55 protein-coding genes and 1 tRNA gene are annotated in these 57,671 nt (G+C 37.7%); 19 read left to right on the top strand and 37 right to left on the bottom strand.

The window, feature by feature from the left end:
* Nucleotides 1–163: 163 nt before the first annotated feature.
* Nucleotides 164–739, top strand: a complete 576-nt coding sequence (locus ACI6PS_RS08665) for a porin family protein (RefSeq protein ID WP_421012161.1) — start codon at nucleotides 164–166, stop codon at nucleotides 737–739.
* A gap of 14 nt (nucleotides 740–753) precedes the next feature.
* On the opposite strand, the gene ACI6PS_RS08660 is transcribed toward ACI6PS_RS08665, so the two are convergent.
* Nucleotides 754–2,334, bottom strand: coding sequence for a tetratricopeptide repeat protein (locus tag ACI6PS_RS08660; protein ID WP_421012160.1), 1,581 nt, complete (start codon nucleotides 2,332–2,334; stop codon nucleotides 754–756).
* Nucleotides 2,335–2,543: 209 nt separating this feature from the next.
* Here ACI6PS_RS08660 and ACI6PS_RS08655 point away from each other — a divergent pair, with 209 nt between their 5' ends.
* Nucleotides 2,544–6,113: a T9SS type A sorting domain-containing protein gene (locus ACI6PS_RS08655; protein ID WP_421012159.1), complete on the top strand. Its 3,570-nt coding sequence runs from the start codon at nucleotides 2,544–2,546 to the stop codon at nucleotides 6,111–6,113.
* A gap of 65 nt (nucleotides 6,114–6,178) precedes the next feature.
* Here the strand turns inward: ACI6PS_RS08655 and ACI6PS_RS08650 are convergent, their stop codons facing one another.
* Complete coding sequence (locus tag ACI6PS_RS08650; RefSeq protein WP_421012158.1) at nucleotides 6,179–6,601, bottom strand: hypothetical protein; 423 nt, start codon at nucleotides 6,599–6,601, stop codon at nucleotides 6,179–6,181.
* A 149-nt stretch (nucleotides 6,602–6,750) separates the two neighbouring features.
* Here ACI6PS_RS08650 and ACI6PS_RS08645 point away from each other — a divergent pair, with 149 nt between their 5' ends.
* The 4 genes from ACI6PS_RS08645 (at nucleotide 6,751) to pdeM (ending at nucleotide 12,989) form a co-directional block, all read left to right on the top strand.
* Complete coding sequence (locus ACI6PS_RS08645) at nucleotides 6,751–7,806, top strand: ligase-associated DNA damage response exonuclease (RefSeq protein ID WP_421012157.1); 1,056 nt, start codon at nucleotides 6,751–6,753, stop codon at nucleotides 7,804–7,806.
* 117 nt (nucleotides 7,807–7,923) lie between these two features.
* The gene (locus ACI6PS_RS08640; RefSeq protein WP_421012156.1) at nucleotides 7,924–9,525 is read left to right on the top strand and encodes an ATP-dependent DNA ligase; all 1,602 of its coding nucleotides are present in this window, start codon (nucleotides 7,924–7,926) and stop codon (nucleotides 9,523–9,525) included.
* A 179-nt stretch (nucleotides 9,526–9,704) separates the two neighbouring features.
* Nucleotides 9,705–12,170 carry a ligase-associated DNA damage response DEXH box helicase gene (locus tag ACI6PS_RS08635; RefSeq protein ID WP_421012155.1) on the top strand — a complete coding sequence of 822 codons (2,466 nt, stop codon included), beginning with the start codon at nucleotides 9,705–9,707 and terminating at the stop codon, nucleotides 12,168–12,170.
* Between the two features lie 165 nt (nucleotides 12,171–12,335).
* Nucleotides 12,336–12,989 carry a ligase-associated DNA damage response endonuclease PdeM gene (gene pdeM, locus ACI6PS_RS08630; RefSeq protein ID WP_421012154.1) on the top strand — a complete coding sequence of 218 codons (654 nt, stop codon included), beginning with the start codon at nucleotides 12,336–12,338 and terminating at the stop codon, nucleotides 12,987–12,989.
* 166 nt (nucleotides 12,990–13,155) lie between these two features.
* Here pdeM and apaG read toward each other — a convergent pair whose 3' ends face one another.
* Both apaG and ACI6PS_RS08620 read right to left on the bottom strand, forming a co-directional pair.
* Nucleotides 13,156–13,542 (bottom strand): Co2+/Mg2+ efflux protein ApaG, encoded by a 387-nt coding sequence (gene apaG, locus ACI6PS_RS08625; protein ID WP_421012153.1) that lies wholly within the window; start codon nucleotides 13,540–13,542, stop codon nucleotides 13,156–13,158.
* A gap of 102 nt (nucleotides 13,543–13,644) precedes the next feature.
* Nucleotides 13,645–14,898: a DUF5103 domain-containing protein gene (locus ACI6PS_RS08620; protein WP_421012152.1), complete on the bottom strand. Its 1,254-nt coding sequence runs from the start codon at nucleotides 14,896–14,898 to the stop codon at nucleotides 13,645–13,647.
* 191 nt (nucleotides 14,899–15,089) lie between these two features.
* On the opposite strand from ACI6PS_RS08620, the gene ACI6PS_RS08615 reads away from it, so the two are divergent.
* Nucleotides 15,090–17,900, top strand: a complete 2,811-nt coding sequence (locus ACI6PS_RS08615; RefSeq protein WP_421012151.1) for a M16 family metallopeptidase — start codon at nucleotides 15,090–15,092, stop codon at nucleotides 17,898–17,900.
* A 219-nt stretch (nucleotides 17,901–18,119) separates the two neighbouring features.
* Here ACI6PS_RS08615 and ACI6PS_RS08610 read toward each other — a convergent pair whose 3' ends face one another.
* The 15 genes from ACI6PS_RS08610 to ACI6PS_RS08540 all read right to left on the bottom strand — a co-directional run bounded on the left by ACI6PS_RS08610 (nucleotide 18,120) and on the right by ACI6PS_RS08540 (nucleotide 32,016).
* Nucleotides 18,120–19,490, bottom strand: coding sequence for an NADH-quinone oxidoreductase subunit N (locus tag ACI6PS_RS08610; RefSeq protein ID WP_421012150.1), 1,371 nt, complete (start codon nucleotides 19,488–19,490; stop codon nucleotides 18,120–18,122).
* 15 nt (nucleotides 19,491–19,505) lie between these two features.
* Nucleotides 19,506–20,942 carry a complex I subunit 4 family protein gene (locus ACI6PS_RS08605; RefSeq protein WP_421012149.1) on the bottom strand — a complete coding sequence of 479 codons (1,437 nt, stop codon included), beginning with the start codon at nucleotides 20,940–20,942 and terminating at the stop codon, nucleotides 19,506–19,508.
* Between the two features lie 4 nt (nucleotides 20,943–20,946).
* On the bottom strand, nucleotides 20,947–22,836 hold the full coding sequence (gene nuoL, locus ACI6PS_RS08600; protein ID WP_421012148.1) for an NADH-quinone oxidoreductase subunit L: 1,890 nt from the start codon (nucleotides 22,834–22,836) through the stop codon (nucleotides 20,947–20,949).
* Nucleotides 22,837–22,842: 6 nt separating this feature from the next.
* Nucleotides 22,843–23,163 (bottom strand): NADH-quinone oxidoreductase subunit NuoK, encoded by a 321-nt coding sequence (gene nuoK / locus ACI6PS_RS08595; protein ID WP_421012147.1) that lies wholly within the window; start codon nucleotides 23,161–23,163, stop codon nucleotides 22,843–22,845.
* A 2-nt stretch (nucleotides 23,164–23,165) separates the two neighbouring features.
* Nucleotides 23,166–23,687: an NADH-quinone oxidoreductase subunit J gene (locus tag ACI6PS_RS08590; protein ID WP_421012146.1), complete on the bottom strand. Its 522-nt coding sequence runs from the start codon at nucleotides 23,685–23,687 to the stop codon at nucleotides 23,166–23,168.
* Nucleotides 23,687–24,232, bottom strand: coding sequence for a NuoI/complex I 23 kDa subunit family protein (locus ACI6PS_RS08585; protein ID WP_421012145.1), 546 nt, complete (start codon nucleotides 24,230–24,232; stop codon nucleotides 23,687–23,689). The genes ACI6PS_RS08590 and ACI6PS_RS08585 overlap by 1 nt, the downstream gene beginning before the upstream one ends.
* A 170-nt stretch (nucleotides 24,233–24,402) precedes the next feature.
* Complete coding sequence (gene nuoH / locus ACI6PS_RS08580) at nucleotides 24,403–25,437, bottom strand: NADH-quinone oxidoreductase subunit NuoH (RefSeq protein ID WP_421012144.1); 1,035 nt, start codon at nucleotides 25,435–25,437, stop codon at nucleotides 24,403–24,405.
* Nucleotides 25,437–26,486 carry a 2Fe-2S iron-sulfur cluster-binding protein gene (locus tag ACI6PS_RS08575; RefSeq protein ID WP_421012143.1) on the bottom strand — a complete coding sequence of 350 codons (1,050 nt, stop codon included), beginning with the start codon at nucleotides 26,484–26,486 and terminating at the stop codon, nucleotides 25,437–25,439. The genes nuoH and ACI6PS_RS08575 overlap by 1 nt, the downstream gene beginning before the upstream one ends.
* Before the next feature lie 70 nt (nucleotides 26,487–26,556).
* A complete protein-coding gene (nuoF, locus tag ACI6PS_RS08570) occupies nucleotides 26,557–27,924 on the bottom strand; it encodes an NADH-quinone oxidoreductase subunit NuoF (RefSeq protein WP_421012142.1) in 1,368 nt (455 codons plus the stop codon).
* 1 nt (nucleotide 27,925) lies between these two features.
* Entirely contained in the window at nucleotides 27,926–28,456 is a 531-nt protein-coding gene (locus ACI6PS_RS08565; RefSeq protein ID WP_421012141.1) for a complex I 24 kDa subunit family protein, read from the bottom strand.
* Between the two features lie 50 nt (nucleotides 28,457–28,506).
* Entirely contained in the window at nucleotides 28,507–29,742 is a 1,236-nt protein-coding gene (locus ACI6PS_RS08560; RefSeq protein ID WP_421012140.1) for an NADH-quinone oxidoreductase subunit D, read from the bottom strand.
* A 24-nt stretch (nucleotides 29,743–29,766) separates the two neighbouring features.
* Nucleotides 29,767–30,288: an NADH-quinone oxidoreductase subunit C gene (locus tag ACI6PS_RS08555; RefSeq protein WP_421012139.1), complete on the bottom strand. Its 522-nt coding sequence runs from the start codon at nucleotides 30,286–30,288 to the stop codon at nucleotides 29,767–29,769.
* A gap of 6 nt (nucleotides 30,289–30,294) precedes the next feature.
* Nucleotides 30,295–30,843 (bottom strand): NADH-quinone oxidoreductase subunit B, encoded by a 549-nt coding sequence (locus ACI6PS_RS08550; RefSeq protein WP_421012138.1) that lies wholly within the window; start codon nucleotides 30,841–30,843, stop codon nucleotides 30,295–30,297.
* Nucleotides 30,844–30,962: 119 nt separating this feature from the next.
* On the bottom strand, nucleotides 30,963–31,328 hold the full coding sequence (locus tag ACI6PS_RS08545; protein ID WP_421012137.1) for an NADH-quinone oxidoreductase subunit A: 366 nt from the start codon (nucleotides 31,326–31,328) through the stop codon (nucleotides 30,963–30,965).
* A 211-nt stretch (nucleotides 31,329–31,539) separates the two neighbouring features.
* Nucleotides 31,540–32,016, bottom strand: coding sequence for a TspO/MBR family protein (locus ACI6PS_RS08540; RefSeq protein WP_421012136.1), 477 nt, complete (start codon nucleotides 32,014–32,016; stop codon nucleotides 31,540–31,542).
* Nucleotides 32,017–32,131: 115 nt separating this feature from the next.
* On the opposite strand from ACI6PS_RS08540, the gene ACI6PS_RS08535 reads away from it, so the two are divergent.
* The 5 genes from ACI6PS_RS08535 to ACI6PS_RS08515 all read left to right on the top strand — a co-directional run bounded on the left by ACI6PS_RS08535 (nucleotide 32,132) and on the right by ACI6PS_RS08515 (nucleotide 36,881).
* The gene (locus ACI6PS_RS08535) at nucleotides 32,132–33,220 is read left to right on the top strand and encodes a diphosphomevalonate/mevalonate 3,5-bisphosphate decarboxylase family protein (protein WP_421012135.1); all 1,089 of its coding nucleotides are present in this window, start codon (nucleotides 32,132–32,134) and stop codon (nucleotides 33,218–33,220) included.
* A 77-nt stretch (nucleotides 33,221–33,297) separates the two neighbouring features.
* Nucleotides 33,298–34,236, top strand: a complete 939-nt coding sequence (locus ACI6PS_RS08530; protein WP_421012134.1) for a mevalonate kinase — start codon at nucleotides 33,298–33,300, stop codon at nucleotides 34,234–34,236.
* A 49-nt stretch (nucleotides 34,237–34,285) separates the two neighbouring features.
* Complete coding sequence (locus tag ACI6PS_RS08525; protein WP_421012133.1) at nucleotides 34,286–35,224, top strand: geranylgeranylglycerol-phosphate geranylgeranyltransferase; 939 nt, start codon at nucleotides 34,286–34,288, stop codon at nucleotides 35,222–35,224.
* A 333-nt stretch (nucleotides 35,225–35,557) separates the two neighbouring features.
* The gene (locus ACI6PS_RS08520) at nucleotides 35,558–36,448 is read left to right on the top strand and encodes a pseudouridine synthase (protein ID WP_421012132.1); all 891 of its coding nucleotides are present in this window, start codon (nucleotides 35,558–35,560) and stop codon (nucleotides 36,446–36,448) included.
* A gap of 70 nt (nucleotides 36,449–36,518) precedes the next feature.
* A complete protein-coding gene (locus ACI6PS_RS08515) occupies nucleotides 36,519–36,881 on the top strand; it encodes a nuclear transport factor 2 family protein (RefSeq protein ID WP_421012131.1) in 363 nt (120 codons plus the stop codon).
* A gap of 58 nt (nucleotides 36,882–36,939) precedes the next feature.
* On the opposite strand, the gene tsaB is transcribed toward ACI6PS_RS08515, so the two are convergent.
* From tsaB to ACI6PS_RS08485, 6 genes are read right to left on the bottom strand one after another with little or no spacing between them, the layout of a single operon-like run.
* Entirely contained in the window at nucleotides 36,940–37,611 is a 672-nt protein-coding gene (gene tsaB / locus ACI6PS_RS08510) for a tRNA (adenosine(37)-N6)-threonylcarbamoyltransferase complex dimerization subunit type 1 TsaB (RefSeq protein WP_421012130.1), read from the bottom strand.
* 3 nt (nucleotides 37,612–37,614) lie between these two features.
* Nucleotides 37,615–38,982 (bottom strand): TolC family protein, encoded by a 1,368-nt coding sequence (locus ACI6PS_RS08505; protein ID WP_421012129.1) that lies wholly within the window; start codon nucleotides 38,980–38,982, stop codon nucleotides 37,615–37,617.
* Complete coding sequence (locus ACI6PS_RS08500) at nucleotides 38,982–40,079, bottom strand: efflux RND transporter periplasmic adaptor subunit (RefSeq protein WP_421012128.1); 1,098 nt, start codon at nucleotides 40,077–40,079, stop codon at nucleotides 38,982–38,984. The genes ACI6PS_RS08505 and ACI6PS_RS08500 overlap by 1 nt, the downstream gene beginning before the upstream one ends.
* 35 nt (nucleotides 40,080–40,114) lie before the next feature.
* Entirely contained in the window at nucleotides 40,115–41,383 is a 1,269-nt protein-coding gene (locus ACI6PS_RS08495) for an ABC transporter permease (protein ID WP_421012127.1), read from the bottom strand.
* A 1-nt stretch (nucleotide 41,384) separates the two neighbouring features.
* Nucleotides 41,385–42,632: an ABC transporter permease gene (locus ACI6PS_RS08490; protein WP_421012126.1), complete on the bottom strand. Its 1,248-nt coding sequence runs from the start codon at nucleotides 42,630–42,632 to the stop codon at nucleotides 41,385–41,387.
* Entirely contained in the window at nucleotides 42,625–43,326 is a 702-nt protein-coding gene (locus ACI6PS_RS08485) for an ABC transporter ATP-binding protein (RefSeq protein ID WP_421012125.1), read from the bottom strand. The genes ACI6PS_RS08490 and ACI6PS_RS08485 overlap by 8 nt, the downstream gene beginning before the upstream one ends.
* A gap of 340 nt (nucleotides 43,327–43,666) precedes the next feature.
* On the opposite strand from ACI6PS_RS08485, the gene ACI6PS_RS08480 reads away from it, so the two are divergent.
* Nucleotides 43,667–45,064, top strand: coding sequence for a DUF4403 family protein (locus ACI6PS_RS08480; protein ID WP_421012124.1), 1,398 nt, complete (start codon nucleotides 43,667–43,669; stop codon nucleotides 45,062–45,064).
* Nucleotides 45,065–45,067: 3 nt separating this feature from the next.
* Here the strand turns inward: ACI6PS_RS08480 and ACI6PS_RS08475 are convergent, their stop codons facing one another.
* The 8 genes from ACI6PS_RS08475 to cyoE all read right to left on the bottom strand — a co-directional run bounded on the left by ACI6PS_RS08475 (nucleotide 45,068) and on the right by cyoE (nucleotide 50,216).
* The gene (locus ACI6PS_RS08475) at nucleotides 45,068–45,328 is read right to left on the bottom strand and encodes a hypothetical protein (RefSeq protein ID WP_421012123.1); all 261 of its coding nucleotides are present in this window, start codon (nucleotides 45,326–45,328) and stop codon (nucleotides 45,068–45,070) included.
* A complete protein-coding gene (locus ACI6PS_RS08470; protein ID WP_421012122.1) occupies nucleotides 45,318–45,866 on the bottom strand; it encodes a DUF420 domain-containing protein in 549 nt (182 codons plus the stop codon). Before ACI6PS_RS08470 ends, ACI6PS_RS08475 begins: the two co-directional genes overlap by 11 nt.
* 2 nt (nucleotides 45,867–45,868) lie before the next feature.
* Nucleotides 45,869–46,549, bottom strand: a complete 681-nt coding sequence (locus ACI6PS_RS08465; protein ID WP_421012196.1) for an SCO family protein — start codon at nucleotides 46,547–46,549, stop codon at nucleotides 45,869–45,871.
* Between the two features lie 11 nt (nucleotides 46,550–46,560).
* Nucleotides 46,561–47,208 carry a hypothetical protein gene (locus tag ACI6PS_RS08460; protein WP_421012121.1) on the bottom strand — a complete coding sequence of 216 codons (648 nt, stop codon included), beginning with the start codon at nucleotides 47,206–47,208 and terminating at the stop codon, nucleotides 46,561–46,563.
* Between the two features lie 78 nt (nucleotides 47,209–47,286).
* Entirely contained in the window at nucleotides 47,287–47,637 is a 351-nt protein-coding gene (locus tag ACI6PS_RS08455) for a cytochrome C oxidase subunit IV family protein (RefSeq protein ID WP_421012120.1), read from the bottom strand.
* Between the two features lie 21 nt (nucleotides 47,638–47,658).
* Complete coding sequence (locus ACI6PS_RS08450) at nucleotides 47,659–48,690, bottom strand: cytochrome c oxidase subunit 3 (protein ID WP_421012119.1); 1,032 nt, start codon at nucleotides 48,688–48,690, stop codon at nucleotides 47,659–47,661.
* Nucleotides 48,691–48,732: 42 nt separating this feature from the next.
* A complete protein-coding gene (locus tag ACI6PS_RS08445; RefSeq protein ID WP_421012118.1) occupies nucleotides 48,733–49,305 on the bottom strand; it encodes a cytochrome c oxidase subunit 3 in 573 nt (190 codons plus the stop codon).
* 8 nt (nucleotides 49,306–49,313) lie between these two features.
* Entirely contained in the window at nucleotides 49,314–50,216 is a 903-nt protein-coding gene (gene cyoE, locus ACI6PS_RS08440; protein ID WP_421012195.1) for a heme o synthase, read from the bottom strand.
* A gap of 160 nt (nucleotides 50,217–50,376) precedes the next feature.
* On the opposite strand from cyoE, the gene ACI6PS_RS08435 reads away from it, so the two are divergent.
* Nucleotides 50,377–50,733 carry a heavy-metal-associated domain-containing protein gene (locus ACI6PS_RS08435; protein WP_421012117.1) on the top strand — a complete coding sequence of 119 codons (357 nt, stop codon included), beginning with the start codon at nucleotides 50,377–50,379 and terminating at the stop codon, nucleotides 50,731–50,733.
* A 4-nt stretch (nucleotides 50,734–50,737) separates the two neighbouring features.
* Here the strand turns inward: ACI6PS_RS08435 and ACI6PS_RS08430 are convergent, their stop codons facing one another.
* From ACI6PS_RS08430 to ACI6PS_RS08415, 4 genes are all read right to left on the bottom strand, one after another.
* A complete protein-coding gene (locus ACI6PS_RS08430; protein ID WP_421012116.1) occupies nucleotides 50,738–51,640 on the bottom strand; it encodes a hypothetical protein in 903 nt (300 codons plus the stop codon).
* A complete protein-coding gene (locus ACI6PS_RS08425; RefSeq protein ID WP_421012115.1) occupies nucleotides 51,627–52,712 on the bottom strand; it encodes an RNA polymerase sigma factor in 1,086 nt (361 codons plus the stop codon). The genes ACI6PS_RS08430 and ACI6PS_RS08425 overlap by 14 nt, the downstream gene beginning before the upstream one ends.
* Before the next feature lie 3 nt (nucleotides 52,713–52,715).
* Nucleotides 52,716–53,726: a hypothetical protein gene (locus tag ACI6PS_RS08420; protein WP_421012114.1), complete on the bottom strand. Its 1,011-nt coding sequence runs from the start codon at nucleotides 53,724–53,726 to the stop codon at nucleotides 52,716–52,718.
* A 165-nt stretch (nucleotides 53,727–53,891) separates the two neighbouring features.
* Nucleotides 53,892–53,967 (bottom strand) — tRNA-Phe (locus tag ACI6PS_RS08415).
* A gap of 122 nt (nucleotides 53,968–54,089) precedes the next feature.
* Between ACI6PS_RS08415 and ACI6PS_RS08410 the strand changes: the two genes are divergently transcribed.
* The 5 genes from ACI6PS_RS08410 to ACI6PS_RS08390 all read left to right on the top strand — a co-directional run.
* Nucleotides 54,090–54,824 (top strand): type III pantothenate kinase, encoded by a 735-nt coding sequence (locus tag ACI6PS_RS08410; protein ID WP_421012113.1) that lies wholly within the window; start codon nucleotides 54,090–54,092, stop codon nucleotides 54,822–54,824.
* Entirely contained in the window at nucleotides 54,817–56,082 is a 1,266-nt protein-coding gene (locus tag ACI6PS_RS08405) for a hypothetical protein (RefSeq protein ID WP_421012112.1), read from the top strand. Before ACI6PS_RS08410 ends, ACI6PS_RS08405 begins: the two co-directional genes overlap by 8 nt.
* Nucleotides 56,083–56,108: 26 nt before the next feature.
* Nucleotides 56,109–56,666: an LPS export ABC transporter periplasmic protein LptC gene (gene lptC / locus ACI6PS_RS08400; RefSeq protein WP_421012111.1), complete on the top strand. Its 558-nt coding sequence runs from the start codon at nucleotides 56,109–56,111 to the stop codon at nucleotides 56,664–56,666.
* A gap of 11 nt (nucleotides 56,667–56,677) precedes the next feature.
* Complete coding sequence (locus ACI6PS_RS08395) at nucleotides 56,678–56,869, top strand: hypothetical protein (RefSeq protein ID WP_421012110.1); 192 nt, start codon at nucleotides 56,678–56,680, stop codon at nucleotides 56,867–56,869.
* A 3-nt stretch (nucleotides 56,870–56,872) separates the two neighbouring features.
* On the top strand, nucleotides 56,873–57,671 hold a 799-nt coding region (locus ACI6PS_RS08390; protein ID WP_421012109.1), incomplete at its 3' end, for a CNNM domain-containing protein.

The following is a 57,671-nucleotide window of genomic DNA, read 5'->3' as shown; positions in this document are numbered from 1 at the left end:
TTTAAATAACATAAAAAAGACTACATTTACAAACCCCAAAACCCCTATTGCCTTTGTTTTTTAAAGCTTTGAAAACCCTCTAGCCTTGGTTGTTATGGGCTGTAATTACTTTTGCCTGCTATGGGCTTAAGCACTATTGGTTGTTATTTACAAATTTTAATTTATGAAAAAAGTACTGTTTGTTACTACGTTCTCGATGTTTCTTTTTACTAATGCTTTGCAAGCCCAACTGCATATGGGACTAAAGGCTGGAGCCAATATGACTAAGATAGGTGGTAATGCCTTCAGCGAAGATTTCGAGTTGGGATATCAGCTAGGAGGTTTTTTTTATTATAATGTTTCCAGGGGAGTAGGTTTTCAGACAGAGTTGTTGTTCAGTCAAACCAACACCAAGGTGCGCGATGAATATTCAGATGTAATTGAAGGAGCTTTCAGTGGGGAGAAGAAACTGAGCTATGTGACCATACCACTTCTTTTAAGGCTTAACAGTGAAGGGCTGATTAATTTTACTGCAGGACCACAATTCAGCTTTCTAGCAAGTGACGACGAAACGGTACTAAAAAATGGAGAGAAACTCTTCAAGAAAACCGATTTTGGTGTTGTAGCAGGCGCTGAAGTAAACTTCAGACCAGTAACTGTCTATGCAAGATATGTATGGGGATTCTCGGATATAAGCGATTTTGGTGAGAAAGCCAATAGCCAGCAGATACAATTAGGAATGGGATTACGCTTGTTTTAAGACGGGCGTTCTAATTAATAATTCTTCAAGAAAGCAGTAAGGCTTTGGTTTTCTTCGAGGCCTAGTTTCTTGCGCAGGCGCGAACGTCCTACCAAGATGCTATTAGGACTCTGCTGGGTAACGGCAGAGATTTCCTTGGCAGAGAAGTTCATCTTCGCAAACGCACAGAGCCTGATTTCATTCTTGGTCAGCGTAGGGAACTCCTGTAACAGCTTCTTGTAGAATTCCTCATCGGTTTCAATAAAGAGCTTCTCAAACTCATGCCGGTTAAACGACTGGTTGCCTTTCTTAAGGTCGAGTATAATGGTATTGAGCATCTTCTTCGTCGGACTGTCTGATATCGACCGGAGATGGTTGAGTTCTTTCTGTGTGGCATCAATGCGTTCGCTCACCTGCAACATCTGTATGGCATTGCTGGTAAGCTCCTTGTTTTTACCCTCCATTTTCTGGAGCAGCAATTCATTTTCTGTTTGGCGTTGCATCGCCTTGGTACGTTGCAGTCGGTACATCAGAAAAGCCACTACAGAAATAGGAACAAGCAATATAAAACAAAAAATCAGGAGATTCTCCCTTTTATGGGTATCGGCCATGGCCTGCTGTTGCTTGGCTTTCTGCTCGTTTTCAAACTCAAGCATTTTTACCTTCCGCTTGTTCTGCTCGATCAGGTTTTCCTCAGAGAGCGTGTTGGCAATACGAAGATATTCTGATGCTTTCCTATAATCGTTCTTGGCTTCGTACAGGTCGGCTAATAGTCGGGAAGAGAGCAATTGTACGTCTTTTAGCGGTTTTTTCTTGGCCATGACAAAACTCTTCTCAAGATAGTAGAAGGCAGAATCATTCTTGGATTTGCTGTAATTCTCACCCACATTAAAGTACAAGTAGATCTCCTCAGAATACAGTTTTGCCTTTTGGGCAAGCAGTATTCCTTTTCTCGAATAGTAGCGGGAGCTGTCTATTTGGTTGGTCAATTGAAAAATATTGCCGAGATTCTGATAGGTGCTCACAATACCAAGCGTGTCTTTTAGGCGTATACTGTGTTTTCGATGTATGTGGAACATCTCAATTGCCTTGGTGTAGTTTTTTGCTTCCATCTCCAGAACCGCCAGATTCGCATAGACGAGGAAAGCTTCAACGTTTTTTTCCTCTGACTTACCACTGGATATGATGTGCTTTAAGGCATCGTGGGATTTATAGAGAAACTTCTTTGATTTGAGTGTATCGCCCAACTGCATATAGGTACAGCCAATGTTGTTGTAGAGGTAATGCAATCTGAGTGTGTCAATCTTTTTTTGCAAAGCAAGGCTCTTATAATAGTAATCAAGTGCGGCGGGATACGACTGATGGTGGAAATAGGCCATGGCTGTTACCTCGTATAATTTCTGCTCTTGTTTTGGAGTAATGTCATCAGAGTACTGCAAGGCCTGATTGATGTAGGGAAAGGCCTGTTCTGGACTTTTTTGGATGTTTTGAACAGCCTTGTCCAATAACTCCTTTACCTTATTATCTGTTTTGGAAATTTGCTCTTGCGACCTTGCCTCCTGAGGCACAATCAAGTAAAGAACAGACAGTAAAGATAGAAGGAGATTTTTATGCACTGCTATTTTTTTTCAAATATAATAATTTTAAGGTCACTAAAAGTCTTAAAATTAAAAGCGTAAGTTATTGTATTATAGTTAATTGTTTTTTTATGTAAGGAAATGTAAGGGGGTGCTTTTTAGGATGTAAGGAATTGTAAGGTTCTTTTTGAAGCTTTTCATTCCACACATAAATACATTTGAGACCTTATTCAACTACACTATAACTTATGAAAAAAATTACATTTCTTTTCTTTTTGGTTATCATAGCCACGAAGATGCATGGACAGTGTATCAAGCCGACGCAATATACGTCGACATCATCAAATAATATGGGATTACCCCAGGTTATGTCCACTTGCGCTTATACTACAACAGATTATCTGCTGCTTCAAGATCTGACAGTGGGAGGTGATTATGTGTTTACAAATACACTCGGAACGGTTCACAAATACATCACCATAACCGATGTAAACAACGAGGTAATTGAGCATGGATATTCGCCATTAACGGTAACGGCAATTACGACTGAAACGGTAAGGGTGCACATCGCCGATGATGATTCGTGTGAAGGAACCGCAAGTTGCAATACCGTATCGGTTCAGGCACTCTTAACTTGTCTATTTCCAGAGAACTTGCAGATGTTTGATCTTACGACAACTTCTGCCATCTTCACTTGGGAACCTACAGGAAGCGAATTGACATGGGAAGTTATTGCATTGCCAGCTTCTAGTGCTGCACCGACTGTTAATTTGACAGAAGGCGTTATTACAGTGAACGACAATCCGGAGTACACAGCCACACTTTTGCCTGCCACAACTTATAAGTTTTATTTCAGGGCAGTATGTTCAGATACCGATAAAAGTCCTTGGATAAGCTCAGAGGCATTTACAACTCCATGCGAGGAAGTAACTTATTTTTCTGAAGGATTTGATGCAGGAACCACTTTGCCAAATTGCTATACAAAAGTAGGCGCGCAGGGAACATTGAATGTTCAAAGTGAGTCATCTGCGGCAAGTTTGCCTAACTTTGTTGTTATGGGCAATGGAAGCATCCTTTCTTTACCAGTAGTGAGCAATTATGCTGAAGCGACCCACCGTCTTAAATTCAAATTGAGAGCCATTTATGGTTTGGGAGGCACGGTAGAATTTGGATATTTGTATGATTCTGAGTTTTTTGCCATGGAAACCTATAATGCCAATTCTTTGACGGTATACGATGAATATATTTTTGAACCTGGTACTGAAGCGCAAACAGGTAACTTTGCTTTTAGACATACTTCTGGGAACAATTGGGTCGTTATAGACGATGTTATCTGGGAAGAAATTCCATCTTGTTCCGATATTACCTTGTTGAATATAGATAGTTTTACGAGCAATACAGCTTCACTTTCATGGACTTCAGAAGAAGCTTCATTTGAAGTAGCGTATGGAATAGCGGCTACTACGGCCAATCCAAGCGACTTGATACCACAGGCTGTAGAAGAAAATACAGTAGCTCTTTCTAATCTTGAAGCCAGCACGGCCTATAAAGTTTGGGTGCGTTCAGTTTGTGGAGACAATGCTTACGGAGCATGGATAGGACCAAAGGTGGTGACTACCACTTGTGCACCAGTTGCAACATTCTCAGAAAATTTTAATGCTTCCAGCAGTATTCCTGCTTGCTTTAAAAAAGTCGGAGCAGGTGGTAATGCATATATCCAATCAGCAGCATTGAACATTTCAAGCTACGAGGATGGAAATGCTGGGAATGTAATGAGCTATGGAATGGTATCGTTGCCAGCAGTAAGCAATGCGGCGGCCGGTACACACCGTTTGAAATTTACCATGAAAAGTGCTTCAACCGTTGGTGGAATCATCGAATTAGGTTATATGGCCAATCCAGAAAACCCAACTTCATTTACAGTAGTACAATCGTTTACAGCTACGTCTTCAACTCCACAAACCATTATCTACATCCCAACTGCTGGTGCGATTACAGCCGAAGTATTGGCTTTCAGACATACTGGTAATCCATCTTATGCGATATTGATTGATGATATTGTTTGGGAAACTGCCCCTAATTGTGCAGATGTAAGTGCTATTCAAACAAGTGAAGTTTCTAGTGCTGGCGCAAAAATTTCTTGGACACCTGGAACTGAAACAGCTTGGCAAGTAGCCTATGGCGCAGTCTCTGTTACAAATCCGAATACACTAGAGCCGGTTGAGGCTACAGAAGAACCAAATAAAGTTTTGACAGGCTTAGATCCTGCAACAACTTATAAAGTTTGGGTACGCTCTAATTGTGGAACAGAAGGTTTCGGTGCTTGGATAGGTCCGGTACAGTTTACTACTGCTTGTGTAGCAGTAACAGAGTTTGCTGAAAATTTTGATTCTAACACTACTTTGCCAAACTGTTGGAGATTAACGGGAGGATTTATACAATCAAATTCTTCACCTGCAAGTGCGCCTAATGCGATTTATTTGGGTTCTAACAATGTATTGGCTATGCCGGCAGTTACTAATTTTAACGCAGGAACACATCGTTTGAAATTTAAGGCGAAAGGAGCTTATGGCGTTGGAGGAACAGTTCAAGTAGGTTATTTAACCAGTCACGATAATACGGCAACATTTGTTGCATTGCAGTCTTTTACACCTAGTTCAGCAACAGTTTACGACGAATTTTATGCTAATCTTGGAACAACTTTACTGACAGGAAGTCTGGCAATACGCCATGATGGGGTTAACTATGAAGCAGTTTCTGTTGACGATGTAGTTTGGGAAGCATTGCCAACTTGTGAAGATGTTGGAGGATTGACAAATGAAATCGTTACTAATAATAACGCAACAGTATCTTGGACCGCATTGTATTCTACAGCTTGGGAAGTTGTATATACGTTTGCTGAAGATACAAGTCCTGTAGGGGAATTAACGGCTGACTTGGTAGAAGAAACACCTTCATTCACATTGGAATTTTTAGATCCTAATACAACTTATAAATACTGGGTGCGTGCGGTTTGTGATAATGAGGAATATGGAGCATGGATTGGACCAAAAGTACTTAAGACTACTTGTGATCCGACAAGTGATTTACCATGGCAGGAAGATTTTGAAGGTGCAACACAACCTAATTTAGCGGAATGCTGGACCAAAGACAACGGTGATTGGGCTGTAACAACAACTACATATCCTTCTGCTCCTAATTCTGGAACTCAATATGTAAAAGTAATGAGCTATAACCTGATAGGTGATGGTTATCTTTGGACACCAGGCTTTGAGCTTCAAGCAGGTGTTGCTTATGATTTTTCAGTTTTTGTTAAAGGAGATGGATACGACGGATGGAGTGTGGCAATGGTGTACAACAATACTCCAAAAAGCGAAGGCGCTACTCAAATAGGCGATGTATATGATGTTCCAGCAGGAACAGGTACACAGCCATACAATGAAATGAGAAGAAGCTTCATTCCAACTGTAACGGGTGTTTACTTCTTTGCTGTAAAAGTAAAAGAAGAATCTACAAGTTATCCTTACCATTTGGCTTTTGATGATTTTTCATTGGAACAAGGTACGCTTGGAAATCCAACATTTGGAGCCAATAATTTCAAGGCCTATCCAAATCCTGTAAAAGACATCTTGAATGTATCTTACACAGAAAACATTAGTAATGTTGAGGTTTACAACCTTTTGGGACAAAAGGTGGCTACTAAGTCAATCAATGCTACAAATGGGCAATTGGATATGTCAAGTTTGGCAGCCGGAAGCTACTTGGTAAAAGTAACAGCAGGCAATCAGGTTCAAACCATCAAGGTAATCAAACAATAAAGATTAACATTCAATAGGTTGTTGGTTAATCTATGTAGGCCCTCGGAGTAATCTGGGGGCTTTTTTTATGGTTTATCTATTTCTTCAAAAACAAAACCCGTGTTATAATCCATCGGAACATCTTTTACATAAAATGGGATGTTCATATAAGTGCTTATCAAACCTTTTCCTAAAAGCAATTTATCATTCTTCTTTAAAAATACAATAGGACTGATACTCTTGCTGCCACCGAAAGAAAGGTATTTGAATTCCCCTTTTAGGGTATCGCCAACAAGCTGTCCGCGAACATTTCCAGAGTCCTTACCGTTCTTGCCGTAAATTCTTTCGTATTGACCGAAGAAACGGTCTTCGTAATAGATGATCGAAAGCCGAGCAGTATCTTTTCCATTGATGGCTTGGTAGTGGATTTTATCTACTGATTTGCTGTCCTTGCAACTTGTCAGAAGGAGCAAAGAGCTTATAAAAAAAAGGGTAGCTGTTTTTGTCATAATATACGATTGATAAAATAAAACGATATATTGTACTTCCTAGTATTTCCTTCATCAACAAAAGTTAAACTTGTTACAAATACGCTTTGAGACAAAAAAACTCGTCTTAAATTTATATAGCCAGACCCCTTCTGATGGCGGTATGATTTATGAAACAACCACTTTTAGCATTCAACGATAAAGGCATCTATTGCCAGCAAGCCGACGTCTATCTTGACCCGTGGCGACCTGTCACGAATGCTATTATAACCCACGGCCACGCAGACCATTCTCGATGGGGACATAAAAATTACATTACCCATCATACCAATGTGCCCATCATCCGCCATCGTTTGGGAGAAATCAACGTAACCGGGAAAGACTGGAACGAAACGTTTACCATTAACGGAGTGAAGTTCTCGTTGCATCCTGCGGGACACATCATCGGTTCAGCACAAATCAGAGTAGAATACAAAGGCGAAGTCTGGGTATTCACAGGAGATTATAAAACCGAAGACGACGGTATTTCCACACCGTATGAAGTGGTAAAATGCCACGCGTTCATTACCGAATGCACCTTTGGATTACCCGCGTTCAAGTGGACACCACAAGCCGAAGTCATGACCGACATCAACAATTGGTGGGCCGAAAATAAAGCCGACGGCAAAACCTCCATCTTGTTCGGGTATTCCCTCGGCAAAGCACAACGCCTTTTAAAATATCTTGATACCGATATCGGAAAAATATATACCCACGGAGCCATCGAAAACATGACCGAAGTTTTACGACCAATGGTCGATTTTCCCGAAACCACTAGAATCACGAGAGAAACCAAAAAAGAAGAATTAGCAGGAAATATAATCCTCGCACCGCCAAGTGCCCACGGAAGCATCTGGATTCGAAGAATGACACCCTACGTAACAGGTTCCGCAAGTGGATGGATGGCCTTCCGTGGCGCCAGAAGAAGACGAGCGGTTGACCGAGGTTTTGTGTTAAGTGACCACTGCGATTGGACCGGATTATTGGAAAGCATCAAAGCCACCGGAGCCGAAAAAGTAATCTGTACCCACGGCTATTCCGATATCTTTTCAAAGTATTTAATTGAATTAGGCTACGATGCAAGAACCGCCAACACCCAATACGAAGGCGAATCAGGAGAAATGAACGCCAAAATGGAGGAAGAAGAAAGTGATAAGAATCAGGAAGAAAATGTAGAAAGAGAATAGAGAAAAGAGACAAGAAGCAAGAAACTTTGCGACTTCGCGTCTTTGCGAGAAAAATTAAAAAAAAATTGCGAACCTTGCGAAAAAAAACTTCGCGCTCTTTGCGGTTAATTAGAAAAAATGAAAAACTTCGCCGAACTCATAAAATCCCTAGACAGCTCCAACAAAACGTCGGTAAAGGTTGACGCGCTCACAAATTACTTCAAGAACGCCAGCGATGAAGACAAAGTGTGGACAATCGCCATCCTCTCGCACCGCCGTCCGCCACGACCTGTCAACACCACTTTGTTACGATTATGGGCAAATGAATTGGCAAATATTCCATTGTGGTTGTTTGAAGAAAGTTATCACATTGTAGGCGATTTGGCCGAAACAATTGCACTCGTAATCCCAACCACAAAAGAACATTCCGAGAAAAGCCTGACGGAATACCTGCAGGAAATCATTGCCCTAAAAAAGAAGACCGACGAAGAAAAAAGAGAATATCTTCATGATAATTGGTTGGCGCTTAATTATTACGAACGCTTTGTTTTCACTAAACTTATCACAGGAAGTTTCCGAATTGGTGTGAGTCAGAAACTGATGACAAGAGCATTATCTAAAGCAGAAAATATTGAAGAGGATGCTTTGGCCTATAAATTAATGGGCGATTGGAACCCGAATACCGTCACGTTTCAAGAACTGATTCTGGACGAAAAAAGCAGTGATTATTTGTCGAAACCCTATCCGTTTTATTTGGCCTATCCCATCGAAGGGGAAGTCTCTAATTTAGGAAATCCCGAAGACTGGAGTGCCGAACACAAATGGGACGGCATCCGCTCGCAGACCATCATCCGTGACAACGAGATTTATGTATGGAGCAGGGGAGAGGAATTGGTCAGCGATAAATATCCAGAATTTGCGTCATTTATTGGAGTCATTCCGGATGGAACTGTTATCGATGGAGAAATTTTGCCCTTCCTAAACGGAGAAATCGGAACGTTCAATGACTTGCAAACCCGGATTGGTAGAAAAACAGTCTCACAAGCCATCTTAAAAAATTCTCCAGTTGTAATTAGAGCTTATGATTTGTTGGAATGGCAAGGCGAGGACATTCGGAACAAACCATTTGAAGAACGTCGAATTTTATTGGAAAAATTATATTCCGAAATAAAAGATAAAGACATTCCATTGCAACTTTCCGAGCGTGTTTCATTCTCTACATGGGAAGAAGTTGCCGAAGAAAGAATCCGTTCCAGAGAGATGAAAAGCGAAGGGTTGATGCTGAAAAGAAAAGATTCGCCTTATTTGGTCGGAAGAAAAAAAGGCGATTGGTGGAAGTGGAAAATTGAACCACTGACAATTGATGCTGTGCTAACATACGCCATGAGAGGCCACGGAAGACGCTCGAATTTATTTACCGATTACACGTTCGCCTTATGGCAAGACAACGAAAACGGTGAACGTGAATTGGTGACGTTTGCAAAAGCCTATTCTGGTTTAACCGATGCCGAATTCAGAATGGTGGATGATTTTATAAAGAAAAATACTCTCGAACGTTTTGGACCAGTTAGAAGCGTAACTCCAAAATTAGTTTTTGAAATTGGCTTCGAAGGAATCGCACTATCCAAACGCCACAAAAGCGGTATCGCCACCCGTTTTCCAAGAATATTACGCTGGCGAATCGATAAGAAAATCGAAGAAGCGAATTCTATTGACGATTTGAAGAGCATGATTATTTGAGTTAGGCAAGAGTGATTAGCCAAAAGGCAAAAGCTTTGCGACTTAGCGCCTTTGCGAGAAAATAGAACACGGATGACACGGATTTACGCAGATTTTTTTAGAATTATAGCTTTGCGACCTTTGCGTAAAACTTTGTGCTCTTTGTGGTTAAGAATAAAATAAAGAATAGGAAATAATAAATGAACAGAGAACAACTTTTTAACCTAGCAAGCGACTGGTTCCACCAACAAGGATGGAAGCCCTTCCCGTTCCAAACCCAAACCTGGACGGCTTTCTTGCAAGGTAAAAATGGCCTTTTGAACGCTCCGACCGGAAGCGGGAAAACCTATGCCTTATGGTTGCCGATTGTTCTCGATTACATCAAAAAAAATCCAGATTATAAAGAAAAGCACAAGCCCGGATTAAAAGCAATTTGGATTACGCCTTTACGAGCACTTTCCGTAGAAATTAAGCAATCTGCCGAACGTGTCGTGAATGATTTGGGAACTCAAATGACCGTGGGTATCCGTTCTGGAGATACATCGGCAAGCGAACGAGCCAAGCAAAAAGGCAAGATGCCCGATTTGTTAGTCACAACCCCCGAAAGTCTGCAACTGCTCTTGGCATCAAAAGGATATGAAAAAACCTTCAAGGATTGTTCAGCAATTGTCATCGACGAATGGCACGAATTATTAGGAACAAAACGAGGCGTTCAAACCGAACTGGCCTTGTCAAGATTAAAGAAAATCGCTCCGAATATGCGCATCTGGGGCATTTCGGCAACCATCGGAAACTTGCAACAAGCCCAAGAAGTTTTGCTTGGAATTGATTCGGAAGCGTATAAAAATTCAGTTTTAATCAAAGCGGTTATCAATAAAAAAATAAACGTCATTTCGATAATTCCAGAGAAAATGGAAACCTATCCGTGGCGGGGTCACATGGGTTTGCACTTGATTGATGAGGTGGCGAAAATCATCAAAGCGAGTAGAACAACATTACTTTTTACAAATGTTCGCTCGGCTTGTGAAATCTGGTTTCAAAGATTATTGGAAAAATATCCCGAATTTGCAGGAGAAATGGCAATGCACCACGGAAGCATCAACCGCGAAACCCGACTTTGGGTAGAACAGGCAATTCGTGACGAAGAATTGAAAGTGGTAGTTTGTACCTCCAGTTTGGATTTGGGTGTCGATTTTGCTCCCGTGGAAACCATCATTCAAGTCGGTGGTCCAAAAGGCGTCGCACGGTTTCTGCAACGAGCTGGACGAAGCGGGCACCAACCCGGAAAAGAAAGTACGATTTATTTTTTGGCGACACATTCCATAGAATTGATTGAAGCTTCGGCATTAAAAAAAGCAGTGGCAAATACCGTTGTGGAAGACCGAGTTCCGTATTTGAACAGCTGGGATGTTTTGGTGCAATACTTGAATACCTTAGCGGTTTCGGACGGATTTTTTCCGGATGAAATTTACGAAGAAGTAAAAGGAACGTTCTGTTATCAAGCAATGACAAAGGAAAATTGGAATTGGATTTTAAACTTTATTGTCAACGGAAGCCAGAGTTTGCAGGCGTATGACGAATATAAAAAAGTAGAAATCGAAGAAAATGGCCTTTTCAAAATCAACAGTCGGATGATTGCGATGCACCACAGAATGCAAATCGGGACGATTGTGAGCGATGCAACGTTGAACGTAAAATTTATGGGTGGCGGTTTTATCGGAACAATTGAAGAATGGTTTATTTCTAAATTAAATCCAGGCGACACCTTTACTTTTGGTGGAAAGAAATTAGAATTGTACCGCATCAAAAACATGCAGGTTTTGGTTAGAAAAGCCGACCCAACCAAGAAATCGAGGCTGGTGAGTTGGATGGGAGGAAGGATGGCGCTTTCGGCCCAGATGAGTGAACTGCTTAGGCAGGAATTGTATCGGGCAAACACCGATGATTTATCGCCAGAATTAAAAGCGTTACAGCCGATGTTTGCTAGACAAAGGAAAGAATCGATTGTGCCAAGTGCCGATGAATTTTTGATTGAAACCTTTAAAACCAGAGAAGGCTATCACGCTATTTTTTATCCATTCGAGGGAAGATTTGTGCATGAAGCACTGGCGAGTTTATTGGCGTATCGTATCAGTTTGCTTTCACCGATAAGTTTTTCGCTGGCGTATAACGATTACGGCTTTGAACTGCTTTCCGACCAAGAAATCAACATGCAGGAAGTGTTGGACAACAACCTTTTTTCAACCGATTACGTACATTCTGATTTGATGAAAAGTTTGAACGCGACGGAAATGGCCCGACGAAAATTCCGTGATATCGCTGTAATTGCAGGTCTGGTTTTTACGGGTTTTCCAGGAAAAATGATCAAGACCAAACATTTGCAAAGCGGTTCGCAATTGCTGTTTGAAGTTTTCAGGGATTACGAACCTGAGAATTTGTTGTTTCAGCAAGCTTATCGCGAAACGTTTGAACATCAATTGGAAGAAGGCCGATTATTATTAGCGTTGGAACGAATTGCCAATCAAGAAATTGTTTGGAAACAATGCAAAAAGCCAACGCCTTTCAGCTTCCCGATAATTACGGATAGGCTCCGTGAAAAATTATCGAGTGAGACATTGGCGGAACGAATTAAAAAAATGACCGCTTCGTATATGAAAGGATTTTGACCTGCAAGGTTTTTAAAACCTTGTAGGTCTTGATTAGAAAAAAATATGAAATTATACCTGCGGAGTTTTGAAAATCTTGTGAATCTTGCGCAAAAATACGACGAGAATATAATACCTACAAGGTTTTGAAAACCTTGCAGGATTGCGAAAAGTTTAAAATTTTAAATGACGATTACAATAAAAATAAAATCTCAAACATTCATCCTTCATCCAAGTGGTGCTTTGTTTTGGGAAGACAGAAAAGCACTTTTAATTTCCGATGTTCATTTAGGGAAAGTCTCACATTTCCGTAAACACGGCGTGGCGATTCCCAATAATGCGGTTTCCAAGAACTTTACACGATTGACGGAAGTGGTAGATTATTTCGACCCAGAAAGCGTCGTTTTTTTGGGCGATTTATTTCATAGCTCCAAAAACAGCGAGTGGAATCTGTTCGTGGAATGGTCGGATTGTTGTGTGGCAGAGATTGTTCTGATTGCCGGAAACCACGACATCATTGCCAAGGAAAATTACGATAACATCGAGGTGAAAGTTTTCAAGGAGTTAGAAGTGGACGGCTTTCTTTTGACGCATCATCCAACGGAACGAGAAGGCTTGTTTAATTTTTCTGGACACATTCATCCGGGTGTTGCGTTGCGTGGTTTTGGCGGACATCATATCAAATTGCCGTGTTTTTTTCAGAAAGAAAACCAGATGATTCTGCCAGCTTTTGGAGAATTTACGGGGAAATATATTATGGTTCCCGAAGGAAATGATTTGGTGTATGCGGTAACGAAAGAGGAGGTGATTTTGATTGAGAAAAGGCAATCGGAAAAATAAAATTGATTTTTAGCAGAAACCCTAGCCCAGATTGTAACGGAAAGCTTTTGAAATTACTGACTATTTTTTGTTAGGAGAAAAAAGCGACCAGCGGAAGCTCTTTTTATCCTTACAAAAAAAGGAAGGAATGAAAAAACTTGGAGTGAAAAGCTGGATTAGCTTCTTATTAATTCAACGCAAAAGGAGTACTCAATTTAAAAGTAGGCACCATTACCCTAAAACTTCTGGTAGAGGTAAAATTGATCATATTGAAATAGCCTTTCATGGATCCGAAAGGTGAAGAAAGCAGGCATCCAGAGCTGTACGTATGGCTTTCACCAGGCTTTAAAACAGGTTTTTTGCCTACAACGCCTTCGCCGTCTACAAATTCGGTATCGTTTAGAGAGTCGTAAATTTCCCAATGGCGCGAGATAAGTTGAACTGAATCCTTACTATGGTTTTCAATTGTAATCTCGTAACTAAAGGCAAAATGAATCTTGTAGTTCTTGAAGTAAGTACCTTCAAAACTAGTCAGAACCGAAATTTTTATACCTCTTGTGATTTGAGAAACCATATCTGTTTTATAAGTGTTCCAAAATTACAAATTTTAATTTTGGTATCACATTTTTTATTTATTAAATTACCTTAAAGGCTTTGTTTACAGTTTTTTATAACTTTAATTAATGATGTCGACCGAAGTTGCAACCCCTTTTCCAATAACGCGGTCATAACGTTGTCCGTTTTCACGATAATACACAAGGGCGAGATAATTGTTTTCGGTTTGGTAGAAATTACCGTCGATGGCATTTTCATTGTCAATTTTACCATTCTTATCGGCAATCGTGTATTGGTAGTTTACGAATCCTTGCTTTACCATAAGGGCTTTCTCATAAATCCCTTTGTCCTTGTTATAATCCATTTTGTACTCTGGTGTCAAGGCAAAATTATTGAACATGCCCGTGATGTAAATATCATTTTTTCCGTAATAGGCAGGAGCACTCAGTGAGAAAAAGACCCACGAATAATCGGCTTCCACAGTATTGTCCTCTGCATTTAGGTTTCGAACAACAAAATTACCATTTACATCAGGGAAAAAAGTGTACGGAACATTCGCCCTGGCATTGTTTGTAAACAGATGAGAATTGTAGATTTCTTTTGCATCAATTCTTGAAATGCTGTTGTTTGCTCCTCGAATGTCCTTGTTGTCAAAAAACAAAAATTCGTTTCCGCCCCAGAATTGCGTTTCGGTATCGTATTTATAAATCAGGTCATTTCCAATGGTGTACATAGGTTTTACATTGGTAATGACATCATTGAATTGTCCGTTTTTCATCAATAGAACCTTTATATTTTGTAACGGATTTTGGAATTGGATGTTTTGGGATTTTATCGAAAATTCAAGGTTTTGCTTAAAATTGATTTGATTGACATTTCGTGCACGCTTAACTTGCATAGGCACTGAAACCAATTCTTCGCACATGATGAATTTTCTGGAAAACACTACTTCTTTATTGTCGTTTAAAATTTTAAATACATAATTACCGCTAACTTTCAAACGTGTGAATTTATTTGGAAGATTCACCGTATAATGCGTGTACAATTGCAACGTATTGAAAGAATTGGTGTGATTTTGAATCCGCTGATCGTCAAAACCATCTATATATTCGGCTTTGGATAGCTGTGAGGGTTTCCAGTCGTAATCACAATGTGTGATGGTGTAGAAATAATTGGCCTCGTCTCCATACAAATCATCAAATTGAAACTGAAAACTATCGTTCATACGAAAAACCGGAATCGTATTCTGGTTGTTTTGAACAAACGTCACCGTCTTGATGTTATAAGGGGGAATGATTTCTTTTTCTTGGGCAAATGCTTGAGGCATAGAAAAATAAAAAGCGAGTAAAAGTATAGAGTAGAATTTTTTAGACATTTCTAGAATTAAATTAATTTCAAAAAAGTAAAGATAGCAAATTACAATAACTCCATTTTTATAAATTTATGATAGAAGAGTATTTTTATTGAGTAGTTCAGAAATATAAGTATTTTCTGTTAAATGTATTATAATAAAAATGAAGATTTCGAGTTATTATTTAAATTCGACAAAACAAAAAACAATAATTTATGAAACAAATCAAACGAACGTTATTTTTTTTATTGGTATTCCCTTTGGCAATGGGAGCTCAAGAATTAAAAGGCGACAGTCCGATTCCTTTTGATCCTAGTGTAAAAACAGGAAAGCTTAAAAACGGCTTGACCTACTACATCAAGAAAAATGCCAAGCCAGAGAACAAGGTAGATTTACGATTGGTCATCAACGCTGGTTCTATTCTTGAAACCGACGAACAGCAAGGTTTGGCGCACTTTATGGAGCACATGTGTTTCAATGGAACCAAACGTTTTCCTAAAAACAAGTTAGTGGATTATCTGCAAAGCATCGGAGTTAAATTCGGACAGCACTTGAATGCCTATACGAGTTTCGACGAAACGGTTTACTTCCTTCCAATTCCTTCTGATGATGCTTCAAAACTAGAAAACGGCTTCAATATTTTGGAGGATTGGGCTTTCAATGCCGTATTGACGCCAGAAGAAGTGGATAAGGAAAGAGGGGTTGTTCTGGAAGAATACCGTCTCGGACTTGGAGCAAGCAAGAGAATGATGGGTAGATACATGCCGAAAATGATGTACAAATCCCATTATGCAGATCGTTTGCCTATCGGAAAGAAAGAAATCCTGGAAAACTTTAAATACGACAAGCTTACAAGTTTCTACAAAGATTGGTACCGTCCGAATTTGATGAGTGTGATTGTTGTTGGGGATATTGATGTTGCTGAAATGGAGAAGAAGATCAACGATCACTTCGGGAAATATCAGAATCCAAAGAATGAAAAGCCAAGGAAAGTATACGATGTTCCCAATCACAAGGAAACTTTTGTGGCGGTTGAAAGCGACAAGGAAGCTTCTGGAACACAGGTACAGCTGATCTACAAGGACCACAATGCACCTAAAAAAACGGTAACGGTTGCTGATTATAGAGCCGATCTTGTAGAAAACATCTTTACAACAATGTTAAACAATAGATTGGATGAATTGACAAATTCGCCAACTCCTCCGTTTACATTTGGTTATTCTTACCATGGTGGTACTTGGGCCAGAACCAAGGAAGCCTACCAATCTTTTGCCATGACACAGGAAGACAAGCAATTGGAAGCTTTGAAAGTATTGGTAACAGAGAATGAAAGAGCAAAAAAATACGGATTTACGCAAAGCGAATTAGATAGGGCTAAATCGGATTATTTGGCAAGATACGAACAGGCTTACAACGACAGAGACAAATCAAACTCTGAAATGTTTGTGAGTGAATACCAGTCGTATTTCTTAGAAGGAACACCTGCTCCGGGAATTGCTTGGGAGTATGAAGCGGTAAAACAAATGCTTCCTAAAGTAGAATTAAAGGATGTGGCCGGATTCGTAAAAGAATATGTGAAGGACGACAATAGAGTGGTGATCATCACTGGTCCAGAGAAAGAAGGATTGAAAAAAGTAACAGAGCAAGAGGTTTTGAATACTTTAAAAGTAAATTCTGATGAAGTGAAACCTTATGAGGAAACCGCTGTTGCTTCTAGCTTGTTGAGAAAAGAAGTGAAAGCTGGAAAAATCACCAACAAAGAATTCAACGCAAACATTGGCGCTACCACTCTGACTTTGTCTAATGGTGTAAAAGTTACCTACAAGAAAACCGACTTCAAGAATGATGAAGTATTGATGGAAGGAATTAGTTTTGGAGGTACAAATTTGTATACGAATGATGAAGCCAAGAAAACGCAATTTGCAAATGGAGCTTTGACTGAAGCAGGTTTTTCAGGTTTAAAATTGAACGATATCAATAAATTTATGGCTGGTAAAATTGCCAATGTAAATCCATACATCGGCAGTACTTCCGAAGGATTCAGAGGAAGTGCTACACCAAAGGATTTGGAATATTTATTTCAAACGGTTCATGCTTATTTCACAGATTTGAACCTTGATAAGGAAGCGTTTGAAGGATACAAGCAAAAACAATCGGCTTTCTTCAAGAACCTTTCTTCGCAACCAAATGTGTATTTCCAACAGGAATTCTATGGCTATTTGATGAAAGAAAATCCAAGATACTTCGGTATGTTCCCAGATGATAAAGCTTGGGAAACTACAGACTATGAATTGGCTTACAAGAAATACAAGGAACGTTTTGCTAACGCTGGAGATTTCGAATTCTTCTTCGTAGGTAATGTGGATGACAAGGCAATTGAGGAGTTTTCTGCGAAATATTTGGCTTCTTTACCATCAACAGATAAAAAAGAAAAAGCAGTTGACCTTGGATACAGAATGCTGAAAGGTGATTTGAAAAAGGTTGTAAACAAAGGTACAGATCCAAAAAGTTCGGTAACGATTATGTATTATGGCGACGCTGATTATTCTCCAAAAGAAGCTTTGGCAATGCAAGCTTTGGGCGAAGTATTGACCATCAAATTAATTGAAGAATTAAGAGAAAATGAAAGTGGTGTATATGGCGTTAGCGCAAGAGGAAGCATGAGCAAAGTGCCAAACGGTGCTTACAATTTTAGTATCGGTTTCCCATGCGGACCAGAAAATGCTGAGAAATTGACAGCTTCTGCTTTGAGAGAACTCCAAAAGATTATTGACAATGGTCCGGTTGAAGGCGACGTAGTTAAATTCAAAGAGGCCGAATTGTTGGATTATAAGAAAGACATCAAAGAGAACAGATACTGGTTGAGCAACTTCAGCAGATCCTACACCAACGGAACAAATGCAGATGATATTCTAAAATTTGAAGAGAAAGTAAATGCGATTACCGCTAAAGACATTCAAGCTGTAGCGAAGAAATACTTGACGAAAGACAAAGTCGTTGGTATTTTGATGCCAGAGAAAAGCTAAATAATTTTGGCCTCAAGAAAAAGAATCCCGATTGCAATCAAGCAGTCGGGATTTTTTTTTGAATAAAAATAAAATTGAGTACTGAAGATATTTACCCTTGCACCGAAAGAGTTTCTGATGCACCGAAAGAGTCTCTGATGCACCGTCGCCTTAGTTCAATAATAATGAAAAAAAAAGCCACTCTTTCGAATGGCTTTTGTATATAGAAACGATAATATTTTACATCAAGTCTAAAACCGTAGAAGGGAAAAGACCAATTACAATATTAATCACAATTGCAATCACAGCAACAGAATAATATAAGATAGGAGTTCCTGTTCTTTCTTCGTTAGGCTCTTTGCCATACATTGCCAAGATCAATTTGAAATAATATCCAATACTGATGATAGAGTTTACAACCGCAACAATCACCAAAACAAGATAGCCTGCTTCAATTGTCTGGTTAAACAAAAACAATTTAGCAAAGAATCCAGAGAAGATAGGAATACCTCCCATGGAAAGTAAAGCACCTGTTAACACTGCAGCTAACAGCGGATTGGTTTTTCCTAAACCGTGGAAGTTGACAATATCTTCGTTGTTTCTGTTCTTGCAAACATAAAGGATAACTGCAAAGGCTGCAATTCCAGAAAGTGAATAAGCGGCCGCATAATACAATAACGTTCCGGCAGAAAGACTAAGGCTTAGCAAAGTCATCAACATAAATCCTGCGTGCGAGATACCAGAAAAAGCAAGCATTCTCTTTACATTCGTCTGACGTAATGCCATAATATTTCCAACCGTCATCGAAGCAATAGAAATCACCACAATAACAATCTGGAACGACTCAGATATATCAGCATTCAGTACGCTCAAAATTTTAAATAAGGTAGCCATAGCTGTTACTTTCGCTATTGTACTCATAGTAGCAGTAGTCAATGCAGGAGCACCTTCGTAAACATCCGGAGCCCAAAAGTGAAAAGGCACAGCGGCAATCTTGAAAAGCATACCGATAGTAAGCAATATGATTCCAATAAAGAACCAATCCGGCAACTCAGCAGAACGCGATAATTCGCTGATTTCTGCTACGTCAAAGCTTCCCATTGCACCATATACCAAACAGATTCCGAAAAGGATAAAACCAGAAGCAAAAGCACCCATCAGGAAATACTTCATACCCGATTCATTACTTTTAAAGTTCAATCGGTCACTGGCACATAAAACATATAGGGCAATTGATAAGATTTCAATACCCAAGAAAAACATCGCCAAATTCCCAAACGAAACCATCGCGATAGCACCCGAAAGCATAAATATCTTTATTCCGATGAAGTCAGATATTTTAGCGGCAGCTTCTTTATCATAGAAGTTATGACTCAAAGCAACAATAAAGATGGTCAGTACAATAAGTAAACTCGAAAAGGTAACCGAAAAATTATTCACGACCACCATATTGTTATAGAAGCTTGCAGTAGTGCCGTAATCATTAATCGTCAAGGCAAGTGATGCCAACAAACCAACAATCGTAAAAGGAATGATCCCTTTTCTAAAATTGAAAATTTCAAATAAAAGGCATAAAACACCTAATCCTGTTATAGCTATTAATGTATTCATTTTTTTATTTGATAATTATCGATTGATTATAGTTATAATATTTTCAAGACTTGGTGTAATCAAATCTGTAATTGGTTTTGGGAAAATTCCAAAAAACAATAAGAATGCGATGATGGCTACCAAAACTACTCCTTCGTTAAATGTTACTTCCTTGAATGCTTTAACATTGGTTTCTCCAAGCATTACGTGTTGGAACATTCTCAACATATAATAAGCTCCTAAAATGATGGTTGTTCCACCAAGGATAGCCCAGATGATTCCAATTTGCGACAAGCTGTACAATACCGTAAATTCTCCAATAAAGTTGAAGGTAGAAGGTAAAGCAACCGATGCTAAAACCAAAATCATAAACATAGAAGTAAACTTCGGCGATTGGCTTCTGATACCTCCCATTTCTGAGATTTCTCTGGTTTCATATCTTCTGTAGATGATTTCAGCCACGAAGAACAAACCAACCACCACAAAACCGTGGGCAATCATTTGAAGAACTGCTCCACGAAGTCCGTCAAGGTTAAAAGTATAAGTTCCGGCAGCAATCAATCCAACGTGTGCTAAAGATGAATAAGCTAGTAATTTTTTAAGGTCTTTTTGTCTCAAAGCTACAATCGATCCGTAGATCACTCCTGCAATTCCCAAAGCAATAAAGATGGTCATATATTCTTTTGCGGCAGCTGGAGCCAAAGGCAATTGCCAACGGATAACGCTGTACAATCCCATTTTTAGCATGATTCCTGAAAGCAACATGGTTCCAACAGTTGGCGCTTTTTGGTACACCTTTGCCTGCCAAGTATGGAAAGGAATAATCGGAATTTTAATAGCATAAGCCAAGAAAAATCCAAGGAAAATCCAAAGTTGTTCTTGAGAAGAAAGTTCTAATTTGTATAAGTCTTCAAGCAAGAAGCTTCCAGCTTTTCCATACAAATAGATAAAAGCCGTTAGCATAAATAACGATCCAGCCAAAGTATAGATAAAGAATTTTACAACTGCTTTTTTACGTTCTTCTGCATCTCCGTTACCCCAAATCAAGGCAATAAAGTAGATCGGAATCAAGGCCAATTCCCAAAAGATATAATATAAAAGTCCGTCAGAGGCAAGGAAAGTTCCCGCCATCGCGAATGACATGAATAAGATTAAAGCATAGAAGTTTTTTGCATTCCTGAATTCATTTCCAAAAGCTGAAAATATGATTAAAGGCGTCAAAGCTGTGTTTAAAAGCAACATTGCCAGTGATAGTCCATCTGCTTTAAGCGAAAATGAAATGCTTGGTTTTGTAATCCATCCCGAAACAAAATCGATATTCTGTCCGGCATTGAAAAGGCTCAACAAGTAAACGGAAAATCCTAAGGATACCAATCCGAAAAGCAAGGCTACTTTTGGAGCTAGTTTATCTCCTGAAAAATAAGTTGCAAAAGCGCCAATTAAAAGTATAATTAGTATAAAAGATACATCCATTATGTTAGAATTTTTTTTGAGCTAAAATTAAATACGAAACAATGGCACAAAAGCCTATGACGAAAGCAAAAAGATAAAAACCGATACTTCCGTTTTGAATTTTCTTCCCTTGGTAGCTTAGTTCGTTGGCCGCTTTTCCGAAACCAAAAACAATCGCTGCCAAAGCTGTTTCAATGTAATCCCTAAAGAAACAAGAAAGCAAGTTGATTGGTTTTACGATGATGGCATCGTACACTTCGTCAACATAGTACTTGTTGTATAAAACTTTAGAGAGACCTGTAATTTTTTCATCTTCTTCAGGAACTTGGGCCTGCTTGATATATTTCGCATATGCAATTCCAATTCCAACCAAGGCACCAACAGTTGCAATTCCCATCAGCATGTATTCAGTAGTTCCTAAATGGTGTGCTTCGTGGGCTTTTGCGAACAAAGGAGCAAGGTAGTGATTCAACCAGCTGTGTCCTGGAAGGCTCAACAAACCTCCAATTGCCGCCAAAATAGCTAATACAATCAAGGGAAAAGTCAATAAAGCCGGACTTTCGTGCAAGTGATGTTTTTGTTCTTCGGTTCCACGGAATTCTTTAAAAAAGGTCAAATACATCAATCGGAACATATAAAAAGCCGTCAGGATCGAAGCAATAGAGCCAATTACCCAAAGAACTGGACTTTCGTGAAACGCCACCATCAAGATTTCATCCTTGGACCAGAATCCAGATAATGGAAAAATACCAGCAATAGCCAAACTTGAAACCAACATTGTAATAAATGTGATCGGCATCGCTTTTCTCAAGCCACCCATTTTACGCATATCTTGTTCGTGGTGCAAAGCATGGATTACGGAACCTGAACCCAAGAATAAACAAGCTTTGAAGAAAGCGTGCGTGATTACGTGGAAAACAGCAATTTCGTAAGCTCCCAAACCTAAAGCCAAGAACATCAAACCTAATTGAGAAACGGTAGAGTAAGCCAATACCTTTTTAATATCATTCTGAACCAAACCAATCGTTGCGGCTACCAAAGCTGTTACAGCACCAATAACGGCAATAATATCTTGAATTGCAGGAGCCAAATCAAACAAGAAGTTCAATCTTGTAATCATAAAGATACCAGCTGTTACCATCGTTGCGGCGTGAATCAAGGCCGAAACTGGAGTTGGTCCTGCCATCGCATCTGGCAACCAGGTGTATAATGGAATTTGGGCAGATTTTCCAGAAGCTCCAATAAACAAAGCCAAAGCAGCGGCTGCAATCCAAAAGGCATCTAAATTATTTCCAGCTAGGATAGTTGCTTTCAAAGTAGCAAAATCCAAAGTATTGAATAAAGCTCCGATGATAAAGATTCCAACCAGGAAACCTAAATCTCCAACCCTGTTCATGATGAAGGCCTTTTTTGCCGCATCATTATAATTTTGATTCTTGTACCAGAATCCGATAAGCAGGTAAGAACAAAGTCCAACGCCTTCCCATCCGATAAACATGATCAACAAGTTGCTACCCATTACAAGCGTAATCATAAAGAAGATGAACAGATTCAAATATGAAAAGAATTTGTGCATATTCTCGTCATCGTGCATATAGCTGATCGAGTAGAGGTGGATCAAAGAACCGATTCCTGTTACAAACATCAACCAAAGCAAAGACAATTGATCCAATAAAAATCCAAATTCAATATTGAAGTTGCTGATAGCAATCCAATCAAACAGATGAATGCTTATTGGTTGCCCAGTCTGATTAATTTGAAGAAAAAAGATAAGAGTTGTGACAAAAGAAACAACAACAGCAAGCGTTCCGATGGCTCCGGAAACATTCTTGCCTAAACTTTTTCCAAAGAATATATTTAATAAAAATCCTAAAAAAGGAGCTAATAATAGTACTAAAGCTAAATTGGTATCCATTGAAAATTATCCTTTTAAGTTTTTTAAATTAGCCACATCAATCGAACCGATATTTCTGAAGATAGCTACTAAAATTGCCAATCCAACTGCAACTTCCGCTGCGGCAACCGCCATCGAGAAGAATACAAAAACTTGTCCTTGTGCGTCTTGGTGATAAGTAGAAAAAGCCACAAATAAAAGGTTCACGGCATTCAGCATAATTTCTATTGACATAAAAACGATGATGGCATTTCTTCTATACAACACTCCAAAAACACCAATGCAAAAAAGCGCTACTGAAAGGAAGATATAATTTTCTATACCAATTTGGTTTAAAATATTCTCCATAATTATTTAGATGATTTTTCTTTTTTAGACAATAAAACGGCACCGATCATTGCAACAAGCAACAATACAGAAGCAAATTCAAAGGCAATCATAAAACCGTTTTCGTGGTCAAGTAAAACTTGTCCCAATACTTTTATCGATTGATAATCTTCTCCGGTTGTATCATAAGGACCCACAATTGGTTTGGTCTGAACGAAAATCGCAATCAAGATCGAGATGATCAAAAAGAACGAAACAACAGCTCCAAGTCGTGTAATTCGTGGCTTGTGCACTTCGTCTTCCTTATTGAGGTTCATCAACATCAGCGTAAACAAAATCAGGATCATAATCGCTCCAGAATACACAATGATGTGAACCAATGCCAAAAATTGAGCATTAAACAATAAATAATGACCCGCAATCGAGAAGAAACAGATAACCAGATAAATAGCACTGTGGATAGGATTTCTGGAAAAAATGGTCATAAATGCCGAAGCCAAAGTGACAGCGGCAAGAATACAGAATATAATAAGTACTGTCGACATTAGTTAGCGTTTTTTAATTTACCATTAGCAATTGCAGCTTCAAGAGGCATAACCAATTTATCTTTTCCAAAAATAAACTCTTCTCTTTCATAGTTTGAAGGAACCAAGACTTTAGATTTTGTCAAATAAATCGCTTCCTTTGGGCAAGCTTCCTCACACAATCCACAGAAAATGCAACGCAACATATTGATTTCATAAATTGAAGCATATTTCTCTTCTCTGTACAAATGCTTTTCTTCAGGTTTTCTTTCCTCAGCCTTCATCGTGATCGCTTCTGCGGGACAAGAAAGTGCACACAAACCACAAGCCGTACAACGCTCGCGACCTTCGTCATCACGCATCAGCATGTGTTGTCCACGATACACATCGCTTCGAGTTCGTACCTGTTCAGGATATTTAATCGTTACTTTTCTTGTGAACAAGTGACGGATCGTAATAAACAAACCTTTCACAATTGCCACCAGGTACAAGCTCTCCCAAAAAGTCATCTTTTTGTTTGAAACCTCTTTTTTTCTTCCCGATAATGATATAGTTTCTATTGACATATCTGGTAATTAATTTCTTTTTTATAAGGAGCAAATCGTCCTCTTGTATTTGTAATCCATTTTCCCGCTTTCCGTTACAATCTTTTCTTTTTTAAAGAAAAAAAGAAAAGGATTTTCACTTCAATCGGGGCTAGATGATAATCTATAGTCTTTCTTTTAAACTTTTGATCTTAGTTGTCAAACAATAAAATCACAACAGCTGTCACAATGATATTTGCAATTGCCAACGGAATCAACATCTTCCATCCCAAACGCATCAACTGGTCATAACGGAATCTCGGAATCGTCCATCTTACCCACATGAAGAAAAATATGAAGAAGCAGATCTTGGCAAAAAGCACAAATATTCCGATAACGTTTCCAATATTGACACCCCAATTTTCAACAGCCCATTCCATTCCAGGATAGTTGTAACCACCGAAATAAAGAACTGCCAAAATCGTAGAAGAGATAAACATACTTGCATATTCAGCAAACAAATAGAATCCCATTCTCATCGAAGAATATTCTGTATGATAACCTCCAATTAACTCCGCCTCACATTCCGCCAAGTCAAAAGGCGTTCTATTGGTTTCAGCAAACGAACAAATTAGGAAGATGATAAATCCAACAGGTTGGTAGAAAACATTCCAGTTCATACCGCTTTGCTGAGCTGAAATTTCTCTCAAGCTCAAGGTTCCTGTCATCATGATCAAGGCAATGATCGAAAGTCCCATCGCAACTTCATACGAAATCATCTGAGAAGACGCTCTCATTGCACTCATTAAAGAGAATTTGTTGTTTGATGCCCATCCACCAATCATGATTCCGTAAACACCAACTGATAAAACTCCGAATACATAAAGCATTGCCACATCGATATCTGTTGCTTGTAGGATAACATCGCGTCCAAATAAATGCAACTTATCGCCCCACGGAATAACCGCACTGGTCATCAAGGCAACACTCATTGAAATTGCCGGACCTACAATGAACAAGAATTTATTAGGGGTGTCTGGTAAGAATTCTTCTTTCGAAAATAATTTCAAACCATCTGCCAAAGGTTGCAAGATACCACCTTTACCAGCTCTGTTTGGCCCAATCCTATCTTGAAGCCAAGCCGCAACTTTTCGTTCAGCCAATGTAGAATACATCGCCATCAACATTGTAATGGCAAAAATTGCTACAATAAAAATTCCTTTTTCTATTATCAGTGTACTGTCCATTATACTTTTCCGTTATTAAAGACTTCTCTTTCACCTTGTTTCAACGGAACAGCCGGCATACTGATTTTTTTACGGTCTTGGTCACGACCTTTCAATATTCCTTTTTCAGTTTCAATAACAACTGTATCCAGTTCTCTGGTATAATTATTTTGGTTGATAACCGAATCTTTCTCGAATTTACGAGGTCCTTCGATTACCCAATCCGATACTTCTTTTTTGTCAAAACGACACGTATTACAGATGAATTCCTCCACTTCGTGGTAAACATCTTTTCTTCCTGTAACCCTTTGAATTTCGTTTCCAAACATCCAAACGGTTGTTTTTCCGCAACATCCTGGAGTAGTACATTCTCTGTGAGCGTTGAAAGGTTTGTTGAACCAAACTCTCGATTTGAAACGGAACGTTTTATCAGTCAAAGCTCCAACTGGGCAAACATCAATCATATTTCCAGAAAATTCATTGTCGATCGCTTTAGAAATACAGGTTGAAATGTTAGAATGATCGCCTCTGTCCATTACACCGTGCACACGATTGTCTGTCAATTGATCGGCAACCATCACACAACGGTAGCAAAGAATGCAACGGTTCATGTGCAATTGAATATTCGGACCGATATTTTCCGGCTCAAATGTTCTTTTTTCTTCGATATAACGTGTTTGGGATTTTCCGTGTTTGAAGCTCAAGTTCTGCAAGTCGCATTCTCCTGCCTGATCACAAACAGGACAATCCAAAGGGTGGTTGATCAAAAGGAATTCCGTTACAGATTTTCTAGCATCCTGAACTCTTTCAGAAGCGGTACTGTTCACTTCCATTCCGTCCATACAACCTGTTACACACGATGCCATCAATTTTGGCATTGGTCTTGGATCAGCATCACTACCTTTTGAAACTTCAACCAAACAGCAACGGCATTTTCCGCCACTGCCTTTTAATTTAGAGTAATAGCACATCGCTGGTGGAACAGATTCTCCTCCAATCATTCGAGCAGCCTGAAGGATGGTGGTCCCCGGTTCTACTTCTATACTTTGACCGTCTATTGTTACTTTCATATTTTTTATGCTCTAAGCTGTATGCTGTAAGCTTTAAGTCAAGGCTTATTGCTTATAGCTTACTGCCATTTTAAACTGTTTGTTTCGCTACCAAATGCCTCACCTTTTCAAAAGGTTCAGCCACAAAATGGTCTCTGTTTTTAATCTTTTCAGGAAAACGTACGTGGTATTCAAATTCCTCTCTAAAGTGACGGATTGCTGCGGCAACTGGCCAAGCAGCAGCATCTCCTAATGGACAGATTGTGTTTCCTTCAATTCTACTCTGGATACTCCATAGCAAATCGATATCTTCTTCACGGCCGTGACCGTTTTCGATTCTATGCAATACTTTTTCCAACCAACCTGTTCCTTCACGGCAAGGCGAACATTGTCCACAGCTTTCGTGGTGGTAGAATCTTGAGAAATTCCAAGTGTTTCTAACAATACAGGCTGTGTCATTATAAACAATGAATCCTCCAGAGCCTAACATCGAACCTGTTGCAAAACCACCGTCTGATAAAGATTCGTAAGACATCAAACGATCTTCGTTATTGGCAGTTTTGTAAATCAAATGAGCTGGCAAGACAGGAACAGAAGAACCTCCAGGAACGAACGCCTTCAAAGGCCTGTCATCAATCATTCCACCTAGATATTCATCAGAATTCATAAACTCATGAACACTTAATCCCAATTCAATTTCGTAAACACCTGGGTTTTTGATGTGTCCAGAAGCAGAAATTAATTTTGTACCTGTTGAGCGACCGATACCAATTTTGGCATAATCTTCACCTGAATTATTGATAATCCACGGCACAGTAGCGATTGTTTCCACGTTATTTACAACTGTTGGATTGGCCCAAAGTCCAGAAACAGCAGGGAATGGCGGTTTGATACGCGGATTTCCTCTTTTTCCTTCCAACGATTCAATAAGTGCGGTTTCTTCTCCACAGATGTAAGCACCTCCACCAATTTGAACGTATAATTCCAAATCATATCCGGTACCTAAAATATTTTTTCCAAGCCAGCCAGCATTTTTTGCTTCGGCAATGGCACGTTCTAAAATCTTATAAACCCACATATATTCTCCACGAATATAGATGTAGGATAAATTTGCTCCCAATGCATAACTTGAAGTGATCATTCCTTCAATCAAAAGATGCGGAATGTATTCCATCAAGAACCTGTCTTTGAACGTTCCAGGTTCAGATTCATCGGCATTGCAAACCAGATGTCTTGGTTTCCCTGATTTTTTATCAATAAAGCTCCACTTCATTCCGGCAGGAAACCCTGCTCCACCACGACCACGAAGTCCGGAAGTTTTTACTTCTTCTACCACTTCATCAGGAGTTAGTTTTTTCAAGGCTTTTTCTACAGATGCATAACCTCCTTCACGACGATATACTTCGTAGGTTTTGATGCCCGGGACATTAATCTTGTCTAATAATATTTTTTGTGACATATTATTTATCGTGTAAAGTAATCTTGTTATCTCTGCAATCTACAATCAGTTGGTCTATTTTTTCTGGTGTCAGATGCTCTTGGAAGAAATCACCCAACTGCATCATTGGTGCATAACCACAAGCACCAAGACACTCGACACCACGAACTTCAAACATTCCGTCTGGTGTTGGCTCACCTACTTTTACACCCAATTTTTCACAGGTATAATCCATTAGGTTTTCAACACCTCTTAAACAACAAGGCGAAGTTTGACAAAATTCAAACATATATTTCCCAATTGGCCTTCTGTTGAACATAGTATAAAAACTTACTACCTCATAGACTTCCACAGGCTTTATCTGCAATATTTCGGCTACTTTGTCTTGTAATTCAATACTCAACCAGTTATCGTGGGCATCTTGCACTTCGTGAAGCACAGGAAGCAAAGCAGATTTTTGCTTTCCTTCAGGATAATGACTAATCAATTCGTTGATACGAGTCATCAAAGCTTCCGTTATATTGATCTCTTGTGTATGATGTGTTCTTTCCATTTTTCTTTTAAATCTGAAATCTAAAATCGTTAATCAACAATCTGAAATTCTTAAGCGTCTAATTCTCCTGCAATTACATTCAAACTAGACAGTGTTGCGATGGCATCCGAAAGCATTGCACCTTTTACCATGTCATTGAATGCTTGGTAATAGATAAAACAAGGTCTTCTGAAATGCAATCTGAAAGGTGTTCGGCTTCCGTCAGTAATTAGGTAGAAACCAACTTCTCCGTTTCCGCCTTCAACAGCGTGATATACTTCTGTTACTGGAACAGGAATTTCTCCCATTACAATTTTGAAGTGATAAATTAATCCTTCCATTGTATTGTAAACATCTTCTTTTGGAGGAAGGTAATAATCGGGAACATCAGCATGGAAAGGTCCTTCTGGCAATTTAGCAATGGCTTGCTTGATGATGCTCATACTTTCCCAAACTTCGGCATTTCTTACACAGAAACGATCATAAGTATCCCCAGATTTTCCAACAGGAATTTCAAATTCGAAATCTTCGTATGAACTGTAAGGTTGCATAACTCTGACATCGTAATCAATACCGGCGGCTCTTAAATTCGGACCTGTAAAACCATAACTGATTGCTTTTTCAGCCGAAATAGCTCCCACATCAATGGTTCTGTCCATAAAGATTCTATTTCTAGTCAAGAGGTTTTCAAATTCTCTCCAAACTTCTGGAAATTCTTCTAAAAAAGCATTGATTTTTTCCCAAGCTTTTGGACTCCAATCTCTTTCGAAACCACCAATTCGTCCCATATTTGTCGTAAGACGGGCTCCACAAATTTCTTCATAGATTTCGTAGATTTTTTCTCTGAATTGGAATACATATAAGAAACCAGTTAGCGCTCCAGTATCTACACCCATAACCGAGCTGCAGATAATGTGATCGGCAATACGCGCCAATTCCATAATGATGACCCTCATGTATTGGACACGTTTTGGAATTTCTATATTTAAGGCTTTTTCCAAAGTCATCCACCAACCCATATTGTTGATGGGAGCCGAACAGTAATTCATACGGTCGGTTAGTGGTGTGATTTGGTAAAAAGGTCTGTTTTCTGCTATTTTTTCGAATGCACGATGGATGTATCCAACAGTTCCTTCACCGTCCACGATTCGTTCTCCATCCATCAAAAGAATGTTTTGGAAAATTCCGTGGGTTGCCGGGTGAGTAGGGCCTAAATTCAGAATCGAAAGTTCGCTTCCATCTTCATTTTGCCTTTGTTTGATGATATCGGCATATCGTAATTCTGGTGGTAATAATAAGTCTGACATATAATCGATATTATTTCAGGGCAATTAGCAATTATCGGTTGTTCTACCGAAGAAACGGTCGTCTTTGTCGGTTCTTCCCCCATCTTCCATTGGGAATTCTTTTCGCATTGGGAAAGAGGTCATTTCGTCCATATTCAAGATTCTCTTCAATTGTGGATGACCTTTAAATATAATTCCATAGAAATCATACGTTTCTCTTTCTTGCCAGTTAGAACTTAAAAATAAGTTTGAAACTGTATCGATCTCAGGATTTTCACCATTAAGGAAACATTTGATACGAATCCTTACGTTGTCTATCCAATTGTGCATGTGATAAACCACTGCAAATTGTCTGTCTGGAGTTGCATCTGGGTAATGAACACCGCATAAATCGGTCATGAAATTGAAACGCAAAGTAGCATCGTCTCTCAAAAACTGGATTACTTTTGTAATAGAATTTGAATCTACTTCGAAAGTGAGTATGTCGTGTAGCTGTACAAAATCGGTTACGATTGTATCGAATTGATCAACTAATTTTGTTTGTATAACGGAGGTTTCTAATGCCATTTATAATTACTTGATGTTATAAGAAGCCAATAATTCAGTGTATTCTGGAGAACTTCTTCTTCTAACGGATTCTGATCGTACTAAATCTTGCAATCGCATCACACCGTCTAGAATTTGTTCCGGTCTTGGAGGACATCCCGGAACATAAACGTCAACAGGAATTACCTTGTCGATTCCTTGAAGAACAGAGTAGGTATCGAAAATACCACCTGAACAAGCACAAGCTCCAACTGAGATAACCCATCTAGGTTCGGCCATTTGTTCATAAACTTGGCGTAAGATCGGCGCCATCTTTTTAGCGATTGTTCCCATAACAAGCAACATATCCGCTTGACGAGGAGAAAAACTCATACGTTCAGAACCGAAACGAGCCACGTCATAGTGTGCGGCCATTGTTGCCATAAATTCAATTCCGCAACAAGAAGTTGCAAAAGGCAGTGGCCAAAGTGAATTGGCGCGAGCCATTCCTACAACATCGCTTAGTTTTGTTGCGAAAAAGCCCTCTCCAGCGTATCCTTCCGGAGCATCTACTATATTTACTTTTGAATCACTCATTTTAATTTTAGATTTTAGATTTTAGATTTTAGAATTCAGAAAATTCTAAATGTGAAATCCAGTTTCATTATTTATAATCTGAGAATCTAAAATCTAAACTCTCAAATCTAAATTTTTATTTATTCCCACTCCAATCCTTTTTTCTTCATCACATAGAAAAAACCTACGATAAGAAGAAACATAAAGATTCCCATTTTTAATAATCCTTCAAAGCCCATTTCTCTGAAATTCACCGCCCAAGGATACATAAAGATCACTTCGACATCGAACAAAACGAAAAGAATTGCTACTAGAAAATATTTTACAGAGAAAGGCATACGGGCATTTCCTACCGACTCGATACCGCACTCAAAGTTCTTGTCTTTGTTTTTGGAAGACCTTTTTGGGCCTAAAAAGCTAGAGCCAATAATGGTTGCCACGACAAATCCAACTGCAAGAAGCAACTGCATTACTATTGGAAAATAATCAAATTGATCTGTTTGCATAATGATATTTTTAGCAAAAAAAATTTTGCTTACAAAGATAGGTTTCATCTATTTAAATCACAACCATAAAATGCACTTTCGTTTTAACTATAACGTTGTAAATGGCTAATTTTTATTGATTATAAATAAGATGATTTTATGCAAGATGTGTAAAGAAAATGGTTTTTGAGTGTAAAATATTGCTTTTTATGCAATCGAAAAAAACGATTTTTTATCTGTTCAGCCACCAGATTGCCCCATTCAAAATCATAGCAAAACTTACCCAAAGCAAATAGGGGATAAACGTATATCCGGCAAATTTATTCAGTTTGCTGAACTTTATGAATGTTTCATAAATCATCAATAGAAGAATAATGATTTCAATTAAGGCTAAAAGAGGGTTTTTTAAGCCAAAAAACAAAAGTGACCAAGTGGCATTCAGTCCTAATTGTATAAAGAAAAATAACAATGCTGTTGAAACTTCCTCTTTTTTCTTTTTGACTTTATGCCAAACAAGTCCGGCTCCAATTCCCATCAGAATGTAAAGCGTTGTCCATACGGGTGCAAAAATCCAATTCGGAGGATTAAAATTTGGTTTCTCTATCGTAGTGTACCAAGTCGTAATGCTGTCACGAGTTACAATTCCTGATAAGTAACCTACTGCTAAACAAATGGCTACCATTATTGCGATCTTTGCGTACTTGTTCATCTTTTTTTTATCAAAAATAGTCAAATTCTATAATATCTGAATTACAATTATCCGATATGATTTTACACAATATTATGTTTCGACAAAAAAAGTATCTTTGCGAAAAATAATTATAATGATTGCTGAAAACGATTTTATCCCGTCAAAATATTCAACCACCATCGAAAAAGGAACTTTTAAATGGAGCGCTCCAAGCAATATTGCTTTGGTGAAATATTGGGGAAAGAAAGAAAATCAGGTTCCGGCCAATCCATCCATCAGTTTTACGTTGAATAATTGTAAAACGATTACGGAATTGTCTTTTGAAAAGAAAGCAAATCCGTCAGACGATTTTTCGTTTGATTTGCTTTTTGAAGGAAAACCTAAGGAAGATTTTAAGCCAAAAATTCAAAAATTCTTCGAGAGAGTTTTGGTTTATCTGCCGTTTTTGAAGGATTATCATTTTACGATTGACACCCAAAACACGTTTCCGCATAGTTCTGGAATAGCGTCATCCGCTTCAGGAATGTCTGCTTTGGCAATGAATTTAATGTCGTTGGAAAAAGCGTTACACCCCGAAATGACCGAACATTATTTTTATCAAAAAGCTTCGTTTTTAGCAAGATTGGGTTCGGGAAGTGCATGCAGAAGCATTAGAGGAAATGTTGTAGAATGGGGAAATCATGCTGAAATTTCTGGAAGTTCCGATTTGTTTGGTGTTATTTTCCCAACTAAAATTCACAGCAATTTTCAGAATTACCAAGACACGATTTTATTGGTTGATAAAGGCGAAAAGCAAGTTTCAAGCACGGTTGGCCATGATTTGATGCACAACCATCCTTTTGCCGAAAGGCGATTTGAACAGGCGCATGAAAATCTATCAAAAATAAAAGCCATTTTAGAAAACGGAAATCTGGAAGAATTTATCAAAATTGTAGAAAGCGAAGCCTTGACTTTACACGCCATGATGATGACTTCGATGCCTTATTTTATTTTGATGAAGCCCAATACATTGGAAATCATCAATAAGATTTGGAAATTTAGAAACGAAACTCAAATTCCAATTTGTTTTACGTTGGATGCTGGAGCAAATGTCCACGTTTTGTATCCCGAAAACGTTACCGAAACGGTTTTGCAATTTATTAAAGATGAATTGGTTGTCTATTGTCAAAATGGGCAGTATATTTGCGATGTAATTGGAAATGGGGTGGAGCAATTGAAATAATTCGTATATTTATACTAAATTTTGCAGAAAGCGAACCAACGCAGAATCAAAAAGAGACTAAAAAACAAGAAATCTAAATGAAAGGACCATTATTTTACTCAAAAATTTTACTCTTCGGAGAATACGGAATTATCAGAGATTCTAAAGGTTTATCCATTCCTTATAATTTTTATAACGGCGCTTTGAAAGGGGCAGATGTTTTAGATGAAGCATCAGCAAAATCCAATCAAAGCCTGAAGAGATTTGTTTCCTATCTTGAAAATCTGCAAGAAGAACAACCGGAATTGGTTACTTTCGATTTGGCTACTTTAAAAACAGATGTAGATGCAGGAATGTATTTCGATTCAAGCATTCCGCAAGGTTATGGAGTAGGTAGTAGTGGTGCATTGGTTGCCGCGATCTACGACAAATACGCCAACAATAAAATCACGGTTTTGGAAAATCTTACAAGAGAAAAACTGTTGATCTTGAAAACTATTTTTTCTCAAATGGAATCTTTTTTCCACGGAAAAAGTTCTGGCTTGGATCCTTTGAATAGTTATTTGAGCATTCCAATCTTGATTAATTCTAAAGATAATATCGAAGCAACCGGAATCCCGACACAAAGTTTCGACGGAAAAGGAGCTGTGTTTTTACTGGATTCTGGAATTGTGGGCGAAACCGCTCCAATGGTCAATATTTTTATGGAAAACCTGAAAGACAAAGGTTTCCGTGCGATGCTGAAAAACCAATTTGTAAAATACACCGATGCTTGTGTGGAGAATTTCCTTGGTGGCGATTTGAAATCATTGTTTTCGAATACCAAAAAGCTTTCAAAAGTGGTTTTGAACAACTTCAAACCTATGATTCCAGAGCAATTTCATGGAATCTGGCAACAAGGTATCGATACAAACGATTATTACTTAAAACTTTGCGGTTCTGGTGGAGGAGGTTATATCTTAGGCTTCACTCAGGATTTGGAAAAAGCAAAACAAACCTTAAAAGATTACAAACTAGAAGTGGTTTATCAATTTTAAAAAGTACTTTTGGATTACATCTGAATTTTAAATATCCAAACCCCATAAAATGCTAAGCAGAAAGAACAAACTTCTCGTAATGAAAATTATCAGTTTGTTCTCTGTCGTCAGAGGTTACAACATTCCCATCATCATTCTGGCACAATACCTTTCGGCGATTTTTATATTGGCCAAAAACAAATCAGCACTTGAAACCCTATTAGATTTTAATCTTTTCATCATTGTTTTGGCTTCTTCGCTCACGATAGCTTCGGGTTACATCATCAATAATTTCTATGATAGCCAAAAAGATTTAATCAACCGTCCTCAGAAGTCAATGCTCGACCGTTTGGTCAGCCAAAAGACAAAACTGACGGTTTATTTCTCGCTTAATTTTCTCGTCGCACTTTTAGCTTTGCTGGTTTCCTGGAGAGCATCTTTGTTTTTCTCGGTCTATATTTTCCTCATCTGGTTCTATTCTCATAAAGTGAAACGCTTTACCATCATTGGGAATTTAATGTCAACCTTGATGGCAATTCTACCATTCTTCGCCATCTTTTTAATGTATTATAAAGACATCGAAGACAAAAGTTCCTACGTGGTCATCTTTTCACACGCCACTTTTTTATTCCTCTTGCTTCTCATCCGCGAAATGATCAAGGATTTAGAAAACATCATCGGCGATTTCTCCAACGATTATCAAACCATTCCGGTAGTCTACGGCGAAAAAGTATCCAAATACATCATCACCGTTTTGTGCATCCTCACCATCATTCCCGTTTACATTCTCATCGAATTGGACGACGTCGGTTACATGGACATCTATTTTTACGTATGCCTCATCATTCTCATATTTTTCACACTATATCTTTGGAAATCCAAAACAAAAGAACAATTCCTAAAACTCCATAACGTCCTGAAATTCTTAATCGTTGCAGGCGTTTTCTGCATCGTGCTCATCGACCCAGCCGTCTTGTGGCACGGAAGAAACCTGCTTTTAAAGATTTAAATAAGAAGCCAATCCGGCTTTCCACTTCAACTCCTCATTGTGAAAGCTGTTTTCCCAAGCCACAAAAGGAGCTTCCGCTGGTCGCTCTTTTGCGTCAGGAAAAACTAGCTTTCACAATTCCGGGGTTTTCTTTACTCCCGAAGCTTCGGGACCGGGCTACATCAATAACAACTTCAAAAATCAATTTCAATGTCAAATTCCAGAAAAAAATCGTAGAAATCATAAAAATCAAATTCAAAATCAACAATTTAAAGTTCAAATCTGCAATCTAAAATCTACAATCTAAAATCGGCAATCTAAAATAACCTATCTTTGCACAAATTATGTTGATTTATGAATAACAATGGAGGCAATAGTAAGCGAACAGGTACAAGCAGACCAAGTTCGAACAAGCCAAAACCGGCAATGGACAAGCGTTCCCAAAAGCCAAAGAAGAAAGTAGCCGACAAGCCAACGGCTGAAGAAGCCAAATCTGCCAAAAAGCCAAATCAGGCACCAAAAAGAGCAAAAGCTTCAGACGAAATTCGTTTGAACAAATATATTTCCAATTCAGGAGTTTGCTCACGTCGTGATGCAGATATCTACATCCAATCTGGAAACGTAAAAGTAAACGGAATTCCTGTTACCGAAATGGGTTATCTGGTAAAATTAACCGATGTCGTGAATTTCGACGGAGTGAATCTAACACCGGAAAAAAAGGAATACATCCTTTTGAACAAGCCCAAAAATTTTACCACAGCTTTTGATGAAGGAGCGGAATACCGCAATGTTTTAGAATTGGTAAAAGGTTCTACCACTGCAAAAATTGCTGCAGTAGGAAGAATGGACAAGAACACCACAGGTTTGTTGTTATTGACCAACGACACGGATATGATTAGAAAGTTCAGTCTTCCGAGCCAAAAATCTTCTAAAATCTACCAAGTTTCGCTGGATAAGAATTTGAAATTCGAAGACCTTGAAAAAATCAGTAAAGGTTTGACAATCGACAATCATAGAATTTTTGTGGAAGAAATCAGTTATATCGAAAAGGAGCCAAAAAGCGAAGTCGGACTTAAGATAAGAAGTTCCAACATCAAAGTGGTTCGTTCCATCTTTGAGCATTTCGACTATGATGTTCTAAGAATCGACCGCGTTGCTTTCGCAGGATTAACTAAAAAAAATCTACCGAGAGGAAATTGGAGACTGCTAACCGAACAGGAAATTATCAATTTGAAGAACGTTTAAAATCTTCGAAAATAAATAAAACAAACTCCTCTTTTGAAACTTTTGAAAGAGGAGTTTTTAAATTAAATCAATGACACCACAAGTTTTACAATCCATCGCCTTCAAATGGTTTGATGCCTTCAATAAACACAATCTTGAACAACTTTTATCGCTTTATGATGACGAAGCACAGCATTACAGTCCGAAATTAAAAATCAGACAACCCGAAACGAATGGTTTGGTGATTGGTAAGGATGCCATGAGAAGTTGGTGGAAAGATGCTTTCGAAAGATTGCCAAGTCTTCATTACAAAGTTACTTCGCTCACGGCAAACGAAAACCGTGTTTTTATGGAATACATAAGATCAGTTGACAACGAAGAAGATATGCTTGTTGCTGAAGTTTTGGAGGTAAAGGACAACAAGATTGTCTTTTCAAGAGTCTATCACGGATAGTTTCAATTAAAAAAGGAGAATTAAAAATTGAACCTGACAATCTTTAATTTTCAAATAATTATTTCGTCATAAAAAAATCCTTCAGATAAAAAGGTTCAAAGTAAGCGACATCAACTGTGTCGTTTTTTTTGTACTTGTCAAAACTGATTTGGCTCATTTCTTTTGCCGAGGGATAAATTATATCATCAAGAAAGATGAAATTTTCTTTTGTTAAAACGGCCTTGCATTTTTCAGCACAATCGCCTACAAAATAGATCTTACCGTCAATGTGATTAAAACTTTCTGCAGTAATTATTTCAGCCTGAACTTCTCTAGCTTTTTCGTGATTGGAATTAAAAATAGCACTGTACACTTCCATTCTCCTAGCATCAATCATCGGAATAATGGTTCCATCATTTTGATTTACCTGTCGTGCCAACGATTCTAAAGTGTCAACAGCAATAAGTGGAATATCTAAGGCAAAGCACAATCCTTTTGCGGCAGAAACACCAATCCTCAAACCAGTATAAGAACCTGGGCCTTGACTCACAGCAATAGCCGACAAATCGCTCAGGCTGATACTTGCTTCTTTGATAATTTCTTCAATAAAAACATGCAACTTCTCTGCATGAGAATAACCTTGTTCTGCAATTTCTTTGCAAAGCAAGGTTACTCCGTTTTCAGCAATCGAAACCGAACAGTTCTTGGTTGCCGTCTCAATATTTAGAATATAAATCTTTTCTGATGTCATAAATTATTGCTCCATTATTGGAATTCCGAAATAGAATTCCACCACTTTTACCCTGAAAATATAATCGTATTTTGTTCTTAAAACATCTGATTGTGCGTTTGCAAATAAGGTTTGCGATTGATTCAAATCAAACGCATTCATCAAACCTACGGCAAATCGTTCTTTTGCATAATTATAAGCTTCGGTTCTTGCCTCTAATGCCACAACAGCCGATTCATACGCATTTAAAGCACCTTTTGCATCAGTAAAAGCTGTAAACACATTACGCTCTAAATCCAATTCTTGCTGTTTGAAATTGATTTTTGATCGTTCCAAGGCTACTTTTGAGCGCTCTACATTGTTTCGAACAGAAAAGCCATTCAAGATAGGAATGTTCAATTGAACTCCAAAAGAATGTCCTTTACTGTCACTGAACTGATCAAAAATAGGAGCTGGGCCACGAAGTGTCAAATTTCCAAATGCATCTGTCACAACACGATCAGCATTGGTTGCTCTCGCACTAAAACTATAATACCCTTGTAATGTAGGTTGAAACCCGCCTTTGGCAATTTTAATGTCTTTTTCGGCAATTTCTAAATTTGTTCTCGCAATTTTCAACTCCACACGTTGCTCTCTTGCCTTCTCAAAAATAGAATTCGGTGTTTGAAGCATCGTTTGGCTTTCCGTTACTTCATAACTATCATCGGCGATATCAAAATTCTGAAAATCTTCTAATTGAAGAAGCTGTGCCAAGCTCAATTTAGAAATCAGTAAGGTGTTTTCGGCAGTTACAACGGCTTGCTGACTTGTAGCAACAGTAGCTTTCATATCGAACAAATCGCCTCTCGGAACCGAACCTGCATTTACCAATTCCTGTGATCTTTGTTCTTGTTTTTGGTTGTTTGATAATTGTTCTTTTTGGACCTTTAAATTTTCTTTGTTAAAAAGAATCTGCAGGAAAGCATTCGCAACATTCAATGAAACGTCATCTTTTATCTTGGACATCTGGTATTGTGCGGCAATAATCGCTAATCTGGAACGACTCAAGCGATTCTGATTTTGCAAACCTTTGTAGATGTCAACGCCTACATTTAATCCAACTCCAGTATTTTGGAAAGTTTGTGTCTCGGCAAGGTTGGTAATCGGATTGAAGTTTAAACCGACATTCCAATTATGCGATGCACTTGCATTTACGGAAGGCAAGAAGTTGCCAAAAGCATCTTTCTTGTCAATTGCCGATAGTTGGGCATCCAATTCGGTTTGCTGAATGGTAATATTATTCTTTAGTGCATGCTCTACACATTCGCGCAATGTCCATTTTTTTTCCTGTGCGTGTGATGATAATCCTGACAATAGGAAGACAATCGTTGCTATATAATTTAAGTTTTTCATTATTCTACAGCTTGATTCCACACTTTAATTTTATCGTCTTTGGTTACGCCGCTTTTGATTTGCACATAAATACCGTCACTTACGCCTAGAACAACATTTCTTTTTTCAAATTTTTGTGTTCCAACTTCTACTTCTACAAACGATTTTTTTGTCTTTTCATCAAATTGTACCAATGATTCTTTAATGGCTAAAACCTTATCAGCCTTTTCCAAAATAATAGAAGCATTGGCACTCAAACCCGCACGGATAAACGTATTTTCTTTATTATCCAGAGTTCCTTTGATAGGGAATTGAACCGCTCCATTTTCTTCGGTTCCTTTTGGTGCGATATAATCCAAAACCGCACTGAATTTCTTGTTTTCGATGGCTCCAACAGTAATTTCCAAAGGCAAATTCAATTTGATCTTTCCAACTTCAGATTCATCCAATTTTCCTTCAAAAATCATACTTCCAACATCTGCCAAACTTGCAATTGTAGTTCCTTCGTTAAAGTTGTTGCTTTCAATTACTTGGTTTCCAGCTTTTACAGGAACGTCCAGAACCATTCCGTTTACGGTAGAACGTATCATAGTTTGTGCCACACTTGCCATACTTTTTGAAGTACCTGTTTTGATGATTTCAACGTTTTGTAAAGCCGAACGGTAGTTTTGCTGTGATTGCTTGTAGGTTGTTTCAGCCACATCAAAATCGTTGGCAGAAATCACACCTTTGTCAAACAATGTTTTCTGACGGGCATATAATTTTTGCTGGTTGTCCAAATCAATCTTTGCCGATTGCACTTGGTTTTGGGCACTGTTCAAGTTTGCGATATTCGGAACCACCTTGATTTTTGCAATCAAATCTCCCGCTTTTACATTATCTCCCGCTTCAACATAAACCTCTTCTATAATTCCAGAAATATTCGGTTTGATCAATACTTCTTCCTTTGGAACAATTTTTCCTGTGGCAACGGTATTTTTTGTAATAGTTTTGATTTCTGCTTTTTCGGTTTTATAAACCGTTGGCGATTGTTGGTTCTTCTGAAACAAATAATATAAAGCTCCTCCGAAGGTTATCGCTAGGACGATTAAAATGATGATGGTGGTTCTTTTTTTCATATCTGAGAGGTAAAATTTTGATTTTATGATTTAGTTTATTCTGTTCTTAATGCATCAATTGGTTTTGTCTTTATAGCAGTTTGAGCCGGGATGAAACCAGCAATCAATCCGGCCACAACCAGTATCATAAGTGCAATTACCACAACACCCAAACTGATACTTGGATTAGCAAACATGACTTCGGATTTATCTGGAATGCTATCCAATAAGGAGTTGACAATAGCAATGATTCCTGTCGAGAAAATAATTCCTGCCATACCCGCTATCAGCGACAAGACTACTGATTCGGTTAGAATTTGTGTTCTAATGTTCCAAGGTGTTGCTCCAAGTGCACGTCGTATGCCAATTTCTTTTGTTCTTTCCTTCACAACAATCAACATGATGTTTATGATTCCGATTACACCTGAAAGCAACACTAATCCTCCTACTAAGTAAGATACGGCTGTTAGAATAAAAAACAACCCGCTGATTTTTGAAAACTCGGCATATAAATCGAAATTTCCAATGGCACTATCGTCGGATGGGTCAATTGAGTGTCTTGCCTTTAGTAGATCGAAAATTTTTGGTTTTAATTCTGTTATCGGCACACCATCTTTTGCGGTAATGGCCATCCATCCTACGATATCGCCATAATTGAAGGCTTGCTGAAAACTCGTAAACGGTGTAAATATCTGCTTCTGACTTTCTTCGGCATCGCCACCCATATTGGAAATGCTTTTATAAACACCAACGACCATAAAGTTCACGCCGTTCACTTTTATATAGCTCCCCAAAACTTCTTCTCCAGGTTTATACATCTCTCTGATAATTCCCTCTCCAATAACGGCGATTTTCCTTTTCTGATTGATGTCTTCATAGTTTAAAAATCGTCCCTTGAGAATTTTCATGGGCTGTTGCATAATGAACTCTGGATAGTCACCATAAACGTTATAAGCACCAGTTTTTGTACCTCTAATTACATTATTACTCCCGCGAAAACCACCTAATTGATTTCTAGGAGATACAAATTGTAAATCTTTAAATTCTCTTTTAATGGCATCTACATCGCCATTCTTGTAATTGAATCTTCTTCCTTGTGGCAATCCTTTATAAGGTTTAGAAGTGGAATTTGCCCAAACAAACATCGAATTGGTAGATAATCCTCCAAATCCTTGCTTGATGCCATTTTCTAAACCAGTACTTGCTGCGAGTAAGATTACCAGGATTGTGATTCCCCAGAAAACCCCAAATGCTGTAATAAAAGTACGCAATGGCTTAGCCGAAAGGGCTTCAAGTATTTCATTCCATCTGTCTCTATTAAACATATTATTCGTCTCTAAGTGCTACAATCGGTTTAATTTTTGCCGCTTTATAAGCCGGAACAAATCCAGCAAAACCACCGGCAACGGTCAGTAATATCACAGTTGTCAGTGCTATATTGAAGTCAACTTCAGGATGAGAGAAAAAGTCACTTTCAATCATCGGTCCGACTCCCGCCCAAAGCAACAATCCCATCAAGAGGCCTATAAATCCAGAAATTAAAGTAATGAAAACTGATTCCTGTAAAACCATTATGATGATTGAAGCAGGGGAAGCTCCCAAAGCTTTTCGTATTCCAATTTCCTTTGTTCGTTCTTTTACTACGATAAGCATAATATTTCCTACACCGACAACTCCTGCAATAATGGTTAAAACCCCAACAAACCAAAAGAAGCCTTGAATAATGTCGGTCATTTTATATATTTTTTTTGCTTCTTCTAAGGAGTTATTGATGTAAAGTGCGGATTCGTCATCTGGTGCAATATCGTGTCTTTCTCTTAATACTTTTCCAAGTTGGTCGGTAAATTTTTTAGATTCTGCAACGGCTTTATTAAAATCGGTATTTTTAGGCATCGTAAAGGCCAAACTCCTGATAGTATCTCCAGCACTGTATGCTTTTTGTGCTGTTGATATTGGAATAAAAACACGACTCTCTTCACGTTCTCCTCCAGGATCTTTAAAAATGCCCACTACTTTATAAATCATTCCCGATATGTTGATACGTTCTCCCAACGCTTTTTTTCCGTTTTTAAATAAATCAGTGGCAACCTTTTTACCAATTACGGCTGTCTTTTCAAAATTTTGAATATCCCTAAAATTAACGAAACGACCTTCAATTATTGAAGCATTTTCAATAAACTGATAATCAGGATTGACTCCCTCAACACGATAGGTTCCGGTTTCTTTTCCGTAAGTTATATTTCCGCTCCAAACAGAGTAAATGGCCGATTTCTTGTCAATAAGGTCTTCGTATTTTTGAGTTACAATTTCGTAATCCCTGTTTTTTAAGACAGTCGGACGTCCAATTCCCAAACCTTTGTACTCTTTCTGGGTAACGCCCGGCCAAATAGAAATTCGATTTGTTGCATCTTGCGCAAACTGATTTTGAATTCCGTTTTGGATTCCTCTTCCAGCCCCAAGAAGGATTACTAGGATGAAAATTCCAGACGCGACAGAAACTCCAGTAAGAAAAGTACGCAACTTGTTCTTGCTGATTGCTTCAAAAATTTCCTGCCAGCGCTCGATATTAAACATTTGCGGTAACTCTTTGTTGGGTGATGTATTTGTCTTCTACGATTAATCCGTCTCGAAGGATTACGTTTCGTTTGCACATTGCGGCAATGTCCGGTTCGTGTGTTACGATGAGGATTGTTTTACCTTCGTCATTGATACCCTGGATAAGTTCCATTACTTCGTAGGAAGTTTTGGTGTCCAATGCTCCCGTTGGCTCATCGGCCAAAAGCACTTTTGGTTGTGAAGCCAAGGCTCTTGCAATGGCGACACGCTGCTTTTGTCCACCTGATAGTTCGTTTGGCAAGTGATGCGAATGCGAACCAAGACCTACTTTTTGCAAATAACTCATCGCAATTTCGGTTCTTTCCTTGCTTTTGATACCTTGATAATATAATGGAAGCGCAACATTATCCAACGCCGATTTGTAATTGATAAGGTTGAAGGATTGAAAAACGAACCCTAAAAATTTATTTCGATATTGTGAAGCAAGTGTTTCGTTAAGGTTTTTGATGGGAACGCCATCCAAAGTGTAGGATCCAGAATCGGCTTCGTCAAGAATTCCAAGGATATTCAAAAGAGTTGATTTTCCTGAACCAGATGAACCCATGATGGCTACCAATTCGCCCTCTTTTACACTGAAATTAATTCCTTTTAAAACGTGCAGTTCTGATTTTCCTGTTTGGTAGGATTTATGAAGGTCTTTGATTTCAATCATCTTAGGGTAATTTTGAGGGCAATATTACTTATTTGAAAAATGGGTTTGTAATAAAAATCTGTTAATACTTTAATTACAAGCTTTCTATTAAGACGTGAAAAATCGTGAAATGTTACATTTTACAGCCAGTTTTTTTTTGAAATGTTTCCAAAAGTGATATGGAATGTTTTCTAGCCCCGACTGGAGGGAAAATCCTTTTTTGTTTTTTCTTTAAAAACAAAAAAGATTGGAAGGAAGGCGGGAAAATGGATTGAACAGATGCCTGAATGATTCGCTCTAAATTATTATGATTTATATTTTGCAATTCTCTAATTTTACCGTTTTAAAAACATCAATCAAAATGCTTACAATCAGATATTTTTTACTTTCGATAATTTCATTCTTACTATTCTCGGCTTGTTCTTCGACCCAGAAAATTGAGGCTTTGAAACCTGAACCGGATGACGCGACGCCGTTGATTTATGATAATCAGCCATCGTTTATTAGTATGCCGATTACGATAAAAATCAAGGATATTGAAAACCAGACGAACAAGTTGATGAACGGTTTGATTTATGAAGACAATAAGATTGAAGACGATGATTATGAGGTGAAAATCTGGAAACAAGCGCCGATTTCGGTTGAAAATGTGGGCGGAAAAATCAAGACGGTTTTGCCTTTGAAAGCGTATGTGAAATACAGAATTGGAACCGATAGACTCGGAATTGCCCTTTATGAAACGAAAGAATTCAACTTTAACGGCGTTGTAACGTTGATGAGTGAGGTGGCTTTGACGAATTGGAAACTGAAAACCAATACCGAATTCAAATCGGTGGATTGGAAGGAAAGTCCGTCGATGAATATTTTAGGAAAAAACGTCCCGATTACGTATGCCATCAATCCTGCCATCAAACTTTTTAAATCGAAAATAGAGAAGAGTATTGACGATGCGATTCAGAAGTCGTTGGATTTTAAGCCGAATGTATTGGATGCTTTGGAGAAAATCTGTACGCCAACGGAAATGAATGCCGAATACGAAAGCTGGTTGCGAATTGTTCCGGTTGAATTGTATACAACGGAAGCGGTTTTGAAAGGGCAAACCATCAACATGCATATGGGTTTGAAATGTACGATTGAAACTTTGGTTGGACAAAAACCCGCGAATAAATTTGACAGAAATAAGATTGTGTTGAAACCTGTTTCCAAAATGCCGGATAATATTACGGCAAATATCGTAGCCGTTTCGACTTATCAGGATGCTTCAAAAGTGATTACGAAGAATTTTCAAGGTCAAGAATTTGGTTCGGGTAGCAAGAAAGTCAAAGTAATGAATGTGTCGCTTTGGCACAAAAACGACAAGATGGTTATAGCTTTAGATTTAACAGGAAGCTTGAATGGAACGGTTTACCTGACCGGTTTTCCGCAATATAATGAAGCAACGAAAGAGATTTATTTTGACAAATTGGATTATGCAATTGACACTAAAAGCAAGTTGATTCGAACGGCAAATTGGTTGGCTTCGGGAATGATTTTAAAGAAAATGGAAGAAAGCTGTCGTTACTCCATCAAACCAAATTTGGATGAAGGAAAACAAACAATGCTGAAATATATGAGCAATTTTTCGCCGATGCCGGGTGTTTTTGTAAACGGCAAAATGGGCGATATTGTTTTTAAGGAAGTGCAATTGACGAACAAGGCAATTATTGCTTTCCTATCTGTAAATGGCGAAGTGAATGTTACGGTTGATGGCTTGAAATAAAAATCAAGCCTTCTTTTTCTGTCTTGTTCGGTAGATTACGTAGCCTAAAATTCCGACCAAAACATAAGGGAAGGCCATTAAATAGACGATTCCGTCGTTTACGGCTTCGGCTTTTACACCGCCTTCTTCGGTTTCCAAAACCGCACGACACATCGCGCATTGGGCGTTTGAATTCAGTGAAAAGAAGAAAGAAGCAAGAAGAAAGAATGCTCCAGTTGCTACTTTTGGCTTTTGGCTTCTGACTTTTGACTTATTAGTGTACATAGTAAGGAGATATCATTAGATAAACAATAACGCCCGTTACGGCAACATATAACCAAAGCGGATAGGTAATTCTTGCGAGTTTTCTATGCTTGTCAAAACGTTCTGCCAAAGCCCTTACATAAGTGATCAATACAAATGGAATGATTATTACAGAAAGGACAATATGGGTTATCAGGATAAAATAGTAAATGTATTTGATAACTCCTTCTCCTCCAAATTTTGTTGAGTCAGCTGTCATGTGATAGGCAACATACATTCCTAGAAAAGCTACCGAACATCCGATGGCTATTTTCATTAAATTTTCATGCAATTGTCTTTTTCCATTTTTGATGGCCCAAACACCCGCAACCAAAAGAACAGCCGTTAGCCCGTTGATACTTGCGTAAATAGGAGGTAGGAAAGAGAGTGGTGCAACATCATATCCAAAATCTTTTAGCTTTACGCCAAACAAAATCGCCACTATCAGAGGTATTGCTACTGATAGAATGATGATCCATTTCCTGTATTTTAACTCAACCGCGTTTAAATTGCTTTCCATTTTTATTCTTCTAATAATAATTTAATATCTTCTTTTAAAGCTTTGATTCCTTTTTCTTCTAATCCGTCGTAATATAAAATCGGGTTTCCAAATTCATCTTCACGGCATCTGATGTTTCCGTTTTTATCAATCAAGGCAAACATTCCAGAGTGTTCAAAACCACCATTTGCTTTTGCATTTTCTCCAGCATACATGTTGAAGCCTTTGTTTGCAATTTCATAGATGTAATCCTTGTCGCCTGTTAGGAAATGCCAGTTTGTTGATTTTACTCCCAGTTCCTCTGCATGTTTTTTTAGTACTTCGGCAGTATCCGTTGCTGGATTGATGGTAATGGAAGCAATTCCGAAATTATTGTTTCCCATAAACTCATCTTGAATGGTCTTTAGATTGGCATTCATTTTTGGGCAAATGGTAGGGCAGGTCGAGAAGAAAAACTCCAACACATATACTTTTCCATTATAAGTTGCATTGGAAACCTGCTTATTGTCCTGATTGGTCAATAGAAACTTCGGCGCAGGTCCAATTTTTTCCAAACCGCTTTCTTTGTGCGAGTTCACAGTATTCAATCGGTCGCCTTTTACAACGTCGTTGTTTTTTACGCGTTCTACGATGTTCGGAACCACAATAATTCCAAAAATCAAGATGATGAGCGATACCCAGATGTATGATTTGTTTTTCAAAATAAGTAGTTTAATTATATTTTGCGAGAAGCGTTATTGTTCTTTTTTAATGCAGCTCTGTATTCGTAAAGGATGATCTTGAAGTCGTCTAGCATTTCGTTGCTCAATTCTGAAATATGGAAAGTGCTGTAGCCTTCCTTGTATTCTTTTTCGTCCTGTAGTTTTCGTCCTCTAAGATTACGTTCCTTGTCAACGATGTAAACATTCGGTGTGCCCAAATTTTCATCGAGCTTTTCGCGTAATTTCATTTGATCATAGAAAGCCTGAATTTCAAGCGGCGTTGCAAATACAAATTTCCAATGAGAGATGTCTGAAATTTTACCCAGTTCAGTTTGGATATAGGCAACATCTTTTTCAGTACCAACAGGACATATCGTAACAAACTGCAAATCATTGAACTTATGATAGCGTTCGTATATTTTTTGATTAAGATTGAAATAATTCCCTCTGTTCTTTAATATTTCGCTTCCAGAAAAGCCTAAAACTGTAATTTTTTTGTCTAAAGAGACACTTTCGCCATCAAGGGTTTTCCAATTGCCCAAATCTTGTATTTTCGGAGTAAGAGTTGGTAATTTTGAAAAAGTATTCACACCAGATGCAAAAAACATATAGGCAACGATGGGCAAAACAAACAACGTAAAAAGAACTATGTTTTTTTTCATTTTGGGATTGAAATTATTGTAGTGCAAAAATAAAAAAAGGAACGCAAAGCGTCCCTTTTTTTGTGAATTAATATGATGTTAAAAATTCCATTTGATCGTGGCATTTTTAAAAACCTCATAGATATAATCAGCTTCAACCAAAAGGATGAAAACCAGATATAAGATTAGGAATACTAATGGAGCAACTACTGACCATTTCATACTGCTTTTTTCGCCTTCCATGTGCATAAAAGCCCAAACGATATAGTATGCTTTATAGATCGTCAATAGGATAAAGATCCAGTTCAATAAATTCATTGAAAGGAGGTTGTTCATGTGCAAAGCTTCTGGTTTGAAGATACCCAAAGCAACCTCTATTATTGTTACAACGGATAGAATTCCGAAAACTACCCAAATTCTTTTTGTATTAGAAACGTGATCGTGTGCCATAATAATTTGCTATTTTGAAAATTAAACTAGGTAGAAGAATGTAAATACAAATACCCAAACTAAATCTACGAAGTGCCAGTAAAGACCAACTTTTTCAACCATTTCGTAGCTTCTTCTTTTTTCGTAAGTACCAAGAATCACATTAAAGAAGATGATGATGTTGATGATCACTCCAGAAAATACGTGGAATCCGTGGAAACCTGTAATGAAGAAGAAGAAATCAGCAAACAATTTGCTTCCGTATTCATTTCTTGTCAAGTTAGCTCCTTCAACAACGTAATGAGCATTTGCCAACATTGCTTCAGATTCTGCTCTTGTAAGGATTGATTTTTGCTTCTTTTTTTCGTTTAAAGTTGGATGAAGTCTTTTGTCGGCTTTTTGAGCTTCAGTACCTTCGTAAATAACTTCAGTTCTAATCAATAATTCAGGATGTGCTTTGAATCCGGCTTGAACTTCGGCAACTGAATAAGTTGGTAAAGATCCTTCGCTAGAAAACCAAATTCCTTTATCTCTAGTGTCTTGAACTCTATCTTCTGGAAGAATTGCTGCAAAATCCTGCAAAGCCACTCTTTTCCCTGTTGCATCAACAAACTGTAATAAGCTTCCGCCTTTTGTTTCAACGGCTCCATATTGTCCTTTGATGAAGTTTTTCCACTCCCAAGCTTGAGAACCAACGAATATCAAACCTCCAATGATGGTAAGGAACATGTAGAATGCCACTTTGCTTTTCTTTAATTGGTGTCCTGCGTCAACAGCCAAAACCATTGTTACAGATGAGAAAATCAAAATAAAGGTCATCAATGCCACATAATACATTGGTGCATCAACCCCGTGCATAAAAGGAAAGTGATTAAAAACTTCGTCTGGCAAAGGCCAAGTTTCTATAAATTTAAATCTAGAAAAACCGTATGCGGCAAGAAATCCAGAAAAGGTTAAAGCATCCGATACGATGAAAAACCACATCATCAATTTACCGTAGCTGGCTCCCATTGGCTCATTTCCGCCACCCCAAGTTTTACCTTCGCTTTTTGCAGTAGTAACTGTCGTTCCCATAAAATTAATTCGTTAAAAAGTTCCCAAATTTACGTTTTTTTCTTATTTAAAGAAATATAAAAATAAAAACAAATACAGCCATAGAAAATCAAGAAAGTGCCAAAACATCGCACCTAGCTCTAATCCAAGGGTTTGACCTGATTTGTACTTTTGTTTAAAATGATTATAAATTACAACTAAAATTGAAATTAAACCTCCTGCAAGATGTGCAAGGTGTACCACCACTACAATGTACAAGAAAGAAGTAGTTACAGTACTGGTAGGTCCAGTTGGGTATAATCCCATTCCGATTAGTTCTTTAAAGCCTTCAAATTGCAATATTACAAAACCAACTGCCAATACTAATGTTGCTAATAAAAGCCAAGTTGTAGTGCTTCTCTGGTCCTTTTCGATTGCTTTTTTTGCAAGATGAAAAGTCAAACTGCTGATCAAGATGGCAACTGTGCTGTAGATGAATGCGGCCGGCATTTCAAAACTTTTCCAATCTGCTCTTGATTTACTCACGACATAAGCACTCGTTAATCCAGCAAAAACCATAATCATACTGATCATTGCAAACCACAGAAGCAGTTTTTTTGAACGAGCATTTTTGTCGTTATGTTCTTGAAATGTCATTTGATTTGTCATCGTAAAAATTTATCTAGAATATAAACAATCTGTAATAGAGTAATGTAGGAAACACTAACAAGCATCAATGTTTTGGCTGCTTTGGCGGTTCTTACTTTGTATAATTTCACTGCGTATACTAGCATCCAAACACCCAATAAAAGAACAAATACCCCTGAAAGTGGCGTCAAATAAAGTCTTCCTGTGTAGCCTAAAACAGGAAGCAAGGAAGCTCCTGTCAGCCAAACGGTATATAATATGGTTTGGAGTGCTGTTGTTTTGTCTCTTTTTCCTGTTGGAAGCATAAAAAATCCAGCCTTTTCATAATCTTCGTACAAAAACCATCCGATTGACCAAAAGTGTGGGAATTGCCAGAAAAACTGAATTAAAAACAAAGTTCCGGCTTCTATTCCAAAATCATTTGTAGCGGCAACCCAGCCCAACATAAAAGGAATTGCTCCGGGAATTGCTCCAACAAAAACAGATAATGAAGTAACTGTTTTTAATGGAGTGTAAGCACTTGTGTAAAGAAATATCGAAATCGCACCAAACATTGCTGTTTTTGGATTGATATTATATAAAATCGCAAGTCCGATAACGGTTAAGATACAAGCAATTACAAATGCAGTAGTGGTTGACATTCTTTCGGCAGGAATTGGACGATTTTTTGTTCGGTCCATCAACTTGTCGAGGTCTTTTTCAATGATTTGATTGAAGGCGTTTGAAGCGCCAACCATGCAATAACCACCAATGGCCAGCATGATTAAAGTAATCCAGCTTGAAGAGTTGAATTCAAAAACACCAAGAAGATATCCGGCCAACGACGAAAAAACAACGCTAACCGCCAATCCTGCTTTAGTGATTTCTTTGAAATCAGTAAAAATAGATTTGAGTGAAAGTGTATTTTGCGTAGCGTTCAAGGCTTTCATTTGGTTTTTTAAAACTTTTGCAAAGATACTTTTTCAAATGTGAACTGACAAAAAAAGAAATCATAAAATATGGGTTTTTAAAGCCGATTTTGATAGAATTGCTAATATGTAGTCGAGATTATTATATTTGTGAGAAATTAAACGATCAAATATGAAATTCTTCAAACAAATTTTCTTGGTTCTTGTGATGATGTTGTGTTCTAATTTGGTATCTGCACAAAAGCAGAAAACAATAGAAAAGGTATTGATCAAAACCAATATTTACTGCAACCATTGTGCGAAATGTGAAACCTGTGGAGAAAAGTTCCAGAAAGTCTTGCTTCGTGAAAAAGGAATCCAAATGGTGACTGTGGATGAAAAAGAAATGACAATTGAGGTGGTTTACAATACCAAAAAGACGGATTTGACCAAAGTAAAAACCGCCATCACAAAATTAGGTTATGATGCTGATGATATGCTGGCAGACGCTGTTGCCTATGAAGGTTTGGATAATTGCTGTAAAAAGTAATCGGCTACAACTTATAAATCAACTGCAATAAACCTCTTTTTTCTGTGAATTTATTTTCGCTTTTGAAAGCTTGATTTTTGTCGTCTTTGTTTTTAAAAACCAAATGATTGGATTGTCCAAAATCAAAATGAAGAGCAACCGAAATGTGCTCCGAAAATGCATATTGCAATTCTAGCAAATAGCCAACTTGTATAGCCTCGGTTTTAAAAGTTTGCATTTCATCAAATTTTAAAGGCAATTCTCCTGATGAACCTAAAAAGTTTGTCTTGTAATTACTGGTGCTTACAAATCCGCCAATTGAAGGTGTGAATTTTCCAATTTGATAATAAAATTGAATCGGTATCTGGAATTGAAAATGCTTGCTATCAATCGAGTGAAAAAGTTTTGGTTCGTTCCTTTCGGTAAAATAATAACCGTTCAGTTTGCTGTCGTTTTGCTGTGCGTTGAATGAAAACGGACTCATCCAATATAATCCGTCCAATCCAATTCCGACAGAAAAATCCGAATCTAAGATTGTTTTTCTTGTCCAAATTCCAATACCAATTCCGGTGCTTATTGGAGCATCCATTTCTTTGAACAGGCTATTGTCGGCCATTCCAAGATGAAATTTTCCTCCAAAAAACCAGCTTTTGCTTTTTTGTCTATCAGCTCTTTTCTTATCTGTAATCAAAACAAGCGTGTCAACGGGAATTTCAACAACCACTCCGTTGCTAGTGAGTTCAAGCTTGTCTTTTTTATTTTCTTCCGAAATAAAAACAGCCTTGTCAATTTTGGTAAACGGTCTTTCTATAAAAACTGTGTCGCGCACGATGATTTCTTCGTAAACATAAACGGTATCAACCTTTGATTGAGAAAAAACTAAATTGGAAAGTACTAAAAGAAGAATTGAAATTTTATTTCGTAACATACACGGTATCTTTCTTTATGATTTGTTTTTTGATGACCACCACTTTTTTCGGTTCATCTTTTGCGGAATCAATTTGAGTTGTGGCAACCACGGCTTCGGATTTTTTCTGAATTTTTTCTTTCTTGACAATGATTTTTTTCGGTTCCGAAATTATCTTCTCTTGAATGATTTCAACTGTTTTTTCTTTATCGATTATCGAATCTGTACTCGGAACGATTGATGTTTCCGGTTCTTTTTTATCTTCGATTATGAATTCGTTTTCTTTTGGAGAAACCGTTGAAGAATTGAAATTAGATACATAAATCAAAGTTCCAATTACGCAAATCGATATTGTTGCGATTGCAATTTTTGTAGCAAAAACAGTTTTGGTCAAGCCGATAAAATGATTTGGGATTTGAATTTCTTTTGGTTTGAATTCAAAAGTTTTTTGCGGTTCGATTTCGAAACTTTCAAATTGATTTCGGTAGAAATTGCCAAACATTTGGTTTCCAAATCCAAGAAAAAACAGAAAAGCAACACGACGTCTCTTTTTCTCGTCAACCGGTCTTCCTTTTATTTTTTCCAATAAAAAAGCTTGGATTGATTTTCGGGCTCTCGACAAATGGGATTTTGATGTTCCAACCGAAATGCTCAAGGCATTGCTTATTTCGTTGTGCGAAAATTGATCAATCACATACATGTTGAAAACCGATTTATGATGCTCGGGAAGCTTGTCAATCGCTTCTAAAATATCGTTTCGGTCCAAATCGGAAGAAAGAAGAAGGCTCTTGTTGTCTATTTCTAATGTATTCATAATCGTGGTAGCATCGATAATTTCATAATCTTGATCGGTTGAAAAATTAATCTTTTTGGCATCTTTCAAATGGTGGAGCGCCATATTGATTACAATCCTGCTGAGCCAGCCGTTCAATGCATTTTTATCTTTTAGTGTATCTTCTTTTTGAATGGCAACCATAAAAGAATCCTGAATAATGTCTTCGGCGGTCGCAATGTCTTTTATATACCTGCGGCAAATCCCCAAGAGTTTTGGGGATGTGCTGGTGTAAATTCTATTCCAATCAAGGTTGTTCATCGTTTAATTTTGTACTACAAAAACAGATTGAAAAGAGCCGTCGCCGTTTGGTAATTCCATTGTCTGAACTCCGTTTATTGTCAGGTAGCTTATGAAACTATCAATTCCAATATGTGTAATTTTGTAAAGATTGTCGTTCAGTACTGTGAAATCTTTAATTCCGCCAGTATTTGTTGGCCCTTCTTGGTACAGAATCCCGTTTTTAAATATATTGCCAGCATCACTAAGGTATAGATTGCCATTGTCAAAAACAATATTTGAAATTCCGTTTGATGCAGAAGAAATTGTTGTGCCAGAATTAGTAGTTATGTTTTTGTAATAGTTGGTTCCGTCTAGTGTTCCGTATACATATATATCATTGTTGTTTACCGCAATTCCATTTAAAATTGAGTTTGGAATTTCATTAAAAACACCATTTGCATAATAACCATCAATTTGTCCGGTAGTATTCACGTTGTCGCTGTTTGTTCCGGTAATGTAAACATTATTGTTTGCTATTTTGATCTTGGCTTGGTTTTGTGCATATCCTCCATAGTGATGCACTAATGTCGGCACATTATTTTTCCAATAGTAAAGACTGTAATCTTCAAAATCTATGATCGTTTTCTTGGTATATCCTACAAAATAAACATCGTTGCCTACAATTTCAAAATCGGTAATGCTGGTTACTTGTTCGGCATCTGTGCTTAAGCTTGTCCTTAAATTGGTAAGTACGCCATTTTTCCAAAACATCGGAACAGCTTGCAAAAGATTGGTATTGGCGCCAATACCTAAAACATAAACGTCATCGTTAACGACTACAATTTTGTTGGCAACTGGTCCATCGATTCCTCCAGATTCCAATAATACAGGCTGATTGTTTTTCCAATAACAAGCCTGATTGTCTTTTTGCCCGGCTACATAAACATCAACAGGTTGAATTGTTGTAGTTAGAGATTCTGAAACCAAGTCAGAACTACATGAGGTTTGCAATAAGCTACATAATAGAATACATGCGAGTAAAACTTTTTTCATAATAAAAATAATTTTGGGTTAATATACTTTATTTTATGATAAGAGTGAAAAAAGTAAAGTGGTTGCAGTAAAAAAGAAAAATATTTTTTGAAATATTTTAAAAAGAGAAACTTACGATGGAAAAGATTGTAAAAACAAAAAACCCGAATATTGCTATTCGGGTTTTGGTGGTGCCTCCAGGGATCGAACCAGGGACACATGGATTTTCAGTCCATTGCTCTACCATCTGAGCTAAGGCACCTTTACAATTTTGAGCATTACTGCTTGTTGATTGCGGGTGCAAATATAGAAGCTTTTTTGAGTTATCCAAAATATTTTTTTAAAAAAATGAATTCGTAACTTCGCAACTTCAATCTTTGATGTATGATTTTAACTGTCGATGTAGGGAATACCAGAATTAAAAGTGCTGTTTTTGAGAAGAGTATAATCTTGGAGCAATTTGTTTTTGATAAAAAAGAACTTCAAAAAAAAATTGAAATTATTTTAAAAAAGTATCCAAAAACAACCGATTTGGTGGTGGCATCCGTTGGAAATGTTTCAAAAGATGATTTTCTGGCATTCGGAGAAGACATAAAAATCAACTTTATTACTCATCAGGATGTCTTTCCTTTTCAAAATCGTTATGAAACGCCTCATACTTTAGGGATAGACAGGATGGTTTTGTCGGCTGGTGCGGTTTTGGAATTTCCCAATCAAAATCGTTTAGTGATTGACGCTGGAACTTGTATTACCTATGACTTTATTGATGATGAAGATAATTATCTTGGTGGCGCCATTTCTCCAGGAATCCGACTTCGATATGAATCGTTACACAATTACACTGCAAAACTGCCTTTGCTTACCATTGAAAACCCGGAAGATTTCATTGGAGATTCGACCAATCAGGCTATTCATTCCGGCGTAGTGAACGGTGTTGTAAATGAAATCGACGGCTTCATCAATCAGTATAAGGAGCGATATTCAAAATTTACCATAATTTTAACTGGTGGCGACGCAGTTTTTTTGGCTAAACGATTAAAAAATACCATATTTGCCAATTCAAATTTCCTTCTAGAAAGTTTGAACCATACATTTCAATATAAAATCAAAAATGATTAAAAAAGTTATTGCCAGCATCTGTTTGTTGTTTTCAATGGGGACATTTGCACAAGAGGGAACTTCATCACCATATTCATTCTACGGAATTGGAGATGTAAAATTCAAAGGAAATGTCGAAAATCGTTCGATGGGTGGCTTGAATGTTTTTTCTGACAGCTTGCATATAAATTTGCAAAATCCTGCAAGTTACGGGCAATTGAAATTTACTACATTTACATTAGGAGGAAGTTATAATACGTCTGAATTGAAAACAAATTCAGGAAATGGCAAAGCCAGAAGGACTACCATAGATTATTTAGCGTTAGGTTTCCCTATCAGCGAAAAATTTGGCGTAGGAGTAGGGTTAATGCCTTATTCATCTGTAGGCTATAAAATTCAAAATACTGAAACAATAGAAAATCCTTCAATAGTAAAAAGCAAACAGTTTTCAGGAACTGGTGGTGTAAACAGGGCTTTCTTTGGAGCTGGTTATAAGGTAAATTCAAATTTGAGAATCGGTGCTAATATTGATTATAATTTCGGTGAGATAGAAACTACGAGCTACGAGTTCTGGAACATCATTCAATATGGTTCTAGAGAGTTGAATCTTTCAACAATTCGCGGTATTAGTTTTAATACGGGTGCAATGTGGAACAAAAAGATAAACAAGAAATTAGATGTTTATGCTTCGTTGGTTTATACGCCAGAGAGTACATTAAGATTTTCAAATAAAAGAGATATTGCAGTTGTTAGGCCGGCAAATAATTCAGATCCTGTAGTGATTGGAGATCCTTCGATACAAAATGTAGCCGATACAAGATTGAAGTTGCCTTCAAAGTTGGCAATTGGTGCAGGTATTGGAGAAGCTAACAAATGGATGCTTGGAGCAGAATATACGTTTCAAAAATCTGGAAATTTTGCCAATAGATTTGAGGACATCACAAACGCCACCTACGAAAATTCATCGAAGTTAAGTGTTGGAGGATATTTTATTCCTGACTGGGATTCTTTTACGAGCTATATGAATAGAATGACGTATCGTGCAGGTTTAAGACATGAAAATACGGGCTTGATTGTAGCTGGTAAATCCATTAACGATACTGCATTAACATTAGGTCTAGGATTTCCTGTTTCAGGATCTTTCTCAAATATCAACTTAGGTTTTGAATATGGAAAAAGAGGAACTAAAGATCTTAATTTAGTTGAAGAAAACTACCTAAACCTTTCAGTGAGTTTGTCATTAAACGACAAATGGTTTGTGAAAAGAAAATACAACTAATTAAGTTCAATCTGCAAAAAAGCGATATGAAGTCAAAAACGAAAATAGTATTTTCATATACCATTGCATGTATTGCTTTCATTTTTACTGTGGGTTGCGAAAGCAATTTCAAAGGCGTGCAGAAGATTAATTTTTCAGAATTCAGTCCAAGCGGAGAAGCAGATTCCATTACCTTTAAATATACTGATTCCGGCAAAATAAAAGCCATTCTGAAAGGGAAAAAGATGCTTGATTACGCAACAGTTGAATATCCTTTTACTGAATTTCCAAAAGGCGTAGAGGTTACATTATACGATGGAAAAGGCAAACGAACTTTTGTAACTGCTAATCATGCCATGCAATTCAAAGGAACGGAAATCATCGATTTGGCAGGAGATGTAAAAATCAGAACCGAAGACAATCAATTGCTGGAAACAGAACAACTGTATTATGATCAAAAGAATTCTTGGTTTTTTACAGAGAAGAAATATAAATTTACAGCTCCTAAAGGAGTTTCATATGGAGAAGGAGTCGATTTCGACAAGGATTTCAAGGTAATGAATACTCAGAAATTTTCAGGTCAAATGGATCAATCCGAAGAATAAAAGAACATACAATGAAATACTTAAAGTTTACACAATACATCTACTTAGCATTTGCAGGATTTTTTATATACGACGGAATCATGAAACTTAATAGCGAGGAAACACCTTGGCTGAGTTTTATTATTGCGCTTGTAGCGATCTTTATGTTCTTTTTCAGAAGAAATTTTGCTAAAAAATTCGAAGACAGAAATCCAAATTCATAACTTATGGAAGTTAGTATTATAATTATTTGTTTAATACTATCGGCCTTTTTTTCTGGAATGGAAATAGCATATATTTCCTCCAATAAAGTCTATCTTGAAATCGAAAAAAAGCAAGATAACTTTCTCTCCAAAATACTTTCCAAGCTCACCGAAAATCCTTCAAAGTTTATTGCATCCATGCTCATAGGGAACAACTCGGCTTTGGTTGTGTATGGCTTTTTTATGTCAGAATTGATCATGAATAGGTTCATGTTTCCTGATTGGGCTTCATCAATCTGGATGATTCTCTTTATTCAAATTATCATCTCATCAGCTTTAATCATCATTACATCTGAATTGTTCCCGAAAATTTTCTTTCAGATTTATGCCAATACTTTGATCAAGGCTTTGGCTATTCCGGCTTACATCTTCTATCAAATTTTTTATTATATCTCATCAGCAGTAATTTGGATTTCAGATATAATCCTGATGAAAATTTTTAAGATTAAGGACGATAACGAACAACTCTTGTTCAGTAAAATTGAGCTTGGAAACTATATTACTGAACAAATGAAAGCAGTTGAAGATCAGGAAGAGATAGATTCTGAAATTCAGATATTTCAAAATGCTTTGGAATTTTCCGGTGTAAAGGCACGCGATATAATGAATCCAAGAACGGAGATTGCTGCAGTGGAAATTCATGATACCGTAGAAGAATTAAAAGAAATGTTTATAGAAACCGGCTACTCAAAAATTTTGGTCTATCAGAATTCACTAGATGATATTATAGGATATGTGCATTCTTTTGAACTCTTCAAGAAAC

The organism is Flavobacterium sp. PLA-1-15, assembly GCF_049060005.1.
GTDB lineage: Bacteria > Bacteroidota > Bacteroidia > Flavobacteriales > Flavobacteriaceae > Flavobacterium.
This window is presented reverse-complemented; position numbering and strand designations above follow the sequence as displayed.

Coding starts and splice junctions, on each gene's coding strand:
- ACI6PS_RS08665 (WP_421012161.1), top strand. CDS start 164: ATGAAAAAAGTACTGTTTGTTACTACGTTCTCGATGTTTCTTTTTACT.
- ACI6PS_RS08655 (WP_421012159.1), top strand. CDS start 2,544: ATGAAAAAAATTACATTTCTTTTCTTTTTGGTTATCATAGCCACGAAG.
- ACI6PS_RS08650 (WP_421012158.1), bottom strand. CDS start 6,601: ATGACAAAAACAGCTACCCTTTTTTTTATAAGCTCTTTGCTCCTTCTG.
- ACI6PS_RS08645 (WP_421012157.1), top strand. CDS start 6,751: ATGAAACAACCACTTTTAGCATTCAACGATAAAGGCATCTATTGCCAG.
- ACI6PS_RS08640 (WP_421012156.1), top strand. CDS start 7,924: ATGAAAAACTTCGCCGAACTCATAAAATCCCTAGACAGCTCCAACAAA.
- ACI6PS_RS08635 (WP_421012155.1), top strand. CDS start 9,705: ATGAACAGAGAACAACTTTTTAACCTAGCAAGCGACTGGTTCCACCAA.
- pdeM (WP_421012154.1), top strand. CDS start 12,336: ATGACGATTACAATAAAAATAAAATCTCAAACATTCATCCTTCATCCA.
- apaG (WP_421012153.1), bottom strand. CDS start 13,542: ATGGTTTCTCAAATCACAAGAGGTATAAAAATTTCGGTTCTGACTAGT.
- ACI6PS_RS08620 (WP_421012152.1), bottom strand. CDS start 14,898: ATGTCTAAAAAATTCTACTCTATACTTTTACTCGCTTTTTATTTTTCT.
- ACI6PS_RS08615 (WP_421012151.1), top strand. CDS start 15,090: ATGAAACAAATCAAACGAACGTTATTTTTTTTATTGGTATTCCCTTTG.
- ACI6PS_RS08610 (WP_421012150.1), bottom strand. CDS start 19,490: ATGAATACATTAATAGCTATAACAGGATTAGGTGTTTTATGCCTTTTA.
- ACI6PS_RS08605 (WP_421012149.1), bottom strand. CDS start 20,942: ATGGATGTATCTTTTATACTAATTATACTTTTAATTGGCGCTTTTGCA.
- nuoL (WP_421012148.1), bottom strand. CDS start 22,836: ATGGATACCAATTTAGCTTTAGTACTATTATTAGCTCCTTTTTTAGGA.
- nuoK (WP_421012147.1), bottom strand. CDS start 23,163: ATGGAGAATATTTTAAACCAAATTGGTATAGAAAATTATATCTTCCTT.
- ACI6PS_RS08590 (WP_421012146.1), bottom strand. CDS start 23,687: ATGTCGACAGTACTTATTATATTCTGTATTCTTGCCGCTGTCACTTTG.
- ACI6PS_RS08585 (WP_421012145.1), bottom strand. CDS start 24,232: ATGTCAATAGAAACTATATCATTATCGGGAAGAAAAAAAGAGGTTTCA.
- nuoH (WP_421012144.1), bottom strand. CDS start 25,437: ATGGACAGTACACTGATAATAGAAAAAGGAATTTTTATTGTAGCAATT.
- ACI6PS_RS08575 (WP_421012143.1), bottom strand. CDS start 26,486: ATGAAAGTAACAATAGACGGTCAAAGTATAGAAGTAGAACCGGGGACC.
- nuoF (WP_421012142.1), bottom strand. CDS start 27,924: ATGTCACAAAAAATATTATTAGACAAGATTAATGTCCCGGGCATCAAA.
- ACI6PS_RS08565 (WP_421012141.1), bottom strand. CDS start 28,456: ATGGAAAGAACACATCATACACAAGAGATCAATATAACGGAAGCTTTG.
- ACI6PS_RS08560 (WP_421012140.1), bottom strand. CDS start 29,742: ATGTCAGACTTATTATTACCACCAGAATTACGATATGCCGATATCATC.
- ACI6PS_RS08555 (WP_421012139.1), bottom strand. CDS start 30,288: ATGGCATTAGAAACCTCCGTTATACAAACAAAATTAGTTGATCAATTC.
- ACI6PS_RS08550 (WP_421012138.1), bottom strand. CDS start 30,843: ATGAGTGATTCAAAAGTAAATATAGTAGATGCTCCGGAAGGATACGCT.
- ACI6PS_RS08545 (WP_421012137.1), bottom strand. CDS start 31,328: ATGCAAACAGATCAATTTGATTATTTTCCAATAGTAATGCAGTTGCTT.
- ACI6PS_RS08540 (WP_421012136.1), bottom strand. CDS start 32,016: ATGAACAAGTACGCAAAGATCGCAATAATGGTAGCCATTTGTTTAGCA.
- ACI6PS_RS08535 (WP_421012135.1), top strand. CDS start 32,132: ATGATTGCTGAAAACGATTTTATCCCGTCAAAATATTCAACCACCATC.
- ACI6PS_RS08530 (WP_421012134.1), top strand. CDS start 33,298: ATGAAAGGACCATTATTTTACTCAAAAATTTTACTCTTCGGAGAATAC.
- ACI6PS_RS08525 (WP_421012133.1), top strand. CDS start 34,286: ATGCTAAGCAGAAAGAACAAACTTCTCGTAATGAAAATTATCAGTTTG.
- ACI6PS_RS08520 (WP_421012132.1), top strand. CDS start 35,558: ATGAATAACAATGGAGGCAATAGTAAGCGAACAGGTACAAGCAGACCA.
- ACI6PS_RS08515 (WP_421012131.1), top strand. CDS start 36,519: ATGACACCACAAGTTTTACAATCCATCGCCTTCAAATGGTTTGATGCC.
- tsaB (WP_421012130.1), bottom strand. CDS start 37,611: ATGACATCAGAAAAGATTTATATTCTAAATATTGAGACGGCAACCAAG.
- ACI6PS_RS08505 (WP_421012129.1), bottom strand. CDS start 38,982: ATGAAAAACTTAAATTATATAGCAACGATTGTCTTCCTATTGTCAGGA.
- ACI6PS_RS08500 (WP_421012128.1), bottom strand. CDS start 40,079: ATGAAAAAAAGAACCACCATCATCATTTTAATCGTCCTAGCGATAACC.
- ACI6PS_RS08495 (WP_421012127.1), bottom strand. CDS start 41,383: ATGTTTAATAGAGACAGATGGAATGAAATACTTGAAGCCCTTTCGGCT.
- ACI6PS_RS08490 (WP_421012126.1), bottom strand. CDS start 42,632: ATGTTTAATATCGAGCGCTGGCAGGAAATTTTTGAAGCAATCAGCAAG.
- ACI6PS_RS08485 (WP_421012125.1), bottom strand. CDS start 43,326: ATGATTGAAATCAAAGACCTTCATAAATCCTACCAAACAGGAAAATCA.
- ACI6PS_RS08480 (WP_421012124.1), top strand. CDS start 43,667: ATGCTTACAATCAGATATTTTTTACTTTCGATAATTTCATTCTTACTA.
- ACI6PS_RS08475 (WP_421012123.1), bottom strand. CDS start 45,328: ATGTACACTAATAAGTCAAAAGTCAGAAGCCAAAAGCCAAAAGTAGCA.
- ACI6PS_RS08470 (WP_421012122.1), bottom strand. CDS start 45,866: ATGGAAAGCAATTTAAACGCGGTTGAGTTAAAATACAGGAAATGGATC.
- ACI6PS_RS08460 (WP_421012121.1), bottom strand. CDS start 47,208: ATGAAAAAAAACATAGTTCTTTTTACGTTGTTTGTTTTGCCCATCGTT.
- ACI6PS_RS08455 (WP_421012120.1), bottom strand. CDS start 47,637: ATGGCACACGATCACGTTTCTAATACAAAAAGAATTTGGGTAGTTTTC.
- ACI6PS_RS08450 (WP_421012119.1), bottom strand. CDS start 48,690: ATGGGAACGACAGTTACTACTGCAAAAAGCGAAGGTAAAACTTGGGGT.
- ACI6PS_RS08445 (WP_421012118.1), bottom strand. CDS start 49,305: ATGACATTTCAAGAACATAACGACAAAAATGCTCGTTCAAAAAAACTG.
- ACI6PS_RS08435 (WP_421012117.1), top strand. CDS start 50,377: ATGAAATTCTTCAAACAAATTTTCTTGGTTCTTGTGATGATGTTGTGT.
- ACI6PS_RS08430 (WP_421012116.1), bottom strand. CDS start 51,640: ATGTTACGAAATAAAATTTCAATTCTTCTTTTAGTACTTTCCAATTTA.
- ACI6PS_RS08425 (WP_421012115.1), bottom strand. CDS start 52,712: ATGAACAACCTTGATTGGAATAGAATTTACACCAGCACATCCCCAAAA.
- ACI6PS_RS08420 (WP_421012114.1), bottom strand. CDS start 53,726: ATGAAAAAAGTTTTACTCGCATGTATTCTATTATGTAGCTTATTGCAA.
- ACI6PS_RS08410 (WP_421012113.1), top strand. CDS start 54,090: ATGATTTTAACTGTCGATGTAGGGAATACCAGAATTAAAAGTGCTGTT.
- ACI6PS_RS08405 (WP_421012112.1), top strand. CDS start 54,817: ATGATTAAAAAAGTTATTGCCAGCATCTGTTTGTTGTTTTCAATGGGG.
- lptC (WP_421012111.1), top strand. CDS start 56,109: ATGAAGTCAAAAACGAAAATAGTATTTTCATATACCATTGCATGTATT.
- ACI6PS_RS08395 (WP_421012110.1), top strand. CDS start 56,678: ATGAAATACTTAAAGTTTACACAATACATCTACTTAGCATTTGCAGGA.